At 42.5% G+C, this 57,671-nt stretch carries 51 protein-coding genes, 1 tRNA gene, 3 pseudogenes and 2 riboswitches (1 of these 57 cut by a window edge); of the genes and pseudogenes, 32 read left to right on the plus strand and 23 right to left on the minus strand.

Annotated elements, in window-relative coordinates; genetic code table 11:
* The 5 genes from V7K35_RS24555 to V7K35_RS24575 form a co-directional block, all read right to left on the minus strand.
* Nucleotides 1–1,757: the 5' portion of a hypothetical protein gene (locus V7K35_RS24555; RefSeq protein WP_335082472.1), read on the minus strand. Its footprint begins 634 nt before the window's first position; only the first 1,757 of its 2,391 coding nucleotides appear in the window; it begins with the start codon at nt 1,755–1,757; the stop codon falls past the left edge of the window.
* 10 nt (nt 1,758–1,767) lie between these two features.
* Entirely contained in the window at nt 1,768–2,667 is a 900-nt protein-coding gene (locus V7K35_RS24560; RefSeq protein ID WP_335082474.1) for a PD-(D/E)XK nuclease family protein, read from the minus strand.
* Between the two features lie 66 nt (nt 2,668–2,733).
* Nucleotides 2,734–3,024 (minus strand): hypothetical protein, encoded by a 291-nt coding sequence (locus tag V7K35_RS24565; protein ID WP_335082476.1) that lies wholly within the window; start codon nt 3,022–3,024, stop codon nt 2,734–2,736.
* A 327-nt stretch (nt 3,025–3,351) separates the two neighbouring features.
* Nucleotides 3,352–4,341 (minus strand): TniQ family protein, encoded by a 990-nt coding sequence (locus V7K35_RS24570; RefSeq protein ID WP_335082478.1) that lies wholly within the window; start codon nt 4,339–4,341, stop codon nt 3,352–3,354.
* A gap of 50 nt (nt 4,342–4,391) precedes the next feature.
* Complete coding sequence (locus V7K35_RS24575) at nt 4,392–4,652, minus strand: helix-turn-helix domain-containing protein (protein ID WP_322690313.1); 261 nt, start codon at nt 4,650–4,652, stop codon at nt 4,392–4,394.
* A 173-nt stretch (nt 4,653–4,825) separates the two neighbouring features.
* Between V7K35_RS24575 and V7K35_RS24580 the strand changes: the two genes are divergently transcribed.
* From V7K35_RS24580 to V7K35_RS24590, 3 genes are read left to right on the plus strand one after another with little or no spacing between them, the layout of a single operon-like run.
* Nucleotides 4,826–7,102 carry a heteromeric transposase endonuclease subunit TnsA gene (locus V7K35_RS24580; RefSeq protein ID WP_335082482.1) on the plus strand — a complete coding sequence of 759 codons (2,277 nt, stop codon included), beginning with the start codon at nt 4,826–4,828 and terminating at the stop codon, nt 7,100–7,102.
* A gap of 2 nt (nt 7,103–7,104) precedes the next feature.
* Nucleotides 7,105–8,256: an AAA family ATPase gene (locus tag V7K35_RS24585; protein WP_335082484.1), complete on the plus strand. Its 1,152-nt coding sequence runs from the start codon at nt 7,105–7,107 to the stop codon at nt 8,254–8,256.
* Nucleotides 8,246–9,643, plus strand: a complete 1,398-nt coding sequence (locus V7K35_RS24590) for a helix-turn-helix domain-containing protein (RefSeq protein WP_335082486.1) — start codon at nt 8,246–8,248, stop codon at nt 9,641–9,643. The genes V7K35_RS24585 and V7K35_RS24590 overlap by 11 nt, the downstream gene beginning before the upstream one ends.
* 162 nt (nt 9,644–9,805) lie before the next feature.
* Here V7K35_RS24590 and V7K35_RS24595 read toward each other — a convergent pair.
* Nucleotides 9,806–9,879 (minus strand) — tRNA-Val (locus V7K35_RS24595).
* A 155-nt stretch (nt 9,880–10,034) separates the two neighbouring features.
* A riboswitch (cobalamin riboswitch) is annotated at nt 10,035–10,208 on the plus strand.
* A gap of 21 nt (nt 10,209–10,229) precedes the next feature.
* Between V7K35_RS24595 and V7K35_RS24600 the strand changes: the two genes are divergently transcribed.
* From V7K35_RS24600 to V7K35_RS24615, 4 genes and pseudogenes are all read left to right on the plus strand, one after another.
* Nucleotides 10,230–10,649 carry a DUF1636 family protein gene (locus tag V7K35_RS24600; RefSeq protein ID WP_335082488.1) on the plus strand — a complete coding sequence of 140 codons (420 nt, stop codon included), beginning with the start codon at nt 10,230–10,232 and terminating at the stop codon, nt 10,647–10,649.
* Nucleotides 10,646–11,392, plus strand: coding sequence for a cobalt-precorrin-6A reductase (locus V7K35_RS24605; RefSeq protein ID WP_335082490.1), 747 nt, complete (start codon nt 10,646–10,648; stop codon nt 11,390–11,392). The genes V7K35_RS24600 and V7K35_RS24605 overlap by 4 nt, the downstream gene beginning before the upstream one ends.
* Nucleotides 11,393–11,705: 313 nt before the next feature.
* Nucleotides 11,706–11,990 (plus strand): annotated as a pseudogene (locus V7K35_RS24610) (ATP-binding cassette domain-containing protein); the annotation flags it as partial.
* 90 nt (nt 11,991–12,080) lie between these two features.
* Complete coding sequence (locus V7K35_RS24615; protein ID WP_335082492.1) at nt 12,081–12,410, plus strand: hypothetical protein; 330 nt, start codon at nt 12,081–12,083, stop codon at nt 12,408–12,410.
* Between the two features lie 673 nt (nt 12,411–13,083).
* Here V7K35_RS24615 and V7K35_RS24620 read toward each other — a convergent pair.
* The 5 genes from V7K35_RS24620 to V7K35_RS24645 form a co-directional block, all read right to left on the minus strand.
* Entirely contained in the window at nt 13,084–13,362 is a 279-nt protein-coding gene (locus tag V7K35_RS24620) for a hypothetical protein (protein ID WP_335082494.1), read from the minus strand.
* A gap of 162 nt (nt 13,363–13,524) precedes the next feature.
* Nucleotides 13,525–16,908 (minus strand): efflux RND transporter permease subunit, encoded by a 3,384-nt coding sequence (locus tag V7K35_RS24625; protein WP_335082496.1) that lies wholly within the window; start codon nt 16,906–16,908, stop codon nt 13,525–13,527.
* A 17-nt stretch (nt 16,909–16,925) separates the two neighbouring features.
* On the minus strand, nt 16,926–18,191 hold the full coding sequence (locus V7K35_RS24630; protein WP_335082498.1) for an efflux RND transporter periplasmic adaptor subunit: 1,266 nt from the start codon (nt 18,189–18,191) through the stop codon (nt 16,926–16,928).
* 1,093 nt (nt 18,192–19,284) lie between these two features.
* Complete coding sequence (locus V7K35_RS29815) at nt 19,285–19,470, minus strand: helix-turn-helix domain-containing protein (protein ID WP_442939759.1); 186 nt, start codon at nt 19,468–19,470, stop codon at nt 19,285–19,287.
* Between the two features lie 44 nt (nt 19,471–19,514).
* Entirely contained in the window at nt 19,515–20,657 is a 1,143-nt protein-coding gene (locus V7K35_RS24645; RefSeq protein WP_335082500.1) for a BMP family ABC transporter substrate-binding protein, read from the minus strand.
* Nucleotides 20,658–20,920: 263 nt separating this feature from the next.
* Here V7K35_RS24645 and V7K35_RS24650 point away from each other — a divergent pair, with 263 nt between their 5' ends.
* A complete protein-coding gene (locus tag V7K35_RS24650) occupies nt 20,921–22,423 on the plus strand; it encodes an acyl--CoA ligase (protein WP_335082502.1) in 1,503 nt (500 codons plus the stop codon).
* A 242-nt stretch (nt 22,424–22,665) separates the two neighbouring features.
* Here the strand turns inward: V7K35_RS24650 and V7K35_RS24655 are convergent, their stop codons facing one another.
* On the minus strand, nt 22,666–22,869 hold the full coding sequence (locus V7K35_RS24655) for a hypothetical protein (RefSeq protein ID WP_334794661.1): 204 nt from the start codon (nt 22,867–22,869) through the stop codon (nt 22,666–22,668).
* A gap of 814 nt (nt 22,870–23,683) precedes the next feature.
* Between V7K35_RS24655 and V7K35_RS24660 the strand changes: the two genes are divergently transcribed.
* A complete protein-coding gene (locus tag V7K35_RS24660) occupies nt 23,684–24,085 on the plus strand; it encodes a hypothetical protein (protein WP_335082504.1) in 402 nt (133 codons plus the stop codon).
* On the opposite strand, the gene V7K35_RS24665 is transcribed toward V7K35_RS24660, so the two are convergent.
* Together V7K35_RS24665 and V7K35_RS24670 are read right to left on the minus strand one after the other, a co-directional pair.
* Entirely contained in the window at nt 24,055–24,330 is a 276-nt protein-coding gene (locus V7K35_RS24665; protein ID WP_335082506.1) for a hypothetical protein, read from the minus strand. The two genes, V7K35_RS24660 and V7K35_RS24665, sit on opposite strands and share 31 nt — an antisense overlap.
* A 53-nt stretch (nt 24,331–24,383) precedes the next feature.
* Nucleotides 24,384–24,565 (minus strand): annotated as a pseudogene (locus tag V7K35_RS24670) (hypothetical protein); the annotation flags it as partial.
* A gap of 139 nt (nt 24,566–24,704) precedes the next feature.
* Between V7K35_RS24670 and cobJ the strand changes: the two are divergent.
* The 3 genes from cobJ to V7K35_RS24685 all read left to right on the plus strand — a co-directional run bounded on the left by cobJ (nt 24,705) and on the right by V7K35_RS24685 (nt 27,821).
* Nucleotides 24,705–26,432: a precorrin-3B C(17)-methyltransferase gene (gene cobJ / locus V7K35_RS24675; RefSeq protein ID WP_335082508.1), complete on the plus strand. Its 1,728-nt coding sequence runs from the start codon at nt 24,705–24,707 to the stop codon at nt 26,430–26,432.
* A 222-nt stretch (nt 26,433–26,654) separates the two neighbouring features.
* Nucleotides 26,655–27,146: a DUF4174 domain-containing protein gene (locus V7K35_RS24680; RefSeq protein WP_335082510.1), complete on the plus strand. Its 492-nt coding sequence runs from the start codon at nt 26,655–26,657 to the stop codon at nt 27,144–27,146.
* Nucleotides 27,147–27,266: 120 nt separating this feature from the next.
* Complete coding sequence (locus V7K35_RS24685) at nt 27,267–27,821, plus strand: peptidoglycan-binding domain-containing protein (protein ID WP_335082512.1); 555 nt, start codon at nt 27,267–27,269, stop codon at nt 27,819–27,821.
* Between the two features lie 214 nt (nt 27,822–28,035).
* Here the strand turns inward: V7K35_RS24685 and V7K35_RS24690 are convergent, their stop codons facing one another.
* From V7K35_RS24690 to V7K35_RS24700, 3 genes and pseudogenes are all read right to left on the minus strand, one after another.
* Complete coding sequence (locus V7K35_RS24690; RefSeq protein WP_292717504.1) at nt 28,036–28,269, minus strand: EF-hand domain-containing protein; 234 nt, start codon at nt 28,267–28,269, stop codon at nt 28,036–28,038.
* 711 nt (nt 28,270–28,980) lie between these two features.
* Nucleotides 28,981–29,376, minus strand: a pseudogene (locus V7K35_RS24695) (glutamine synthetase); the annotation flags it as partial.
* A 34-nt stretch (nt 29,377–29,410) separates the two neighbouring features.
* Nucleotides 29,411–29,818 carry an acyl-CoA thioesterase gene (locus V7K35_RS24700; RefSeq protein ID WP_335082514.1) on the minus strand — a complete coding sequence of 136 codons (408 nt, stop codon included), beginning with the start codon at nt 29,816–29,818 and terminating at the stop codon, nt 29,411–29,413.
* A 77-nt stretch (nt 29,819–29,895) separates the two neighbouring features.
* On the opposite strand from V7K35_RS24700, the gene V7K35_RS24705 reads away from it, so the two are divergent.
* Entirely contained in the window at nt 29,896–30,507 is a 612-nt protein-coding gene (locus tag V7K35_RS24705; protein WP_335082516.1) for a TetR/AcrR family transcriptional regulator, read from the plus strand.
* A gap of 311 nt (nt 30,508–30,818) precedes the next feature.
* Here V7K35_RS24705 and V7K35_RS24710 read toward each other — a convergent pair whose 3' ends face one another.
* Complete coding sequence (locus V7K35_RS24710; protein WP_335082518.1) at nt 30,819–31,214, minus strand: ArsR/SmtB family transcription factor; 396 nt, start codon at nt 31,212–31,214, stop codon at nt 30,819–30,821.
* A gap of 80 nt (nt 31,215–31,294) precedes the next feature.
* On the opposite strand from V7K35_RS24710, the gene trxA reads away from it, so the two are divergent.
* From trxA to V7K35_RS24775, 13 genes are all read left to right on the plus strand, one after another.
* Nucleotides 31,295–31,618 carry a thioredoxin gene (gene trxA / locus V7K35_RS24715; protein WP_292829099.1) on the plus strand — a complete coding sequence of 108 codons (324 nt, stop codon included), beginning with the start codon at nt 31,295–31,297 and terminating at the stop codon, nt 31,616–31,618.
* 128 nt (nt 31,619–31,746) lie between these two features.
* On the plus strand, nt 31,747–32,541 hold the full coding sequence (locus V7K35_RS24720; RefSeq protein WP_335082521.1) for an SDR family NAD(P)-dependent oxidoreductase: 795 nt from the start codon (nt 31,747–31,749) through the stop codon (nt 32,539–32,541).
* Between the two features lie 296 nt (nt 32,542–32,837).
* Nucleotides 32,838–33,950: an alkene reductase gene (locus tag V7K35_RS24725; protein WP_335082523.1), complete on the plus strand. Its 1,113-nt coding sequence runs from the start codon at nt 32,838–32,840 to the stop codon at nt 33,948–33,950.
* A 288-nt stretch (nt 33,951–34,238) separates the two neighbouring features.
* Nucleotides 34,239–34,904 (plus strand): nitroreductase family protein, encoded by a 666-nt coding sequence (locus V7K35_RS24730; RefSeq protein WP_335082525.1) that lies wholly within the window; start codon nt 34,239–34,241, stop codon nt 34,902–34,904.
* A gap of 76 nt (nt 34,905–34,980) precedes the next feature.
* Entirely contained in the window at nt 34,981–35,370 is a 390-nt protein-coding gene (locus V7K35_RS24735) for a hypothetical protein (RefSeq protein WP_335082527.1), read from the plus strand.
* Nucleotides 35,371–35,646: 276 nt separating this feature from the next.
* A complete protein-coding gene (locus tag V7K35_RS24740; protein WP_335082529.1) occupies nt 35,647–36,942 on the plus strand; it encodes an MFS transporter in 1,296 nt (431 codons plus the stop codon).
* 17 nt (nt 36,943–36,959) lie between these two features.
* Entirely contained in the window at nt 36,960–37,649 is a 690-nt protein-coding gene (locus tag V7K35_RS24745; RefSeq protein ID WP_335082531.1) for an SDR family NAD(P)-dependent oxidoreductase, read from the plus strand.
* A gap of 34 nt (nt 37,650–37,683) precedes the next feature.
* A complete protein-coding gene (locus tag V7K35_RS24750) occupies nt 37,684–38,466 on the plus strand; it encodes a class I SAM-dependent methyltransferase (RefSeq protein WP_335082533.1) in 783 nt (260 codons plus the stop codon).
* 66 nt (nt 38,467–38,532) lie between these two features.
* Nucleotides 38,533–39,231, plus strand: a complete 699-nt coding sequence (locus tag V7K35_RS24755; RefSeq protein WP_335082535.1) for a glutathione binding-like protein — start codon at nt 38,533–38,535, stop codon at nt 39,229–39,231.
* 142 nt (nt 39,232–39,373) lie between these two features.
* The gene (locus tag V7K35_RS24760; protein WP_335082537.1) at nt 39,374–39,544 is read left to right on the plus strand and encodes a hypothetical protein; all 171 of its coding nucleotides are present in this window, start codon (nt 39,374–39,376) and stop codon (nt 39,542–39,544) included.
* Between the two features lie 163 nt (nt 39,545–39,707).
* Nucleotides 39,708–40,904, plus strand: a complete 1,197-nt coding sequence (locus V7K35_RS24765) for an MFS transporter (RefSeq protein ID WP_335082539.1) — start codon at nt 39,708–39,710, stop codon at nt 40,902–40,904.
* Between the two features lie 47 nt (nt 40,905–40,951).
* Entirely contained in the window at nt 40,952–41,803 is an 852-nt protein-coding gene (locus tag V7K35_RS24770) for a lysophospholipid acyltransferase family protein (RefSeq protein WP_335082541.1), read from the plus strand.
* Between the two features lie 590 nt (nt 41,804–42,393).
* On the plus strand, nt 42,394–43,824 hold the full coding sequence (locus tag V7K35_RS24775; RefSeq protein WP_335082543.1) for a hypothetical protein: 1,431 nt from the start codon (nt 42,394–42,396) through the stop codon (nt 43,822–43,824).
* An 82-nt stretch (nt 43,825–43,906) separates the two neighbouring features.
* On the opposite strand, the gene V7K35_RS24780 is transcribed toward V7K35_RS24775, so the two are convergent.
* The gene (locus V7K35_RS24780; protein WP_335082545.1) at nt 43,907–44,167 is read right to left on the minus strand and encodes a MoaD/ThiS family protein; all 261 of its coding nucleotides are present in this window, start codon (nt 44,165–44,167) and stop codon (nt 43,907–43,909) included.
* Nucleotides 44,168–44,830: 663 nt separating this feature from the next.
* Here V7K35_RS24780 and V7K35_RS24785 point away from each other — a divergent pair.
* The 5 genes from V7K35_RS24785 to V7K35_RS24805 all read left to right on the plus strand — a co-directional run bounded on the left by V7K35_RS24785 (nt 44,831) and on the right by V7K35_RS24805 (nt 51,128).
* A complete protein-coding gene (locus V7K35_RS24785; RefSeq protein ID WP_335082547.1) occupies nt 44,831–45,016 on the plus strand; it encodes a hypothetical protein in 186 nt (61 codons plus the stop codon).
* A gap of 346 nt (nt 45,017–45,362) precedes the next feature.
* The gene (locus V7K35_RS24790; protein WP_335082549.1) at nt 45,363–47,240 is read left to right on the plus strand and encodes an NAD(P)H-quinone oxidoreductase subunit F; all 1,878 of its coding nucleotides are present in this window, start codon (nt 45,363–45,365) and stop codon (nt 47,238–47,240) included.
* A gap of 51 nt (nt 47,241–47,291) precedes the next feature.
* Entirely contained in the window at nt 47,292–48,002 is a 711-nt protein-coding gene (locus V7K35_RS24795) for a carbonic anhydrase (RefSeq protein ID WP_335082551.1), read from the plus strand.
* A gap of 219 nt (nt 48,003–48,221) precedes the next feature.
* Nucleotides 48,222–49,718 carry an NADH-quinone oxidoreductase subunit M gene (locus V7K35_RS24800; protein ID WP_335082553.1) on the plus strand — a complete coding sequence of 499 codons (1,497 nt, stop codon included), beginning with the start codon at nt 48,222–48,224 and terminating at the stop codon, nt 49,716–49,718.
* A 102-nt stretch (nt 49,719–49,820) separates the two neighbouring features.
* Complete coding sequence (locus V7K35_RS24805; RefSeq protein ID WP_335082555.1) at nt 49,821–51,128, plus strand: CO2 hydration protein; 1,308 nt, start codon at nt 49,821–49,823, stop codon at nt 51,126–51,128.
* 441 nt (nt 51,129–51,569) lie between these two features.
* Here the strand turns inward: V7K35_RS24805 and V7K35_RS24810 are convergent, their stop codons facing one another.
* Nucleotides 51,570–52,175 carry a hypothetical protein gene (locus tag V7K35_RS24810; protein ID WP_335082557.1) on the minus strand — a complete coding sequence of 202 codons (606 nt, stop codon included), beginning with the start codon at nt 52,173–52,175 and terminating at the stop codon, nt 51,570–51,572.
* A 737-nt stretch (nt 52,176–52,912) separates the two neighbouring features.
* On the opposite strand from V7K35_RS24810, the gene V7K35_RS24815 reads away from it, so the two are divergent.
* A complete protein-coding gene (locus V7K35_RS24815) occupies nt 52,913–54,901 on the plus strand; it encodes a S8 family serine peptidase (RefSeq protein ID WP_335082559.1) in 1,989 nt (662 codons plus the stop codon).
* A gap of 262 nt (nt 54,902–55,163) precedes the next feature.
* Here V7K35_RS24815 and thiC read toward each other — a convergent pair whose 3' ends face one another.
* From thiC to V7K35_RS24830, 3 genes are all read right to left on the minus strand, one after another.
* Nucleotides 55,164–56,537, minus strand: coding sequence for a phosphomethylpyrimidine synthase (gene thiC / locus V7K35_RS24820; RefSeq protein ID WP_335082561.1), 1,374 nt, complete (start codon nt 56,535–56,537; stop codon nt 55,164–55,166).
* An 8-nt stretch (nt 56,538–56,545) separates the two neighbouring features.
* A riboswitch (TPP riboswitch) is annotated at nt 56,546–56,638 on the minus strand.
* Nucleotides 56,639–56,702: 64 nt separating this feature from the next.
* The gene (locus tag V7K35_RS24825; protein WP_442939760.1) at nt 56,703–56,960 is read right to left on the minus strand and encodes a DUF6887 family protein; all 258 of its coding nucleotides are present in this window, start codon (nt 56,958–56,960) and stop codon (nt 56,703–56,705) included.
* 39 nt (nt 56,961–56,999) lie between these two features.
* Complete coding sequence (locus V7K35_RS24830) at nt 57,000–57,590, minus strand: calcium-binding protein (RefSeq protein ID WP_335082565.1); 591 nt, start codon at nt 57,588–57,590, stop codon at nt 57,000–57,002.
* Nucleotides 57,591–57,671: the final 81 nt, after the last annotated feature.

Raw genomic sequence — 57,671 nt, forward strand, 5'->3', positions numbered from 1 at the left:
CCCTGAGCAGATGGATATGGACGAAAATAGCAATCTTTTCCCCCATTGTATATATAAGTAAATCCTGCAAAATTATTAAGCACATCAATTCCTATATATACTTCATAATGTAGAGAATCTTTGAGAGCAAAAGGCCATTGACGATTAACCAATAGCATTCCTAAAGCTGTAAACCGTATATAAGAAAAATATCTTTGTTTTTGTTTTAGATTTTCATTGATTTGATATTCATTATTTTTGGATATGAAGAACTTCTTTACATTAGCTGCATCCACACATTGAAACTGCAAAGTTTCATACAATTCTCTTTTAATGAAATTATGGAAATCAGAGTGTGCCTTTTCCGGTAGTATTAATAAAGCACAACCTCTATCAATTTCATTTTTCTCTACTTCTCCTTTAATAACCTCTACTTGCTGGCGCAAGTTTTTGGCTTTTTGGTCATCATAGATTATTTTTTTAAATTTGTAAGAATGGGGAAATTTTTTCCCCATTTGATACTCAAAATCCTCTTGAAATTTCTGAGCAATAGGGCGATGCAAAGATTGAGGTATAAATATATACTGAATTTGAAGTGAATCTCTAGTTAATAATCCAGCTTCTTTATCTAGTAATAATTTCAACCTAGTTTTTCCATAATCTTGAATATTTATTCCTGTTTTTTCATCATTTCTGTTAATGTGTAAGATTTTATTGTTACCAAAAATTAAATCAGGTATTTCAAACTTATCTATATTTTTTTCTAAAGGTTCTGCGGGTATGAATAATTTAAAATTATTGCCAAAATCAATATTCTGAAAGTATTTATCTATCAGTCCTTTGCTTTTTTCTAATCTGTCTATTGGCTTTAAAATGGAATACGGATGCAATTTTGCTACTTTTTGATCATTAGTTTTATAGGTTCTGTAACATAAATCAGATGCTCCATATCTTTCTATATTTTTATAAGGATACTGGTAAACAATAGCTATTGAATTGGGATCTAGTTGTGTGGCAGCTTCTAAACCAGAAGCAGTGGCAAATTTTTTCGTGTAATCATACACATTATAAGTTTTATTATCTCTTTCAGAATAAAATATTTGTTCACTAATAGAAGAATCTGTAGAAGCTAAAAATTGTATTCGATACCATTGAAGTCCAAATTTATAGAGAAAATGGTGCATTTTGTAATGATTTACATCTTCACCATTAATTACACGTGCCCAAAGAGATATTCTATCTACATAACGGATTGTTGTATCTATGGATATATAAATATTTTTGTCTGCTAAATAGTGAAGACGATAAACAAAGCCTCGTAATACATCAACTTGGCTATCATCTCCTACATTGATAGGTTCTCGAAAATAAAATGAGCCATAGCTATCATTCCAAATTTCTGGTACTTTTATTAAAGCAGAGCGGATATTATAGCTTAACAGTCTAAGTGCTAACTTTATTTGATGAGGAGTAATGTTACTAAAATTCAGTTCATAGATATTGGAATCTGGTACAAGAATTGCTACGTGTGGAATTAAACGCCATTCTTTTTTTATATCCTTTGTAAGCTCAGTAGTGGCAAGGTACGCTTTGCTTTCTTGCCAATATAGACAAACAGGTTTGCATAATGAAGATGCAACCATTCCGGCTAATCTATGAAGATTTTCAAGGTAGTTTTTATTTTTCTCTGGAAGTTTAGTGACTTCCAGCAATCTGTACTTACAGGATAGTTCAGATAAATTTTTAATTGCGAATAAATTTAGAATGTGATTCGTCATGAAGTTAGCCTCACACACATTTGCTGAAAATTACAATATTCACAAGATAAGGACTATTTGCATAATCATAATCCTCTAAGCTATCGAGATGATATTTGCTATCACCAGATAGAGATTTTATTTGTGAAATGCTTTGATAAATCAAATTATCTATGGTATTTATGCTGTCTTCATTTACATAATGTTTCGTCAGTTTCCCTTGAAAAATATTAGCTTCTACTAGTAATAAATCTTCTGGATTATATTTTTTCCATTTCCATTTATTTAAAGCTGCTAAAGCATATAGATTTAACTGCTTGGAATAATCACTAGTTTTGCTACGACTAATTTTCCAGTCAATAATACACAACTTATTTTTCCCATAATTCATTACTAAATCTAATTTAGCTGAAACCAGACAATTATGAATCTTAAATTGTATTAAACACTCTGTGAAATAATCATCTCCTCGCTGCAAAAATTGAATGAATCTTTCTTGAGAATATAAATATTCATAACACTGCTTTATTTCTTGATATAAATCATCAATAAATGTTTGAGGAATTATGATATCATACTCGTGACATCGCAAAGCCAAAAATGAGTCGCCTGCTGCTTTTTTACTGATATTAGCGTCTCTATACTTTTTCTGTTTTGAAAATTCAAACTGCTTTTTCGCCAAAGAAATTGTTTGCTCAGTGAGTTCTTTAACAGGGATGATTTGGTGCTGTTGTAAAGATGGTGCTAGATACTCTTCAAGAGCTTTGTGAATTAGAGATCCTCGCCATTCATCAAGGCTACTTAACTGTTTAAGTATAAATGCTTCCCGACGAAGAGTATCTTTGGCATTGTGAGATGCCATCGTTTGGCTGAAGAAGTACTGTTTTTGACACCTACGAAAACAATTATGGGTAGATATAGACCACTTCATTATCAGATGGTTAAGTCTTTATTTTTACATTCTCAATTATTTAGGCTGAATCGACAAGACAAAGACTCAAATCCTCTTTTGGCACTCAGCCATCTCAGCAAAGGGTGTTCTACACTTGCCACAAAGTCCATACTCCCATAAAGCAGGTATTTTAAACCTAGTCCCACACTTAGGACATTTGGAAAGTAAACGCAAATCGTGGCGATTGCATCCTCCCGTTTCCTTAAACTGCCACTCAATTCGGCGACAAGGTGTTTCCGCGTAACAAGCCCCACATAACCGAATAGGTTCATGCTGCATTCCTACTCCAGCAGGTGGAAGCATTTGAGCTAACCTGTCTGCATCTACTTCTACCACAGATGCGATCGCCTCCAGCTATTTTTGGCTAGGACGAGGATTAAAATGAAATCGCTCCCATCTTGCTACCACTGCACCAATTCCTGCTAAACTACCCAACCCACTCGCCGATAAATGGTTAGCAAGTCTGAACCTGCCAAGAAAGTGGCTCAGGCTTTCCCCTTCATAGGGTTCAATCAAGAATAGCCAAGGCTCCTTTTATCGCTTCAATAATAGCGAGAAGTTGTCTTTGCACAAACAAAGCATAATCAGCAGGAAACCCATCTAGGAAAGCAATCGTCTTTTACCTTCCAAACTCCTTTAACCATAAATCTTTATATTAAACTTCTACAACTTTGATTCCAGACTAAAATTACCGAACAATATCTTGCCCAATTCCTTAAAATCTGACCCAAAAAACTGGGATACACTAATCTTTGCTTTCTCGCACACAGGAATAATCAACTTCACCAAATGATAAGGTTGACTTTGATTTGTTTTTGAGGCAATCCTCAACGATTCCATGATTCCCCCTAAATCTCCCAATAACTTCACATCCTTGCCAATTGCTTGTTCAAACACTAACAAAATCAATTGTAATTTTCGGGTTAAATCGATCGGGATGGGTTTATAACTTAATTCGGGAGTAAGTGCAATTAATTCGCTAATTCCTTGAATATTAACTCGATATTTCTCTATTTCCTCTTCACCTTTAATTTCCTGCCCTAACCACCCGTAACAACGAGAGCAAAATCCCGCAGGTGAAAGCCTAGCCATTACAGGTAAACGCGAACCGCAATGAAGACATTTTTCTATTAATCGCTGTTTGTGAATCAAACAAAATTCTACATCTTTAAATGACCATGATAATGGTTCATAGATAGTTTTGTTCTCCTGCTTCCACTCTTCCCAACAACAAGGACACCAAGCGCGATAGTTCCGAAATAATCCCTTGTCATAAATCATTCCTTTCCAGCTTAAAAGGGTCAAAAAGCGTAAATCCTGACGCATTGTCAACTCTTCTAAGACAGTGACTAACTTTCCTGTCATTTCTCGCATTCCGTTGATAGTCGGTTTAGCATCGCTATTTCCCAATAGGTGACTCAGATTTTTTGCCAATAGCTCAGATTTATCCTCATCTTTGAGGATAAGTGGCGCAATTTCTCTCATAACGAGCTTTTGAGAGGTTAAACAGTGTGCTTGCGCTAAACGATGGAGATAGCTACTAAGACTTTCTATGTAAGGTGTTCCCACCGCCACAGGTTCAAGAGAAAATAACCGACTCCGTTGCGGCATTTCTAGAGGTTTTAGGCTCCAATGTTCTGAGTAAATAGTCATCCCTCTTGGATTAACCTAAACGCTGGTACTCTAGTTTTAAAAGCTAAATTTCAGGAATTAGTTTCCGATTCACTCTTAACCTCGATGCCGTAATTAACAAAGAGATCGGAGACAGATATCTCCAAAGCTGCCGCTAACTTAACAATATTTTTTAACGAAGGGTTACGCTCTCCGGTTTCGATTCCTGAGATGTAGTTGCGATGAAGTCCTGACTTTTCAGCCAGTTCTTCTTGGGATAAATCTAGCTCTCGCCTTCGCCGCCTAATCGCTTTGCCAAAGCGGTACTCAATACTGGAGTGTTTCTGCGTCACAAAACAATATTGAACCAGTATCGCCGTTAAATCCATCTACTATCAGTGGACTTTTGCACAATATAAGTGTTATAAAATTAAGTAGTATAGCATCAGGCAAGCAAGTTCCTAACTTTATGGTCTTATTTTGATAAATTCATAAAATAAAGTGCAAAGTGTTTAGTAAGGAGTATATGAAAGAGCAATTTGAACAATGGGTTGCTCGCCTTCAAATATCCGAGGCAGGGCAAAAAATTATTGAGAAAGTTCGCTCATCTGAGCCATCCCGTCGCGTTGGTGGCGGTAGTAAGAATGTTTCGGGACGCTACCCTAGCCGCAAGATGGGAGTCACGATTCAATTTGAGTCTCATCGGGTTGAACTGCCAATTATCTATCAGTTAGAACACGATGAAGATGTTCTAGAATTCTACGATCAACCACCGCAAATTAAACTTGACTATCAAGCAAGTAACGGACGTAGATTAGGCGTTTTACACACCCCAGATTTATTTGTCATCCGAACCAATTTGGCTGGTTGGGAGGAGTGTAAAACTGAGCAGGATTTGAAAAAACTAGCAGAGAAAAACCCCAATCGTTACTTTTACTCTGAAGAAGATAATCAATGGCATTGCCCGCCAGGAGAAGCCTATGCTAATCAGTTTGGGCTTTATTACCGCATTCGTTCAGATCGCGAAATCAATTGGGTTCTGCAACGTAATCTGCAATTTTTAGAAGATTATTACCGAGCCGAATCCCTAATAGTGGAAGAAGCGATCGCTCAATCATTACTTGCAATTGTGTCATCTCAACCAGGAATAACTTTAGCAGAATTACTCAATCAGTCAACAGGAGCTGAATCTGACGATATTTACACCTTAATTGCTCAAGAGCAAATCTATATTGATTTACATGCTACACCACTTGCTGAACCAGAAAGATGTCTAATCTTCCGTGACGAACAAACCGCTAGTGCTTATAGATTAATAGTTGAACAGCCAAGTGTAAGTCTTCCGGCTATCTCTCCTGTAGTCAATATTGTTACTGGAACAACTGTTAGTTGGGACGGCAAAGGTTTAAATATTATCCATGTTGGAGAAACAGAGGTTATACTTGGCGCAGAAAATAATCAGTTAATTGAACTCAAAAAAGCTATATTTGAGAATCTGGTTCGCCAAGGAAAAATCACAAGTCTCCAAACACCAGAAAAAACAGCTATTAGCACAGAATCTTGGCAGCAATTTTATCAAGCTAGTCCTGAAGACCAAGCAGAAGCCCTTGAACGCTACAAAACTATCGAACCTTACTTAAACGGACATCCCCCAGAAAACGAAACAATACCAGCCCGTACCATTCGTCACTGGAAAGCTAAATATCTAGCTGCACTTCAAAAATACGGTTACGGCTATATTGGGCTTTTGTCCCATCGCAGTGTCAAAGGTAATCGTCAGCGCAAGCTGCCCGAAGACACCTTAGCAATTATGGAGAGGTTTATTTTAGAAGACTATGAAACTCTTAAACAAAAAAGAATGTGGGAGGTTCACGCGGCTTTAGTTCGAGCTTGCGAACAATCTGGTGTAATTGCTCCGAGTTACAAAGCATTTACTCAAGAAGTAAAACGCCGTACTGGTTACGAGCAGACTAAAAAACGCCAAGGTCGCCGTGCCGCTTATCAGCATGAATCCTTCTATTGGGAGCTTACTAAAACTACCCCAAGACACGGCGATCGCCCCTTTGAAATTGGACATATAGATCATACTCAGTTGGATGTAGAACTAGTTTGCTCTCATACAGGTCGTTGGGCTTACGAAGTTTATGATACAGACGAACATCCGGCACTTTTCCAGAGTCCGAGGGATGCGTTTGCTGCGGGTATGGCGATTGGAGGCAGTCGGGTTCACCGCATGATTCCTTACGATGAAAACTTTCAGATTCTTACCCTACTTACAACCTCAGAGGGAAAAGCAAAAGTTCAAGTCGGACGCGGCATAAAAATTAACTCCATCTACTACTGGTCTAATAGTTTCCGCGATCCCCAAATTGAAAATATCTCTGTGCAGATAAGATATGACCCGTTTAATATTGGTATCGCTTACGCTTTTGTTCGAGGACAGTGGGTAGAGTGTATCTCTCAATATTATGCAGAATTCCAAGGTCGTTCAGAAAAAGAACTGAAGTTAGCTAGTATCGAGTTACGCAAACGCTCCTCAAATCATGCACAACAATCTAAAGTTTCGGCTAAAAATTTAGCAGATTTTTTAGCATCGATAGAAGCTCAAGAAGCTCTATTAGAACAGCGTTCCTATGATGCAGAAGTTAAGGAAATCTTTAGAGTAATCGAGGGTGGAAAAGCGACAACAAGCCGCGACGAACAATCAAAGGTTATTCAAGTTGCTTTTGAAAATACTGATACTCAAGTAGCTGAAGATGAAGCGATCGTCCCAGAAACACTTGTCGTGTATGGGGAGTTTTAATTATGACAAAACTTAATGGATTTCCTCTTGAACTCCTCACACGACCTGCTACAGAAAGGCTTGCTTATTTTGAGAATTACACTGTAGCGCATCCTCGACTTAAAGAAGTCTATGAAATTCTCATGCGAACGATTGCCGAACCCGCAGGAGCTTCATTTATCTTTGTTTACGGTGCTAGTGGTGTTGGTAAAACAACTTTGCGACTCCGCATTGAGCAGAAATTAACAGAACTAGTATTACCTAAACTGGAAAGCGATCGCAGTCGTGTTCCTGTTGTTGGTGTTGAAGCTGTAGCCCCAGAATCGAGAAACTTCAACTGGAAAGATTACTACACACGCGCCTTAACCGCCTTAGAGGAACCCTTAATCGATCACAAGTTTGATTATGGTGTGCGTGGTATCTCTCGCGATAATTTTGGCAAAATTAATGTTGAGTCGAAAGTAGTTGCACCTGCTCTACGCAGAGCTTTAGAAAATGCCCTCATCCATCGTCATCCAGACGTATTTTTTGTAGATGAAGCACAACATTTTGGCAAGATGGCAAGCGGATACAAGCTACAAGATCAATTAGACTGCCTTAAATCTGTGGCAAATATGACAGGTATCTTGCATTGTCTATTAGGAACTTACGAATTACTGACATTCCGTAATTTAAGCGGTCAACTCTCACGTCGTAGTGTCGATATTCATTTCCGTCGTTATTGTGCTGACAACCCAGAAGACGTACAGGCTTTTAAAAGTGTATTGTTGACTTTTCAACAGCAGATGCCACTTGCAGAGTATCCAGATTTAGTTACTCATTGGGAATATTTTTATGAACGTACATTAGGATGTGTTGGCATACTCAAAAATTGGCTAACACGCGCTCTTAAAGATGCTCTAGATAGAGAGGCAACAACGATCACTCTCAAAGACTTACAAAAACGTGCTTGGTCAATTGCTCAGTGTCAGAGAATGTTTAAGGAAATTCAAGAGGGCGAACGACAATTATCTGAAACGGAAACAGACGTACAAAACTTACGCTCTGCTCTAGGACTTGGAGCAAAGACAATTGCACAGCCAGAAGAAGCTCCAAAAAACACTCGTCCACCAGGAAAAGTTGGCAAACGCAATCCCAAAAGAGATCCTATTGGAGTGCAACAAGATGTTAGCTAATGGATTAGTAACATACGAATGTTGGGATTTAAAAAAGCTTTCTATTCCATCTCGTAGTCGGTTGTATCAATTAGAGCCTGTTGGCATTAGAACATCAATGGTGGAAAGCCTTACAGGATACATAGAAAGATTAGCAGAGGCTCATTGTGTAACTCCAGATGTATTAATTTCACGAACAATTACACCACTGCTAAAACAAATATTTTTGAAATCCCGAACTAGTAGAGAGTTACGTTCTCTTTTCGACCGTGCTACAGCTATAAATGGTACAGGAAATATAGTAATAGATTTAGTACAAGCACTTCAGAAGCTAACGCTTATAGAAGATTTGCACTTGCTGACCCTGCTATTTTGGTCTGAAATTATTCCCACGCGCAATTTGTTTCGTACCCAAAGCGCTTGGTGTACTGTATGTTATGAAGAATGGCGTTTAGCTAAACAAGTAATTTATAAACCACTAATTTGGACTATAAATTCAGTAAAAGTATGTCCTTTACACAAAATATATCTATGTTTGCAATGTCCTCACTGTCAGCAGGAGTTGCCACTACTAAGTTGGCGATCGCGACCTGGTTACTGTTCCAAGTGTGGTGGTTGGCTAGGTATGAATCTTCTTGTCAAGTCCTCCTCAGAACTTACGGATTGCTCAACTTTATCTAAAGAAGAATTACATTCGCAAACTTGGATAGTAGAGGTTATTGGAGAATTAATTTCTTCCACCCTATCTTTTAACTCTCCACCAGCAAAAGAAGAAATTGCCAAATCTTTGAGTCTAGTCATAAATATAGTAACTGATGGCAATATAGCTGAGTTTGCCCGTTTAATGGGAATCCCAAAAAATACTTTATGGATGTGGCAAACGGGTAAAGCTTTACCAGTGCTTGATATGCTTCTCAAAATTTGTTATCGCTTAGAAATATCTCTGCTAGATTTACTAAAACCAGAACAACTTGCTGCTAAATCTTTTACGAAAATCTCACACAAAACTATTCGGCGATCGCCTACACTAAGAGCATCTCCAAAACTTTTCGACTCTAATCAAGTACAAGATGCTTTGCTAGTAATCCTTGGAAGCGACAAAGAGCCACCACTGACAATGGAAGAAGTAGCTACAGGTTTAGGATATAATAGACGGACAATTTTCAGCCACTTTCCAGATTTATGCCGTGCCATTTCTGCCAAATACCGTAGTTATGGTAAAGTATGTCATACAGAAAAGATACAGCAGTCTTGCAGAGAAGTTAAGCAGATTGTACTTAAGTTGCATAATCAAGGAGAATACCCCTCAGAAGCTCGTGTGTCTGAAATAATGACTCATCGTGGATATCTCCGTTACAAACAGGTTCGTGCTGCTTTAAATGAAACACGACGTGAAATTGGAGTGTAAAGCTATTAAACTTAAAAGGGCATAGTAAGTTGGCTTCTTTCTCTACACCTGGAAAATTGGAACCATAACCTTGCCACCCTTTATTGGAAGCATAAGCTTGCCGTTGCGGCAAAGTTATGGGTAAGGTGACAGACAAATAATTAGTCACTGTACAACAATAAATGGACGTAACTGGATTCGAACCAGTGACCTCTACGATGTCAACGTAGCGCTCTAACCAACTGAGCTATACGTCCTTAACCACACAATTATCAATAATAGCATATACTCCTCCGAGAGGGCAAGATAAAGACCCAAATCAGACTAACTGTATAATTTGACATCTTGCACCTGTGGCAAAAACCGGGTTTCTAACATTGGTAATATCCTTTTCTTAGATGACCCTAGTGTATGATCAATAAGGTTATTCGGTTCTGGTGGGGAGCAGCTGCCAGAGGTAACGGGGAAAGTTCGGTGCAAATCCGGCGCTGTCCCGCAACTGTGAACCAATTTGAGATTAAGGAACTAAGTAATCTAAAATCCCAAATTGGTGAGTCAGGATGCCCGCCGAAATAGATTATCAGTTCCATATATCTGCGAGGTACAGATGACTACTACTGTAAATATTTCCCCAACTAGTCCCTTGGATGTTGCTGACCATACTTTATTTGTTTGCAAAACTTGTGCTAGCGCTTGGCAAGATGGAAAACGCTTAGGTGAAAGTGGCGGTCAAAAACTTCTACACCAACTTCAGCAGCTTGCACAAGATTGGGACTTACGAGATCAATTCCCAATTCAAGAAGTTGAATGTATGAGTGCTTGTAATCGTTCCTGTGTAGTTGCTTTTGCTGCCAAAGGCAAATTAACATATTTATTTGGTGATTTAGCCGTCGATAATAGTGCATCTGCGGTACTAGAATGTGCTAGTCAATACTATGTTAAAGCAGATGGTTTACTGCCTTGGTCAGAGCGTCCAGAAGCTCTGAAGAAGGGCATTTTGGCAAAGATTCCACCTTTATCTCAATGATCCGCGTTTTAATTCTGGGTGGGACGGGAGATGCCGCAGAACTAGCTACCAGAGTGGCGACTATCCAAGGGTTAGAAGCAATCACGTCTCTAGCCGGTCGCACCCGTGAACCATCAGTTCCATTGGGTGATTTACGGGTTGGAGGCTTCGGTGGTGTGGCTGGATTGGCTAGCTATTTGCGAGTAATGCAAATCGACTTATTAATTGATGCAACTCATCCTTTTGCTACTCAGATATCCTTGAATGCGGCAGATGCAGCAACCGAAGTCGGAGTACCCCGTCTGATGTTAATTCGCCCACCTTGGGAAAAAGGAAGTGACGATCGCTGGATTGAAGTTGACTGCGTTGAAGCCGCCGCCGCTGTAGTAAACCAAGCACAGCGCGTATTTTTGACAGTCGGGAGGCAAGAACTCGCCGCCTTTGCTCACTGCGAGAAAATTTGGTTTCTGATGCGGATGATTGACCCTCCTACCGATGATGCTTTAGTGCCGCCGGGAATGATATTGTGCGATCGCGGGCCCTTTACCCTTAATAATGAAAGGCAAATTCTGATTGATCACAAGATTGATACCATTGTGAGTAAAAATAGCGGTGGCGATGCAACAAAGCCCAAGATTATTGCAGCACGAGAACTGGGCGTGAAGGTTGTTATGGTAAATCGTCCAGCCATACCGCCAGGTGAGCACGTTACTGATGTTGATTGTGCTTTGGCATGGCTATTTGACCGAATAATTCATAATTAAAGACACTGTACAGCAGCCCACACGCGCATCAAAAATTTAGTGGTCAGCAATGATGATTATTACTTAAAAGTATTGTACACCAATGCTCTCAAGGGTATGCAAATCATGCAAGCGGTAGAGAGTTATACCTGAATACTGCTTCATTGCAAAAATGATAGCTGCACTCATCCGCGTTGGCAATGGCAAGAACGCTATGCTCGTTACATCAGCGCTGATATAGCAAGGGACTGGGGACTAGGGACTGGGGACTGGGTGAGCCTTTTTGTGTCTAAGTTTTATCATCTGTTAATGTCCTAACCACCTTGGCTGTTGCTATAGCACTCGTGTGGGCGAACGAGGTTCGGGACTGTCTGGGGGACAACGCCAACGAGTAGCGATCGCTCATACTGTTCTGCAAAATCCGCAATTGCTTATCCTTGATGAAGCTACCAGCGCCTTAGACTACAATGCTGAAGCCCAAGTCTGCGGTAACTTAGCGAGAGCTTTCCAAGATAAAACAGTGTTTTTCATTACTCATCGCCTCAGCACAATTCGCAATGCCGATGTCATTTTGATAATGGATTAAGGTGCTGTGGTAGAACAGGGGACTCATGAATAATTGATGGCGCTCAAAGGTTATTACTACTGTTTGTATCAACAACAAGAAGCGAAAATGTAAGCAGGAGGCAGGAGTTAAGAGGAAATATTATTGCTTCCACCTTTGAACTCGGAACTTCCACCTTTGAACTCGGAACTTCAGCCTTTGAACTCGGAACTTCAACCTTTGAACTCGGAACTTCAACCTTTGAACTCGGAACTTCAACCTTTGAACTCGGAACTTCAGCCTTTGAACTTAAAACTTCAGCCTTTGAACTTAAAACTTCAGCCTTTGAACTTGGAACTTCAGCCTTTTTACTCAAAACTCCGACCTTTGAACTCAAAACCTCAACCTCAGAACTCGGAATGTCGAGATTATAACTTGGAAACTCAGGCTCATAACATAGAACACAGCACTTTTACTTATGAATATTCAATATAAATTTGATCAACCAGTACTTTTACAACAGACTTTTACTTGGTCACGAGCGATCGCCTGGACTATTGTTGGAGTTAGCACCTTCACAGTAATTTGAGCCTCGGTGTTTCAAATTGAAGAATCAATTCATGCTACAGGCAGATAATTTATTTTTTGTCAGTCCCCTAGTTACACGTCGGCGGAAATAAACCTACCATTTCATTACAGCTAAAAAGCCCAAAATTAAAACATGAGTGACTTTTGACTTCCGCCTTGCGGTACTAATGGTCTGTTAACCTCAGTTCGATACGCTTGTTTTTCCTGTGCTGTCCATCTTGGCATAAATGAACATCTCCTACTTACACTCGTTGCTGGCGTTTCTCGACTCCAACCTGAGAACAAGAAATAAAACTGCAAATAGAATATAGTCTAGTCTCAATTCGGATGAAATCCATAGGATGCTTGGCAGACTGTTAATCGTAAAGATGATGCCACGGATAAGTTGCCTGTTATTGTGTTCAGCTTGGAAATGTCAAAATTTTAAGTTGCTGTGCGATCGCTTTTGACTCTCGCCCCCTTGTGTCTCAACTTTTTGGACGGAAATTTAGGCAGCACAACTCTTCAACTTCTTTCACCACAATAATGTGTTGTTGTAGTAGGGAAGTCTTTTGAAAGAACTATGTCTTGCACTAACAGATCAGTAATTTTTTTTATCTGTACTTGAGTGAATAGCTTTGTGAAAATCCCGCAGCAAGTCTTCTTCCGCATCCCGTTCTTGCTTGAGTTCTCGAATCATTTCTTGACTTGCACCAATCACCAAACCAGCAACTGCACCGACAATGGCATATTTTTGATCCAAGCCTTTATACATTTGACTTGTGTAGGGACAAGGAAATAAATCAGCAGCAATAAAACCAATTCCTGCACCCACAAATGCTGTCACAAAGCCAGAGAAAGCGATTAGTTTAACATTCATTTACTTTCCTCCAAAGCTTATAACTTTGCTAAATTATTAGAAGATACTCTACATTGTCTCAGCAGCTCCCAAAGTTGTAACTTAATCTTTACCTGTTGTAATAGAACGCAGAGTGGGGGAATGAGGATGAAGATAATAACTCACAACTCCCTATTCTATTTTTCAATTACTCGAATCATTTGGTCTGTTACCATCAACATTTTGCTTCACAACTATAGATGAATGTTGATCAGCGTTCGTCGTTTGCGTCTTTGTTGGCGCAGCGTCGACCATAGGAGAAGGAGAAGACGTTGCCGTTGGCGTACCACTTCGTGGAAGCAAGCTACGCGAAGCGTCTCCGTCAGGAGAAACCTCTTGAAGAGAAGGTATCGCTGTTGATTGTGCATCCTTATCTGCATTTGAGGCAGGCGGTTGGGAGCGATTAGAAGGTTTGTGCTTCAAGAAGCGATCTTCCAAAGTCTTAATGATTACGTACAGCACTGGAACAAAAAGCAAACTTAAGATCGTTGCCACGAGTAAGCCCCCAAACAACGCCGTTCCCAACGACCAGCGCGAGGCAGAACCCGCTCCGGTGGCGATTACCAGAGGGAAAAATCCCAGTAATGCCGCACTCGAAGTCATGACAATTGGTCGAAATCGTTCTTCGGCTGCGGTCAAGGCTGCCTCTCGAATTGTCATGCCCCCTTCATAGGCTTGGTTAGCAAACTCGACGATCAAAATGGCGTTTTTCGAGGCGAGTCCGATCAGCATTACCAACGCCACGTTCGCGTAGACATCGTTTACCAAACCGCGCAACGCCAGCGCACTCAACGCACCCAACAACGCTAACGGTACAGTCAACAAAATAATTATGGGATCGATATAACTTTCATACTGAGCAGCAAGTGTGAGAAACACCATAATGATCCCGAAGCCAAAAATTAGAATGCCCAAGTTACCTGCGCTTAATTCTTCGCGGGCAGTTCCAATCCAATCACTGCCAACTCCTGATGTTGCTACTTGGGTCACGGCTTGTTGCATTGCTTGGATTGCTTGTCCACTGCTGTAGCCCGATGCTTCTCTACCTTGGAGATCGATGGCGCGGAAGCCATTGTAGTGATTAATTATAGATGGCCCTGTAATTGGCGTGAGTGTTGCAACATCACTCAACCGCACCATTTGGTTGTTTGCCGATCGCACATAAAGCTGACGAATATCATCGGGCGATCGCCGATAGTTGCCGTCTGCTTGAACATAAACGCGATAGCTCTGCTGTCCAAGGATAAAATCGTTGACATACTGCGAACCAATGGCAGTTCCAAGTGTGGTGACAGCATCCTGAAAATTGACGTTGAGCGCTTCGAGGCGATCGCGATCGAAGTCGATTTCAAATTGTGGGGTACTGGCGGTAAACTGTGTAAACACATTGCCTTTGAGAGCTGGTTGTTGATTTGCTTGCGCCAGAACCGCTTGGGCATTGGCGAAAAAATCATCGATCGTCAGTCGCCCGTTGGTGCGGTCTTCCAGCTGCAACTCAAATCCACCCAGCGTACTAAAGCCTTGAATCGGTGGAGGACTGACTGCGGTGATCACGGCTTCGGGAATCGTTTGAAATGCGCCATTAATTCGGGTTAAAATTGCAGAAGCACTTTGATCGGATTTGCTGCGATCTTCCCAGGGCTTGAGTTGGGCAAAGAACACGCCTCGATTTGACCCACTACCTGCAAAACCAAATCCCGAAGTTGCAAAAACGTTATTAATAAGCGGTTCTTTTTGGAGAATTTGTTCAACTTTTTCAAGTACTTGATCGGTATAGCCGAGGGCAACCCCCTCCGGGCCTTGAATAATGCCTAATAGAATGCCCTGATCTTCACTCGGAACAAATCCGGTGGGAACATGGGTGAACATAAAATAAGTCGCAGTTAAACCGACCACAAACAATCCAATGACAACGTAACGAACACGAATCAGAAAATTGACGATCGCTAGATATCGTTGAATGATCCATGCCAAAATTTGATTAAATTTGTTAAAAAACCAGCCAAGTGCGCCGCGTTTGGGTCGTGCCGGACGCAGTAAAATTGCAGACATACTCGGACTGAATGAAAGCGCATTAAACGCTGAAATCGCGATCGAAAAGGCAATTACTAAGGCGAACTGCTGATACATTCTCCCAGTCGAACCCGGAAAAAACGCTACTGGAATAAATACCGCCATCAACACCAGCGACGTTGCCAGCACCGCTCCAGTAAGTTCGTCCATTGCCTCGATTGACGCTTGAAACGGTCGCACTCCCTGTTCAATTTTACGGGCGACTGCCTCGACGACGATAATTGCATCATCTACGACTAATCCTGTCGCCAAAATTAAACCAAATAAAGTCAAATTGTTTAACGAAAATCCAAACACGTAAGCAAATGCTAATGCGCCAATCAGCGAAACCGGAATCGCAAAAATCGGAATAATTGTGGCTCGCCAGTCTTGGAGAAACAGAAAAATCACCAGGACGACCAGCGCGATCGCTTCCACAAGCGTTTTCACCACTTCTTCGAGTGATGCTTGTACAAACCCAACGGTATCGTAAACAATCTTGGCTTGTAATCCGGGCGGAAACTCTTTCATCAGGTCATTCATTTGCGCCTGAATGTTTTTCGCCACATCCAGCGCATTACTACCTGGTAATTGATAAATTGCAATGCCGATCGCCGGCTTGCCATTATTTTTTGCATTACTAGCGTAAGTCTCCGAGCCGAGTTCGGCATGACCGACATCTTTGAGTTTAATTAAGTTGCCATCACTCCCGGCTTTAATCACAAGATTCTCAAATCCTGATGCATCTTTGAATTGACCATTGATTCGCAGCGGAATTTCATAACTTTGACCTGGAGGCACAGGCTGTTGACCCAACGTTCCGGCTCCGGCGAGAATGTTTTGCGATCGCAGTGCTGTTGACACATCTGTTACGGTTAATTGCCGACTCGCCAAGGCATTTGGATCGAGCCACAAGCGCATCGCATACTCTTTTTCACCAAAAATCGTGATATCGCCAACTCCCGGTGTTCTCAGCAACTGATCTCGCAAATTGAGGTCAATATAGTTACTAATAAACAGCGCGTCATACTCATTATTTTGGGGATAAAGCGCGTACACTAATAAAATGCTAGTTGAAGACGTTTGCGCCGTCACACCGAATTGTTGCACGGTCGTTGGCAAGCGAGGTGTCGCACGGGCAATGCGATTCTGCACGTTCACTTGGTCAATATTTTTATCCGTCTGTGACCCGAAATACACTGAAATTTGGCTACTACCTGCCGAACTGTTCGAGGTCATGTACTGCATTCCCTCAACGCCGTTAATCTGTCGCTCTAACGTCGTTGTCACCGCAGTTTCGACAGTTTCCACATCTGCCCCAGTATAGGAAGCTGAGACTTGAACGCGAATCGGGGCAATATCTGGCAAGTAATTAAGCGGCAGTAGCGGAATACACACTCCCCCCAAAATCAGAATCACTAAGGTACAAACGGTAGCTAATACCGGGCGTTTGATGAAGGTGTTGGCGATCGACATTATCAGATGTCCTGGATTTAGGATTGCGGTTGAATTGGTGCGCCTTCTCTAAGTTTGAGAATGCCAGCAGTCACGATCATTTCGCCGGATTTAAGTCCTGAGAGGACTTGATAGTTTGTACCTTGAATGTCACCAAGGCGTACTAAACGCTGATGCACAATTTGCTCCTGTTTGCCATTTACGGTTTTGTTTTCAGTGACAAACACAAAACTTTGTCCGGCAACGCGAGAAATTGCGGCGGTGGGAATTAAGATACCTGGTTGTCGATTCCAAATCACCCGAGCTCGAACGTATTGCCCATCACGCAGTCGTCCTTGTGAATTCCGAAAGCGTGCCTTGCTCAAAATTGACTGCTCTTGGGAACTGACTGAGGGAGAAATGGAGTTGATCGCGCCCGTCGTGCCAATCAATTTCTGCGTGGTGGGATCGATCAACTCAACGGGCAATCCGATTCGCAGTTGATTCAATCGATTTGAGGGTACAGAAAGATTGAGATCCAGCGAATCGTTTTGCGTGATTGTGGTAATGGTTTGTCCAGTGTTGACATAATCTCCCACTTTCACTGGAAAATAACCGACTACGCCAGTGATCGGTGCTACCACTCGTTTGAAATTGAGATTGACTTGCGCGGCGGCGGTACTCGCTTGGGCAGAGCGCACATTTGCCTGTGCTTGCCGAATGGCTGCACCTGATGCAGCAACTTGTTTGTTTGTAGCTTGCAAATCCGCGATCGCCGCTTGTAAATTATTTCTGGCAACGTCTAACTCTTGTCTGGCTATGGCTCCTTCGTTGACTAACTCTTGGTTACGATTGAATTGTGTCCGTTGCAGCTGAACATTTGCGGCGGCCTTAGTTCGTTGGGCTTCGGCTTGTTGAAGTTGTGCTTGAGTCGTTCCTAATGCTGCTTGCGCCGAACTTGCAGCTGCGATCGAACTCGCAACATTTGCCTGCGTCTGATCCAAGCTCAACGATGCGATTTCTGTACCTTGCTGCACCTGCTTACCGCTAGACACAAGAATCGATTCGATTCTACCCTGAGTTTGGGGCTGGAGCGTAACTTTTTGCTGCGCCTCTAACGTTCCTACAAACACAGAACTTTCTTCGAGCGTGCCTGCATCAATTTTCTGAAGTTTCACCGGTAATGCTGGGGGGCTGAGTGCCTTTGCTGCCGGATCGCTGTTTTGACAAGCACTTGTCAATGCTACGAGCATTAGGATGCTAACTAATACTGGATTTGCGAGTAATACGCTTAAGTATTTCAGTAGAAAATAACGTTTTAACATGAAACAAAATGTTGAGCGGCTAAATTTATACACTGCATAATTTTCCGTCTCAATCCCTTGGCTTGAGAAGGCTTAACAACTCCAGCTATACCCCAGTCAATTTTCTAGATGTTTAGATATTTTGTTTATCATTAGATGCATCTTTCGTCAGAATCGCGGCTTGACGGCAAACAAACTCATCTTTGAAAAATCCCTGGATTAATACTACGTGAGTTCGATGACTGAAAAAAAATACCAAAGTATAGAGATAATTAAGTTTTTCGGGTAGATATCAACGATTTTTGAGACTGATAAATCTTGGTGAACAATCCACAATTGAATTGAGTAGAAACTTAAAAATACTACCCTAGCCAGTTACACTGTTGAGATTGTTAGGCGTGAGGTACTTGTACTCGACCTTATAATTTGGAATAGTTACAAAGGTACAAAACTAAGACATCTGTGAAAAGCTTATAATTCTATGGAATTATAAGCTGACCCGTGTTTTGTGTGTTTAGCTGAAAAGTGGTTAACTTCGTAAAGCCAACACAACCAAAGGAGTAACCCCAACGAGAGAATACCAAGACTTGATAGTAAAAGCTTCTAAATTGATTGAGCAAGACCCTGATGCTAACTGGCTATTTCGCTACATTATTAATGTATATTTCCCCTACCCTGTATAGGTTTGAGGCTTGTTTATTTTTTAAAATGTTTAAGTCCCGTTAGAGGTTGTTTGAAAAGTCTAAATTGTTACTTACCTGGGCGACTAGAAGTCGCGGCTACATAGACAAAACCCACCTCCGTGGGTTAAAAATCTTAATTTTTCGTTAGTCCACGGAGGTAGACTAAGCTTCGTGTAGTAGCGAATTATATTCGCCTAAAACTTTTCAAACACCCTCTTAGACTAAATGGAGAATGACCAAGAAAAAAAGGGACTAAAGATATTAAAGACTTTCTTAAATTTGACCCATTTAGGTTAGCAAAGATTCTAATTCAAGCCAAAAGACCATTAACAGATGCAGCAGTAAATACAACTCGATTTGTATCACTAAAGGTTTTGAAACCAACAGGTTTACCGATAAAAACGGGTTCAGCACGTAAAACACAAGTTTAATCAGAGCAAATAGAATTTAGAAAAATCCCACTGGCTGGACGTTGCAACTGTTGGCGCTTCTACTCCAACTCTAAATATAAATGTATTGTTTGCTGTAGATTCACTTACTCCAAACTGGAAGCTAAGAAGTTCAAATGTGGTCAGATGTCTGAGATAAACTAAGGTTAAAATTATTTGTTCTTTTATTACTCTCTACGCCAGGGAAGTTCTAGTGAATTTTGAATTGCTTACTATAATTTCCCCTTAGGAATTGACCCTTCAATTCCCTCAACATACCAATCCATCGCCAGTTGTCCCTGATCATCCAACACCTTACCAGTTGGGACTCGCACCACACCTTTTTGGTCTTTCACCGGGCCATCAAAAGGATGTGCAGTACCCTGAATAAACTCATCGCGCTTTGCATTCACCAATTCTTGCACATCCGCCGGAATCGCCTGATTCATTGGGGAAATATCCACCATCCCTTCACCAATGCCATCCCAAACTTCTTGCGACTTCCAAGTATTACTCATTACAGCCAAGGCTTTATCTGTATAGAATTTGCCCCATTTGTTAATAGCTGATGTCAGGTGGGCTTTTTGACCAAACTTACTCATATCAGTGTTGTAGCCAAAAGCATAAATGCCTTTTTCCTCAGCCAATTGGATAACGGCACTAGAGTCAGTATGCTGCGTTAGTACATCCGCACCTAAATTGACCAAAGCTTGAGCCACTTCTCTTTCTTTAGCTGGATTGTACCAACTTTGTACCCAAAGTATCTTAACTTTTGCTTGGGGATTTGTTAACCGCACTCCTTGAGTGAATGCACTGATTCCCCGAATTACTTCTGGAATTGGGTATGCGCCAACAAAACCAACTACATTCGATTTTGTCATTTTGCCAGCAATCATGCCGGTTAAGTAACGCGGTTCTTCAAAGCGTCCCAGATAAGTGCCGACATTAGTAGCACGTTTGTATCCCGCACAGTGTTCAAAGACAATATTACCAAAGTCCTTGGCAACTTTAATTGTTGGGTTCATGTACCCGAAGGAAGTTGTAAAAATCAACTTGTTACCATCTAATGCTAATTGGCGAATCACCCTTTGGGCGTCAGCATCTTCGTTGACATTTTCGACAAAGGTAGTTTTTACCTTATCTTGAAGATTGGCTTCCATGTCTCTGCGGCCTAAATCATGGGCATAAGTCCAGCCAAAATCACCCACAGGGCCCATATAAACAAATCCCACTTTCAGAGGTTCATTTACCGCCACAGGCGACGCTGAGGGAGACACCTCACCCGGCGATTTGGAATTTTTACCTTGAACACAACTCGTTAAGGCAAAACTAGATCCTGCTAAAGTGACATACTTTAGAAAATTCCGACGATCCATATTTTATCGATGGGGTTTAGTTGCTGAAAAAGATTTTTCTGATTTCTAGTAACGACAGATACTCTATTTAGTTAATTTTAGCTCTTGTTTTTTGCCAACAACTTACTGACAAAAGAAAGCAAATAATGGTTGAATTGGGCATTGGGCATGGGGAATGTGGACAAGGAAGATTAAGGGGGACAAGGAAAGAGTTTCTTTCCCAATGCCCAGTCCCTTTTACTAATAACTCCCAACAAGGGGATGCAGTTTACTGGAGGTTTTTAATGAACTTATTTGAGCTTTTAGCAGGGGAAGACAAACATTTAGCCTTAGTTACACCTGGGGGGCGATCGCTAACCTATAAGCAATTGCGCGAGAATGTTGTTGGACTGGTATCACAACTCAACAGCTTTGGATTGAAAGGGAGAGAACGCATTGCCATTGCCATGACTAACGGTTCACCAATGGCTATTACCTTTTTGGCTGCCGCCCTGTGTGGCACTGCTGCACCCTTGAATCCCAAATATAAGCAAGAAGAATTTACCTTCTACTACGAAGATACCCAGGCAAAAGCACTGATTATGTTGTCTGATGGGCCAGAAGCAGCCATTGCCGCCGTCACACCCGATATGATCCTGATTAATGCCAAGGTAAACACTGACGGCACATTGAGCTTTGAATTAGTCAAAACAGGCTCAGAACCCGCAGAATCCTCGAATCCCGCAGCCCCCAACGCTGATGATCTGGCGATGATTCTCCATACTAGCGGCACTACCAGTCGTCCCAAGCGTGTGCCGATTCGTCATCGCAACTTAATCGCCTCAGCCGGCAACATCATTACTGCTTACTCACTCACAGCAGATGACACTACACTTTGCCTAATGCCCCTATTCCACATTCACGGATTGGTAGGCTGTTTGCTGGCAACCCTAGCATCGGGCGGTACACTAATTTGTCCCAATGGTTTTAATGCCCTAGAGTTTTGGAAACTGGTAGATACCTACAAACCTAGCTGGTACTCCGCAGCGCCAACCATGCACCAGACAATTTTGGTCCGCGCTACCCGCAACACAGAAATTGTCAAAGCTAATCGCTTTCGTTTCATTCGCTCTAGTAGCGCTTCTTTGCCCCCAATTATCATTGAACAACTAGAGGCAACTCTTAATGCTCCCGTGGTGGAATCTTACAGCATGACTGAAGCATCTCACTTAATGACCACCAACCCTCTACCGCCAAAAGTTCGCAAACCAGGTACTGTAGGTTATGGCTTCGGTGTGGAAGTCGGCATTATGGACTCTGAAGGCAATCTGCTATCTCAAGGAAGCTTGGGTGAGGTGGTGGTAAAAGCACCTAATGTCATAGATGGTTACGAAAACAACCCAGAAGCTAACGCCACAGCTTTTGTAAACGGTTGGTTCCGCACAGGGGATCAGGGCACACTGGATGCAGACGGCTACCTCCGCTTGACTGGACGCATTAAAGAATTGATTAACCGGGGTGGGGAAAAAATTTCTCCCTTAGAAGTGGATGATATCTTGCTACGCCATCCCGCTGTTGCCGAAGCCTTGGCCTTTGCCGTCCCCCACAAATCTTTAGGAGAAGATATCCACGCCGCTGTTGTCCTTAAGGCAGAAGCTGGCGAAAAAGAACTTTTAGCCCACTGTTCAACCATGCTGGCAGATTTCAAAGTTCCCAAGCAAGTTCACATTTTGGATCAACTACCTCGTGGTGCTACCGGGAAACTGCAACGGTTGGCTATGGCAAAATTGCTTAACATCGGGCAGTAGTGAGATGAGCAATCATTTGTTACATCTACGACTAGCTTCGGTCAATGGACGCTTATTGTATGCATACCAGAAGATATTGTCTTCTTGATGGGCTACAAGGCAACCCTATTTCAATTGGATCTGAGCAAGACGAGGAAGAACCACAAGATTGAATCCCTATATTATTCGCGATGGAAACTCACAAATAATATAAGGATTCTTTTATTTGTGCAAAATTGGGATGCTCACTTTCCTTTTATCTTCTAGGCACCTATTTTTATTCCCCTTAACTGAATAGCTCCTGCTTTAATGAAAATTTTAAGACCGTCTATGTTTAAACCTAGATTTGTGAATGATAAGTTAAGTTTATCGGCTGTAATACTAATTGCTCCTCCCGATATAGATTCCTCTTCATGATCAAGTAATTCCACAAACATATTTTCAGTCTTTAAATTTGAGATCAGCATTGAGTTACTCCTGGTAATTTTTAAAAGTTTTCCGATAGTACTTGATTTTTATTATCAAATACTAAAAATAAATTATTAAGCATGTTCAGGATACAAATTTAAGTATGTAACATAATTTAACTTAGTTAAAAATTATTTGTGCATCTAGGGCGTGTCATCAGTTGATGTAAAGAAAGATAAAGTAAAATGACCAAGCTATAGGGATTTGCTCGCCATGACTTGCCTAGCGTTCGCGCAGCGTCTCGTAGAGAAGCGGTGACTGAGCGCTCCTCCTAGATGTATAACTTTGACCCAGGAGTACAGACGTTCCCTTTGGGACGAACTACAAAGAATAATTTATCCCTGTGATGATTATCTGCTAAACATTAGTTCTGCTTCTGAGCAAGAGTCAGAAGAACCACAAGATTGAATCCCCAGATTATTCGCGATGTAAACTCGCGAATAATCTTTCTTCTTTTATTTTTGCCAAATTCGGATGCTCCCTCTAAACTTACTTGCGTAAGTAGGTAATAGGCAACATTCAAGAAGTATCTTAAAATTGTACTGAGTTTTTTAAAAAAGAAAATAGGAGTTCTTTCTGCCTATCATAATAAATAGAAATACTTCTGATAAAAACGATATATAACTGAATAAGAAAGCTGTGGATTCTTCCGCAACAGAAGCAGATTTAACCCTCCATATTCGTTGAACGATTGAAAGTGATCCTGATTATGGACTGTATTAATACTCACTAAATTTAACGAATTATAACAATACTATTTTTAGTAACTTGAGATAAGCGATACACTAAGGAAAATTCCTTGAGGAAGCGTTGATGGCACGGTCAAACGGGGTTAAAAATGAAACATCTACACAGGAATTGCCGACAATTTCAGATAATGATACAGTGACAATTGAAGATTCGCTTGAAGATTCGGCCGAACCAGCGGAAGATGTCCAGGATATTGACGACATCTTGAACTCACTCAAAAGCTTACTGACTAACCTAGAAAAGCTCCAAAAAGTCCGGCAGGAAGTGGGCGACATCAAACCGTTGATCGGGCGGATGCTTGACGGGGAACTAGTTGCTGGTGAAGAACTTGAGCAACTCAAGGCAGGTGTGAGCAGTCTTTCTCGCCTTGTTCGTGCTTATAATGACCATCAAGCAGCGTTGGCTAAAGCACAACCTGCTAGAAATTTGCTAGATCAAGTCCTCAAAGAGCGTAAAGCTAATTGAAACAAGAAGCGATCGCCTTTTTTAAGAAAATGCGATCGCACCCCTAATGACCCAAATGCGTAGATACACAGCGGTAAGCCAGCGCGGTCTTCTCCCTTTGCAAGAAGGGGAGAAGACCGCGCGTAGCTTGCTGAAGAGTAGGGGTACAAGTCGGGAAACCGCATCGCCCTTGGCGTCTCCCCTTGGGAGACGGGCGCACTGTCTCCTTTACGCCTCTTAACCCGTCCACCGCAGTGGCTCCCCATGAGCGACTGGCGCACCCGAAGGGCTTGTCGTGAGATATCGCCTCTGCATCAGTTTAAATCACAGCTTCTTCGCGTTGACAATCAAAAACCACCACAAAGCAACGTCAGGTATCAGCTTTAACACAAGCAAATGACCCTCTGGATCACACTAACTGCGGAATCGCGCGACAATCAACCGTTGCATATCGGGAAGTAAACGTGCTACAGCCCAAGAATTCAGGCGCTGTTTGTATGCGTAGACGCAAAGTGGATTTTACCTATTTATTATCAAGCGATATCTACACGGCTACGCTTACGCACTTGGCACGAAGTCGCTACATGTCTAAATCTGTGGTTTCATTTGAAGGATATCAAATTTTGCAAGATATCTACTTATGATGAGCAACATTGCACCCGCCATTGTAGTACTAGGTCAAAATAGTGTGACAGTAGCACGCAAAATAATCACTGTCCTACCAGGGGCGACGCTATACGGTCTAGCGGGTCGCACATCGGGAGTTGATGTCAGCTTTACTAATTTTGGCGAGACATTGCGCGAGTTATTCGCCCAAGGAACGCCACTGATTGGCATTTGTGCCGCCGGCATTTTAATTAGGACGCTAGCTGGCGTCCTCTCGGATAAACAACAGGAACCACCAGTGCTAGCTGTGGCTGAAGATGGTAGTGCTGTTGTGCCCCTGTTGGGCGGACTTGCTGGGGTAAACGATTTGGCCCGCCGCATTGCCGAAGCGCTTGATGTCAAGCCTGCAATTACGACCACAGGCGACCTCCGTTTGGGCACAACGCTGTTGTCTCCTCCCCCTGGATACCATTTAGCAAACCCAGACGATGCGAAGAAATTTATCTCAGATGTGCTAGCTGGGGCGCAAGTCAAATTAGAAGGCATAGCCCCTTGGTTGAGCGATAGTAAACTGCCCATAGATCCAAAAGGAGATTTGACTATCCAAGTTACCGAACGTTTGGTCACTCCTAGAGCCAACTGCCTTGTCTACCACCCAGCAACGATCGCGATCGCAATTAGTGGCACCATTAATGATGCAGTAGCTTTAGTACAGCAGCTACTCGCTGATGCCAGACTAGAAAGAGCATCAGTCGCCGGGATATTTGCACCCATCACCACCGCAGCCGATCCCGCAATCCATGCCGTAGCTAGCGCCTTGGGAGTACCTGCCCGCTTCTTTACCCCAAATCAGCTAGAAAGTCTACTTTCACAAGGTTATAGCCCCGCCCAAGCTGCTGTGATCGCTGCCACAGGCACATCCCCCATTACTTCCTCATCTCCCGATATAGCGATCGCCATTGCCTCTCAACCAATTGACCCCAACACCATCGGTCAACCACGCGGACGGTTAGCGATTATTGGCACGGGACCTGGTGGATCGCAATGGATGTCTCCTGAAGTGAAGGAGATACTCAAGTCGGCAACTGATTTAGTGGGTTATAAAACTTATTTAGATTTAGTCGGTTCTCTGGCTGATGGCAAGCAACGGCATGAGTCTGACAACCGCGAAGAAGAAGCACGGGCAAAAATGGCCCTTGATTTGGCCGCGTCTGGGCGATATGTAGCTGTAGTTTCATCTGGCGACCCAGGTATCTATGCAATGGCAACAGCAGTTTTTGAAGTATGCGATCGCTATGCTAAACCCGAATGGGACACTATCGACATTCATGTAGCACCAGGCATCTCCGCCATGCAGGCAGCAGCAGCAGCCATTGGTGCACCTCTTGGGCATGACTTCTGTGCTATTTCCCTTTCTGACATCTTGAAGCCTTGGTCTGCGATCGAACAACGAATTGCCGCTGCTGCTGAGGCTGATTTCGTAATTGCTTTCTACAATCCTGTTTCCAAAGAGCGTACCTGGCAACTGGCAGAAGCGAGAAATATTTTGTTGCGACATCGAACACCGGATACACCAGTAGTCTTGGCGCGGAATCTCGGTAGACCAGGACAGACAGTGAAAGCAATCGCACTTGACCAGTTAGCACCAGCAAGCGCCGATATGCGGACAATCATTCTCATTGGTTCCACAAAAACCCGAACCATCAAGCGCCGCGATGGTAATATCTGGGTTTATACGCCGCGTCGCTATACCGAACAGTAGGCATAATAAGCGCTGTAAACACAAGGCAAAACTTCTCTTTTGTTGAGGAGGTAGGATAAGTTTTCAGGCTAGATTTTGATAAACCATCAGCCTGCTATAGTTTGAGTGATTCTCACCCACTTCCTCACATAACCTAATACGAAGATAAACCATCAACAGATAGAGGAAAAGTAGGGAAACCAATGATAGCTTGAAAGGATAGAAAACAAATAACAACCCATTATGAATAATTCAGTATTAATTGCCCTCCTCCTATTAGCATGTATAGTCCTATCGCCAGTTAGTAAAGCTGATATTGCCCAAGGTTCAATTAATCATGCCATCAAAATGTCTTCATTTAACCTCAGTTCCCAAAAATGGAAAAACCGCCTGCTACTAGTCTTTGCACCGTCTGTTGATAACCATACCTATCAACAGCAAATGCAACTATTGCAAGAGCATAACAGCGGTTTTGCAGATCGGGATTTAGTTCTTGTTCAGGTTTTGGCAACAGATGAAAGCTATGCCAACAGACAGCCAATAGATGAGTCTTCTGCTGCCAAGTTGCGCGATCGCTTTGGGGTTGACAAAGAAAATTTCCGCGTGATTTTGGTGGGCAAAGATGGTGGTGTTAAGCGCACTGATACTACACCAGTCCAGGCGACAGCAATTTTTAAGGAAATTGACGCTATGCCCATGCGTCAGCAAGAAATGCAAAAGCGAGGCCGAAAGTAACTAGAATTGCTGTAGTTAAGATTATCCCTTTCAAAGTAGGGGCGCAAGGCCTTGCGCCCCTACTAACGGACAAATAATTTTGGATAATTTATTTTTTGTCAGTCCCTAAAATGAACTACAATGACTGAAATTGGCCTGATGATGATGGACGTGTTAACAATAAGACAAGCATTTGGGACCAATTTGCCACAGCAGCAATTATTTCAGATGCAAAATGACGTAAAGCAGTCAAAGCAGAGTCAGTTAGAGATAACCGCTGAAGCCACACCACCTGAATTCATCCAGACAGATGGAATTTACCAGGCTTCTCCCTGTGCGATCGCAGTGGATAAAGAACACATACTTAAGAAAATCAGTAAAAAGAATCAGTTCCTAGCTTCTTCTAACTTAGGTGAGTCTAAAAAGTATTCTCAATCTGGAGGTAGAGTCCGTGCAAAGGCTACAGGACGGTTCCAGAAGTTTAGTAGCCAACCTCTACCTACTCTTAATTTCGGTAGCTCTGGTGTTGCTGTGAGAGCCTTACAACAGCTTTTAGTGTCTAACGGTTATGCCGTTAGAGTAGATGGGATTTTTGGCGCACTGACAGAGACTGCTATCAAAGCCTTTCAAAACCAGCGGAATTTGGCAACAGATGGAATAGTTGGTCAACGTACTTGGCGGGCGTTGACAATTTAGACGCGATTAATCGCGTCTATACAGGGGTTTGGAGTTAAGAAAATTTATTATTCTCTATATATTAAAAATAATCAGGGAGTGGAACATACTCATATTGGCTTATTTAACAATCCTACTTTTTTGACATTTCTTATCAATGACAATGAGAAAAATAACCCTCACACCTGACAAGGTATGAGGATAAGAGGGTATTTATACCCTTGTTTTTTGACTGCTAGTTTAAATTGTTTGCTTTCTCAACTGCTTCCTTTAACTCTTCAAAGGTAATGCTACCGTCTTTGTCTGAATCATAATTTACTAGCAATTCCTGGGGACTAGTGGTATTTGTTTCTGATGAGATGATTGCACTTAAGCCAGGACTTAAAAAAAGATCATTAATGGAGACTTTGCCGTCTTGATCGCTATCTAAGGTATTAAAAAGAGATTGAAGCTCTTGCTCGGTTGTCATAAGTTTCTATCTGAAATTAATTTTTCAATTTAATATCTCAAAATCTTGACAAAGACGCAAGGATACTTAAGACAGTTCAGATGTACGCTGTGATACAGGGTCTACAGTCTGACAATGAAAATCAATCGGCACGGTCGAGCTAAGATTCTTTACACAGCAAGAGATACAGCTAATTTTCAGTAATGGCTTAGACAATGATCGCGATGCCTGCGGTTTTTGCTAACCGACGCACTTTGTTTGGTGTCTGCCTGTTCAGTGCTGCGAGAATCCGCGAAACCTATACCTTGTTGACTGAAGACATTTACACACCCAAAGGTATTTAGGACTTACGCAAAAATTGCCAACTTCGCTTAATTTATCGAACCGCCAAGACGAGGCAGTGCGTTGGGCGGCTCTGCCGACTTGAAGCAACTGCCGTGCCAAGAGCGCCGAGAATTCGTAGAGTGTGCGTAAGTCCTAGTATTGTTAGACCCAAGCTGATTATTAGGAAGGGAAACACCAAAGGGAAGCCGGCTACTGAGTCATAAGTCCTTAAAGGTTTTTGGCGCTAACTGAACTATAATTGACGCAATCAGCTTATTTCGTTGAAAAGGGACGCTTTATTTCAAACTCATTACTTGAGGGTTACGACTTACTGATGCTGGACGCTGATTGGTAGAGAACTAAGGCATTTTCACGTAAAATTGCTACAGCGATCGCCTCTGCTTGAGCCACAGTATTCAATTCCAAGTGGCTAGGACAGCCCAAACCAGGGTCACTAGGGACTCTCACGGCTGCCTCCCGATTATCTAATCCTTAACAGCGAAAAGCACCAATCCAACTATGAGGAAGAATGCGGCGGTAAGAATTAGTAGTTGGGGTAGTTAGTGCCATCATTGCCGGCAGATGGTGCAGAATGCCACCAATAAATTGTAATACCACTTCAGAAAAACCACAGATTCCCTGTGGGTTAGGTAACAGGTTTTTCTCGCCATCCTAAAGGCTCAGATGGATATCACAACCACTATCAGCCGCATCCGGGAAGATTTTGGGTAAGAATGAAGCGATCAGGTTGTGGTTGTAAGTGATCGCTCTGACGGTTTCTCGAAAAGCAATCTGCCAGTTAGCGCACTAATCAGTGATTTAGCACCTTCATCCACCTTTAATGCAGATATGGCAAGAACAAAGACCGTTCCTCTGGGCATAACCGCCTTGGCCGCATCGTTTGTTTATCCACAAACAATCCTTTTTGCCATCCCTGTGCTGTTAGTATTCTCTGTTCGTTATAAAAACAAAACTGCATAATCGCAGAGGCATTCTTCAGTTCAGAGATCCATATCGACACCTGCACGCGTTCGCCCAAATAGAGCGGTGATTTGTAGGTGATGTTGGTTTGAACCAAAACCGGAACAAACCCTTGCTGATAGATTTTCTGTATTGGCATTCCAACAGCTTCCAGTAGTTTTGTCCGTCCAATTTCCATCCACTGAATATAGACGCTGTTGTTTACATGGCCAATAAAATCAATGTGGAAGGAATACACCTCTAACTCAAAGGAAATTTTTTGCATTTTTAGTCATACTTTGTCACCACTCAGTGACAAAGTATCATAGTCACTTAGTGGTGACAAGTAGATGAGAACGATTCATGGCGCGAGACAAAGAAGAAACCAAGGCACGAATTTTGGCAGCAGTTGGTAAACTCTTGGCAGAATCAGGTTTTAAGCAACTGGGGGTAAATGCGATCGCCCGTGAAGCCGGAGTTGATAAAGTGTTGATTTATCGATATTTTGAGAATCTTCCCTCGCTGCTACAAACTTTTGGCAAGGAAGGCAACTATTGGATTACAGTTGAAGAATTAATTGAGGATGAAACTGCCGTCGATGCAGAATCGCTGGCTGACTGGATGGTATTGTTACTGACACGCTTTATGTATGACTTGCAAGAAAGACCCATCACGCAAGAGATTATGCGTTGGGAGTTACTCCAAGGCAATGAGTTAACGCATGAGTTAGCAACAGTGCGCGATCAAGTGGCGATTGAGAGTTTGGAATTTCTCAAGCAGAAGTATTCCTTCCCCCCAGATAAAGATATTCCTGCCATCAGTACAGTTTTGATTGCTGGAATTGTTTATCTGGTTATGCGAACCAAAGTCAGCAATACATTCTTAGGAATTGATTTCAGTTCATCGGCTGGATGGCAACGTATTGAAAGGGCGATCACATCTCTACTACAGACAATTGTTGAAAATGATGGGTAAGTATAGCCACCTGTAATCAAGGCATTTTCCAACTTTGTATTATGAGGCGCTTATTTGATTAAGCTTTCATAGAGCTTGTTTTGTACCCGCTTGCTCACTTACTTTTATCGGCTGTGTATCACCACAACAATAAGCTTTCCCCTTGGTATCAACGATTATGTGTTGCTTACCTCATGCAAATTTTTTTACCTGCCTCGAAGCTGACATCTCTTGAAACCATCGTTCCTGTTTCAACTGTTTGGCGATCCATAATCGCCTAAGATGGCGATCGTTCTCGATTTGGGCTTACACGTAGCCACAATCGTAGCCTTTCATGAATTTGCTGCCACGTCCCGTCTTTTCGCCACTGTCGAAAGTAATTCATTTTTTGGAATTCTCTTAGTACTAGCGGGTTCAACAGGCAATGGTTGAGCGGCTTTCAACACCGCATCCAGCAACCCCGGAAACAGCATCTCTAAATCTTCACGCCGCAGGATATTAATGTGCTGTGTCCCTTCTTTACGTGTAAAGACTATCCCCGACTCCCGCAAAATCTTGAAGTGATTGGACATAGTAGACTTAGCGATCGCAAAATCAAACTTGGCACAGCATTGTTCCCCCTCAGTCGCCAGCAGTCGCACAATCTCTAGCCGCACTGGATCGCCCAATGCATATAACACTCCTGGTAAAGAAATATTTTTTTTATCTGGATGATAAAGAAATCTCATAGTTGCATTATCTCATCAGGTGGCATATATTTTTATTATTCGATATTATCGAATTATAGAATTAATTAGGAAGGCAATTTATGTCATCCATTACAAATGTCACAGAAGCGACATTCAAGCAAGAAGTCTTGGAAAGTGAAATTCCGGTCTTAGTGGACTTTTGGGCACCGTGGTGCGGTCCTTGCCGGATGGTGGGTCCAGTCGTCGATGAAGTTGCTGTTGAATATGAAGGACAGGTAAAATTTGTGAAGCTGAACACAGATCAAAATCCTACTGTCGCCAGCCACTATGGAATTCGCAGCATTCCGACGCTGATGGTTTTTAAAGGAGGTCGGCAGGTTGATACTGTCGTAGGGGCAGTCCCAAAAACCACCTTGAATAAGACCTTAGCACAGCATCTTTAATTTAAGTTAAGGGGAGTAGGGGGAACAGAGGGGAAGTTGCAGTAAGCTTTCCCCAGAAGCTTCTTGTGCCCAATCACTCCCTACTCCCAATTCTTGAATTGTGTTTCAACTAATGGGGAAAGAGCGAAATGGACTTGAAATTGCATGGTAAATCCGCACTGGTGAGTGGCTCAACCGCAGGTATTGGTTTTGCGATCGCCCTTGGGTTAGCTCAAGAAGGTGCATCAGTGATTGTCAATGGTCGGTCTGAAGAACGAGTAGCCCAGGCGATTGACAAAATTAAGCAAAGTACACCTGATGCGAAAGTTTCTGGTGTTGTTGCTGACGTAGGCACTGCATCAGGGGTAGAGCAACTCTTTCAAAAAGTTCCTCACGTTGATATCCTCATTAACAATGTGGGTATTTATGAGCCAAAAACCTTCTTTGATATTACTGATGAAGACTGGTTAAAGATACTTGAGGTTAACGTCCTCAGCGGAGTCCGTTTGAGTCGGCAATATCTGCAAAAGCAGCTAGAGCAAAACTGGGGGCGGATAATTTTTATCTCCAGCGAATCTGGTATTCAGATCCCAGTTGAAATGATTCACTATGGCACAACTAAAACAGCCCAGCTTGCCATTGCAAGAGGTCTAGCAGAAATCACTGTCGGGACTGGAGTCACGGTAAACTCCGTCCTCCCAGGGCCAACCCGCTCAGAAGGAGTTGAGAACTTTATTTCTCAGCTAGGACAAGAACGCAGTATTAGTCCAGCGGAAGTTGAGGCTGAGTTTTTCCAAAATGTGCGCCCAACTTCCCTAATTAAACGCTTTGCAAGTAATGAAGAAGTAGCAGCGATCGTAGTTTACCTTTCTAGTCCTGTAGCTTCAGCAACTAATGGTGCAGCTTTGCGGGTAGATGGTGGCGTTATTCGGTCGATTGTTTAGTTAATGCGCTTTGTTATAAATAGGACTTACGCACACTCTACGAATTCTCGGCGCTCTTGGCGTCTTGGCGGTTCGATAAATTAAGCTTTTTGGCAATTTTTTGCGTAAGTCCTAATAAAGCTGTGGACTGGGAGGAGCAGGGGAGTGGAGTTTAAAGACTCATTAACGGAGTTCAAAGACTCGTCCGCGAGTATCAAAGACTCATCCCCAATGACGCCAGTTGCTTTAACAGAGGGAACCTCCGCAACACACTGGTTCTACAATGCCCAATCCTCACTAATTTGGAGATACAACCAATGACTACTGATATCAACTTATTCTCTACTTACCAATTAGGGAATCTGGAACTACCTAACCGGATAGTAATGGCTCCCTTAACCCGAAACAGGGCAGGTAAAGGAAACGTACCATACGAACTGAATGCTACCTACTACGTCCAACGTGCTTCCGCCGGACTGATTATTGCTGAAGCAACGCAGGTAACTCCTGAAGGACAGGGCTATCCCGCTACACCAGGAATTCATTCACCAGAACAGGTGGAGGGATGGAAGTTAGTAACCGATGCTGTGCATCAGCACGGAGGGAGAATTTTTCTGCAACTATGGCACGTAGGCAGGATTTCTCACCCTGACTTACAACCGAATGGAGCTTTACCCGTGGCACCTTCTGCCATTGCTGCTAAAGGTGAAGCCTCAACTTATAAGGGGCCAAAACCCTTTGTTACTCCCCGTGCTTTAGAAACTTCGGAAATACCGCAGATAGTAGAACAGTACCGTCAAGGAGCAGCAAATGCTTTAGCGGCTGGGTTTGATGGGGTGGAAATTCACGCAGCTAATGGTTATCTAATAGATCAGTTTCTCCGCGATCGCACCAATCAGCGTACAGATAAATATGGGGGTTCTATTGAGAATCGCGCCCGATTCCTGTTAGAGGTGACAGAGGCGGTAACTAGTGTGTGGGATTCTAATCGAGTCGGAGTCCGTTTATCTCCCAGTGGGACTTATAACGATATGCATGACTCGAATCCCCTGGAGACATTCGGTTATGCGGCTCAAGCGTTAAACCAGTTTAATTTGGCATATCTGCATATTTTTGAGGCAATAGAGGCAGACATTAGACATGGCGGGACAATTGTACCCAGCAGTCATCTACGCGATCGCTTTACAGGTACACTCATCGTCAATGGTGGTTATACCCGTGAAAAAGGTGATGCTGTACTGGCAAACAAGGCAGCAGATTTAGTTGCTTTCGGTACACTATTTATATCAAATCCAGATTTACCGCGACGCTTCGCTTTAAATGCACCACTAAATCAAGCAGATCAAGCAAGCTTTTATGGTGGCGATGAACACGGATATACAGACTATCCATTTTGGTCAGCTGCTAACGAGCAGGCGGTCAATGCCTAATTCTTCTCATCTGAATAATTAAAACCCACTTTCTGCACTCTAAAGTATCAAATCAAACTGAGGAGTTTGAGATTTTTCCAAGATACAACAAAATGATTGCGTAAATTGGTTGTGAACTATGAAGCGACAGGGACAATGGCGCATTTATCCATGAACACATCTCTAATCCGGTTAACATTGCCAATTAGAGAAGAACACATTACATTGTCCTGCTCGTTAACACTCTTAATCACTCTCAGCAGAGTAAAATCCGAAACCTTTTCATAACTCAATTATCAGGAGAATCTCATGGTTTCCATTACTAAAACCCAACCTTTAGATGTACCCAGTGCGATCGCTCAACGCCGTTCCATCAAAACTTTTAAAACAGACCCCATCGCCCCAGAACTGCTTAAGCAACTAGTAGAGTTAACCGTGGCAGCACCTAGCAGCTATAATCTCCAGGACTGGCAAATTATTCTTGTGCAAGATGAAGCGCAAAAGGCAGCACTGTCAGCAGCATCTTTTAATCAACAGCAAATTGTCCAAGCACCTGTAACCTTTGTCTTTGCAGCCGATCCGAACGCAGGCGAACAAAATTTGGCCCCAATTCTAAAGCAGGGAATCGAAACTGGGGCATGGAATGAAGGTACGGTAAACTACTTTAAAACCGCCATCCCGCAATTTCAAGCAACGCTAGGCGACAAGCGACGCGAATATGCCATCAAAGATGCCATCATTGCCGCTACCCATTTGGTATTAGCAGCAGAAAGTCTGGGATTATCCACTTGTTTTATGAACGGTTGGATTGAGGATCAGGTAAAGGAAGTGATTGGGGCTGGGGATAATCCAGATTTAGCGATCGCTGTTGTTGTTCCTGTTGGCTATGCAGCAGAACCACGCTTAAATCCAGGTCGTTTACCATTCTCCTCCAACGTTTCTGTAGACAGAATCGGTAATCCTTATGCTGGGTAGTTCTCTCTAATTTGGAAATGGGGAATAGGGAATAGGAAATGAGTCTTTTATACTCGCCGACGAGTTTTTTATACTCGTGAATGAGTCTTTTATACTCGCTGACGAGTCTTTGATACTCGCTGACGAGTCTTTGATACTCGCTGACGAGTCTTTGATACTCGCTGACGAGTCTTTGATACTCGTTGACGAGTCTTTGATACTCGTGAACGAGTCTTTTATACTCGCTGACGAGTCTTTGATACTCGTGAACGAGTCTTTTATACTCGCTGACGAGTCTTTGATACTCGTGAATGAGTCTTTGAACTCCGTTAATGAGTCTTTTATACTCGCTGACGAGTCTTTTATACTCGCTGACGAGTCTTTTATACTCGTGAATGAGTCTTTGAACTCCACTCCCCTGCTTCCCCTGCTCAAGAACTGCTCCCCCCACTCCCAATACGGTTCGATTAAGGTACACAGTACTTAATGATCCCCCTTAGTCCCTCTTAAAAAGCCTACGGTGTACACACAAGTCGAATTACCCCCCTTAATCCCGCCGATATATTGGGGGGAAACAAGAAAATCCAGTTCCCTCCCCTTTATAAGGGGAGGGTTAGGGTGGGGTAAAACCTTGGTCTAATCAGCTATTTCAGACTTGTCTGTACACCGTAGCTTTAAAAAGGGGAGTTGGGGGGATCTTCTGGACAACATATCACTAACCGAAACGTATTGCCTCCACTCCCGCATCTACCCACCCTCTACTATGTCCTTAGCCTCCTTCCTAGCGCGTCGTTCCTTTCACTATGGCTGGCTCGTCGCGGGTTTAACATTCCTAGCCTTGTTGGTGGCAGCCGGAATTCGCTCTGCTCCGGGAGTCTTTATAGTGCCTCTTGAACAGGAGTTCGGCTGGAGTAGAGCTACTATATCTTTGGCAATCTCCATTAACTTAGTACTCTACGGACTAATTGGGCCTTTTGCTGCGACAGTCATGGAGCGGATCGGCATTCGCCGGATGATGGTGTTTTCACTTGCTATCATTGCTCTCGGTGTCGGTTTAACCACTTTGATGTCAGCGTCTTGGCAGCTAGTCTTGCTGTGGGGTGTAGTTGTCGGTTGTGGTAGCGGAGTTATCGCCTTAGTTTTGGGTGCTATTGTTGTCAATCGCTGGTTTTTTGAAAAGCGGGGTCTGGTTCTTGGCATCCTAACTGCCAGTACAGCTACCGGGCAACTGGTGTTTCTGCCCATGCTGGCCTCAGTAACCGATCGCTTTGGGTGGCGAATTGCCGCTCTAGGTTTGACTGGTGCAGCACTTCTAATTATTCCAGCGATCGCAGTCTTTATGCGCGATCGTCCGGCGGATGTCGGTTTGCGACCCTTTGGCGACAACAGCGAAACGGTGGAAGTCTCACAGCCGAGAGTGAATTCCATCACCTCCACCCTCAATGCCCTGTGGCTGGGAATGCGTAATCGAGACTTCTGGCTGTTATTTGGTAGCTTTTTTATCTGCGGCGCTAGCACAAATGGGCTGATTGGCACTCATCTAATTCCCGCTTGTATTGACCACGGTATCCCTGAAGTCAAGGCTGCGGGTCTTTTAGCAATCATGGGACTATTTGATTTTTTCGGAACTACTATGTCAGGTTGGCTATCTGACCGTTGGAACAATCGCTACTTATTGTGCTGGTACTACGGACTGCGGGGTTTGTCTTTGATTTTCTTACCCTTCAGTTTCGACTTTTCCTTCTATGGACTTTCCATTTTCGCTGTCTTCTATGGACTTGATTGGATTGCCACTGTACCACCTACAGTCCGTCTTGTTGCCAATGTCTTCGGTAAAGAAAATGTCGGCGTCATGTTCGGTTGGATTGTCGCAGGACATCAGCTCGGTGCAGCCACAGCAGCATTCGGAGCCGGGGTATTGAGAACCTGGACGGGTAGTTATTTACAAGCGTTTATTTTATCAGGTGTTCTCTGTTTGATTGCCGCAGTTTGTGTACTGCAAATTGGTCAAAGTCCTAATAAAGGCAATTCACATCTCTCTCTTAATCGTTTATCCTAACAAGGAGAATTAAATTTATGGCAACAACAGCTTTAATTGTCGGTGCAGGTAGTGGACTGAGCGCTTCTTTAGCTCGCCTATTTGCCAAAGAAGGATTCACCGTTGCTTTAGCGGCTCGTCAAATTGAAAAACTCACTCAATTGAGCAGTGAAATTGGCGCAGTTAGTTTCGCTGCTGATGTCTCAAAGCCAGATGAAGTAGAACAGTTATTTATTGATGTTGATAATAAAGTCGGTTCCCCGAATATTGTCGTTTATAATCCCAGTTTTCGGGTGGTAGGGCCTCTTGTTGATTTAGACCCTGGTGAAGTGGCAAAAACCTTAGATGTAACTGCCTATGGTGGCTTTCTGGTGGCCCAAGCTGCTACCAAAAGGTTTTTGCAGCTTGGTGGCGGTGCTATATTTTTTACTGGAGCCTCAGCGAGTGTCAAAGGTTATCCTTTGTCTGCTCCCTTTGCAATGGGTAAATTTGCACTGCGCGGTTTGGCTCAGAGTATTGCTAGAGAATTAGCACCGAAAAATATCCATGTGGCACATTTCGTGATTGATGGTGGAATCCGCTCAACAGCCCGCCAAGATCCAGCAGATAATCCTGATAGTACCCTTGACCCGGATGCGATCGCTCAAACTTATCTCAGTATTCTTCGCCAACCCCGCAGTGCTTGGACATGGGAAATAGAACTACGTCCCTGGGTAGAGAACTTCTAGCCTAGACAATTGTTACAAAAATAGTTTTGCAGGTATGAGAATTGATTTTGGTGCAACTGCTACTGATTATGCAAAACACCGCGCTGGCTTTCCCAGTTCATTATTTAACAAACTGTCTGAATATGGTATAGGTTTACCAGGGCAAAATATTGTTGACCTTGGCACAGGAACAGGAACACTAGCGCGGGGCTTTGCAGATAGAGGTGCTTATGTAATTGGCATAGATCCATCAGCATCACTTTTAGAACAAGCGAGACAGTTAAGCGAATCAACCCAAATCAAAGTAGATTATCGAATCGCAACTGCCGAGAATACCGAGTTACCAGACTCAAGTGCGGATGTGGTAACAGCTGGACAGTGTTGGCATTGGTTTGATCGTTTGCGGGCTGTCCAGGAAATTATTCGCATATTGAGAAGAAATGGCTCGATTGCGATCGCTCATTTTGATTGGATACCCTTAAAAGGTAATGTAGTTGAAGCAACAGAACAACTAATTAAGGCTCATAATCCCGCGTGGAATCTAGACGGCGGTAATGGATTGTATCCCCTGTGGTTACAAGACATTGGCGAAGGAGGATTCCGAGAAATCCGCACATTTTCTTACGATGTATTTGTACCTTATACACACGAAGATTGGCGGGGGCGAATTCGGGCTAGTGCTGGTGTGGGAGCTAGCTTGACACAAGAATTGGTAGAGATATTTGACCAAGAATTGGCAACATTACTTGAAGCAAAATATCCTACACCAATTCTTCAGGTTCACCACAGAGTTTGGGCAGCGATCGCAAAATCACCGCAATATACAACATTTCATTAATTCGTAGCGAATTCTCTGCCCCCTTTCGCGTTTAAATTTCAACCCTCAATATAAGGAAAACTAACCATGATTGATCTTTATTATTGGCCAACTCCAAACGGTCATAAAATCACAATTCTCTTGGAAGAAGTCGGCTTAACATATACCATAAATCCGGTGAATATTGGGGCTGGGGAGCAATTTAAGCCGGAATTTCTGAAGATTTCTCCTAACAATCGGATGCCTGCGATCATTGACCACGAACCAGCCGATGGAAGTGCGCCAATTTCGGTATTTGAGTCTGGTGCAATCTTGCTATATTTGGCAGAAAAAACCGGGAAATTAATCCCCCAAGATTTACGCCAACGCACTCAAGTTTTAGAATGGTTGTTCTGGCAAATGGCAGGGTTGGGGCCAATGGCGGGACAAAATCATCACTTTAGCGCTTATGCTCCCGAAAAGATTGAATATGCCATTAACCGCTACGTGAATGAGACGGGACGCTTATATGCAGTGCTGAATAAGCAACTAGCAGATAAAGAATTTGTGGCTGGCGATTATTCTATCGCTGATATTGCTGCCTATCCCTGGATTGTGCCCCATGAGCGCCAAAGTCAAAACCTAGAGGATTTTCCTCATCTCAAGCGGTGGTTTGAGACAATTAAAGCCCGTCCAGCAACAATTCGCGCCTATGAGAAAGCAGAAGCATTGAAAACTGAAGCGCTTGATCCAGATAAGTCACGAGATATGTTATTTAACCAGTCGGCGAAGACTATTCAGCCTTGAGCCTTTTGAATTATCTTGTGAGTGTGGCGATCGCTAGGTCATCTCTAACCCCAGATCATCTGTCGCAACTATAAGCAAAGATTTCTCACTATCTTCCTTTCCTGAATTAGAAACAGAAAGGCTCTTTCTGCGTGAGACTACGTTGCAGGATGCTGAGGCCATCTTTGCTGTCTTCTGTGATCCAGGCGTGACTCAGTTTCATGATCTTGATACCTTCACTTCTATTAAAGAAGCGATGTCTACGACGGGCTACGCCTACATAGTCATTGAACATAGAGCCAAGCGGTTTGAGCGAGGAGATGGAATTCGCTGAGGAATTGCTCATAAGCAAGATAACGTTTTGATTGGTTCTTGTGGGTTCCACGTAAACCCACAAGAACACTCTGCTGAAGTCGCTCTTACTTCCTCAGCCCTTGCCCTTCTGCAAAAAGTCTATTCTAGAAGTGCGAAAACTCAAACTACAGGAGAACATAGCAGTGGGCAGGTTAGCAACAGAGACAGCAGGCAAAACACCTGTCTCATTAGGATTGTTGGGCGCTGCTGCCTTCATGGTGGTTGCTGATGCACGGGTGATTGACCCCCTGCTGCACATCATTGCTGACGAGTTCAAAGTCGGCGTTGGCAGTGCTGCGGTGATTATCTCGGCATACACCATTCCCTACGGACTATTTCAGTTAGTCTATGGGCCGCTCGGCGATCGCATCGGCAAACTTAAGGTAATTACAGTAGCGCTGGTAGCATTTGCTGCGGGTACTGCTGTTTGTGCCTTTGTGTCAAATATTGTCTTACTTACCTTACTGCGGGTTCTCACAGGGATGGCTGCTGCTGGGGTCATCCCCGTTACCCTAGCTTATATTGGTGACAACTTCCCTTATGAAGAACGCCAAGCTGCGATCGGCAAATATTTAAGTGCGCTAGTGTTAGGTCAAATTCTCGGTGGTAGTTTGGGCGGTATCTTTGGAGAATATATCAGCTGGCGTGATATCTTTCTCTTATTTGGCATCGTCTCCCTTGCGATTGCTGGACTTTTATGGCGGGGAACGCGCCATCTTAGCGATGGTCATCGTTCCGAAAGTGGCGTAAGTGGCATCACATTTCGACCTTATTACCAACTATTGACCCAACCGATCGCTCGGACTGTAATTATAGGAGTGTTTGTAGAAGGCTTTTGCCTGTTTGGGGCATTTGCTTATGTCGGCGCATTTCTGCGCGATCGCTATAGTCTAAGTTATGTAGTGATCGGGTTTATGCTCAGTGGTTTTGGATTGGGTGGACTGATTTACAGTCGCTCAGTTAAATGGTTAGTCAGGCGACTGGGTGAAATTGGTTTAATGGGGATGGGAGGAGGCTTGATGTGTATCAGCTTCTTAGCGATCGCATTGTTCCAGAACTGGATGCTTTTTATCCCTTTGAGTATTTTAATGGGATTGGGCTTTTATATGATGCACAACACCCTCCAGACCCAAGCCACTGAGCTTTCCCCGGAAGCACGAGGTACTGCTGTTTCGCTGTTCGCCTTCAACCTGTTTGTCGGGCAGGGAATCGGTGCAGCGGTATTTGGTAGAATTGTGGATAACTTCGGCTATATTTATTGTTTTCTTGTGTCTGGGGTTGTGATCGCTCTCCTCTCTGTCTGGCTAGTCAAGCAGAAGCAAAACAGCGATGAAAACTAAGGTATACACACAGCCTCTAGAGGAGAGCAAGGGATTAGAATGTATCGATGTCATCAAAAAAGCAACATCTCTTGAACAAAAAACCCGGTTGGTCTTTGGATGAGCGAGATCCAAAGTTCATAGAATTTCTGATGCCTCTGTTGGGCTTTTTATATCACTACTATTTCCGAGTTCAAACTAGTGGCTGGGATAATATTGCACCCCAAGAAAAAGTCCTATTTGTCGGTTCGCATAATGGGGGACTCGCAGCCCCCGATATGACAATGATGATGTACGACTGGTTTAGACGATTTGGTGTGGAACAACCCGTTTATGGTTTGATGCATCCCAACGCTTGGCAGGTTAGCCCGCCACTAGCGCAACTAGTTGCCAAGGCTGGAGCAATCATTGCTCATCCGAAAATGGCTTACGCTGCCTTGCACTCTGGAGCTAGTGTTTTAGTTTATCCTGGTGGAGCGCAAGATATCTTCCGACCGCATTATTTACGTAACAAAATCTGCTTTGCGGGGCGGCAAGGATTTATCAAGTTAGCGTTGCGGGAAAATGTGCCAATTGTGCCTGTGATTTCCTGGGGTGCTCACGATACGCTGATTATACTGACTGACTGGTACAAAATTGTGCAGCAACTCCACGAATGGGGGATGCCTTGGCTGTTTGGGATTGATCCGGAAGTTTTTCCGATCTATCTCGGACTGCCTTGGGGATTAGCAATTGGCCCGTTGCCCAACATTCCATTACCTGTGCCCATGTACACGCGGGTTTGTCCGCCAATTGTATTTGAACGCTACGGCTCTAAAGCAGCCAGCGATCGCCACTATGTCAATGAATGTTATGAATTAGTTGTTAGTCAGATGCAGCAAGAGTTAGATAATTTAGTGAAGTCAACTGTTAAGTCCTAAAGGTATTAAGTAGAATTGGCACGGACAACTTTTAACTAACTTGATTTCAGATGAGTAAGGACAGCATGAGAATTATCCTGCCAATGGTGACCAGCGCAAAAATTATTTACTGCGTTTTTCAATTAATTGAACTACACCACTCCCCATCCTAAAAGTGATCCATAAACAATACCTTTGCCAAAGATAGAGGCTGAAGTCATTGAAAATGCTCAGTTTTACCATGTAACTTTAGAGGATGTCTGAAAAGTTAAAAATATCATCCTGAATGAAACGATAGCCAAGTGTTGCATCTCATAAACTCACGGGAAATTGCTCCACTTCGTTACGCTCAGAGTTAAAAATTATACCTTTCGTACACTTTTCAAACATCCTCTTATAGTACTATTGACTTGAACGTATTTAATTGTATAAAATCCAATAAAAAATAAACGTTCATTCTTGATATAGTAATCCTAAATCATTTATGAGAAAGTAAAAGACTGAAAAGTCTATAAATGCGTAATTTTCATCTCCGTATTTTCTCACGATTCAATTTGGATTGCTATAATCTAAGTGAAAGGTTTATTGATTAATTTAATTTCTATATAATTATGCTAAAAGTAAATAATTATAATTCCACGCAAAAAAACCAAATATTGTTAGTATTTGCCATAATTTTGTCGTTAATATTATGTGGAGAATTAGCAATTAGAGCTTATTCTTTTGATGTTGAAGCTTTAACTAATCACACAGGTAAATATTTATCTGATTTTTCTAGCCGTTTTGATAAAGTAAGAACAGGTATAGAATACCTTGGTTTAAATATTATATATATTGTTTGGTTAATCATAAATAAAAACAAAAAAAGAGATATAACTTTTATAAAAATACTAAGAAATAGTTCATTCTTTTTATTAATTGCCTTCATAAGTTATCCAATAACTACTGATATTAATTTATATGTGCATTATGGTTTGATGGACTTAAATGGAATTAACCCTTTTATTAATCCTGCAAGCACATTTACCTCAAAGATGTCTTCATTTCTTGTCTGGAAACAGACTTCAACTTATGGGCCTATATCTCAAATATTTTTTATTGTTTCCGCTGCTTTCGTTGCAATTGCTCCTAGTTTGGGAATTTATGTATTTAAATTAATATGTCTTTTATTCCATATATTAAATACTTACTTAATTTGGCGGCAATTAAAAAACTATCCTCAGAAAAACAATGTAACAATTGCATATTTAGTTAGCCCAATTTTGCTGTTTGAGCAGGTTACAAATGCACATATTGATGTCTTAATTTCTACAATTTTAATTACTTTAATAATCTGCCTAAAAAACCATAATTATATAGCTGCGACTGTTACAGTTTGGATTGGTTTTTTAATTAAAACATTACCAATTATTTGGTTGCCTCTAATTTTTGTTTATTTGATTAAGCAACAACGGTGGAAAAGCTTATTCAGTGCTATTTGTATCTCTGTAGTTATAATTTTTGCAGTTTATATTATAGCTTTACCTACAGTTGAGGCTTGGGAAAGTCTTTTAAATCCTGGGGTTGGAAACAAAGTAAATGGTTCCTTATATGCTTTGCTTACACAAGTACTACATTTTAAAATTCTAAACTTTTCTCCAAGTTTTCAACAGACTATATTCTCGATATTTAAACCTATAATATTATTTCCATTTCTAGTTTGTTATTTGGTTGTTCTGCTAAAACCATATTTTAAAAAAAATTATTCCGAAACTAATCTTAGTATAAATATTGGATGGATTACCTTAATATTATTTCTGTTTGCTGCTCCTTGGTATTGTTCTTGGTATTCTTCTGTGTTGCTGGCAGTCGTAGCTTTAAACATACATTCAAAAAGATTTGTGATTACTAGTATAGTATTTAGTACTACAAGTACTGTTGCTTACTATCTAATACAAGGTTTTCCACCTTTCAATGTTGTAACGGTTATCCCAACTTTAGCATTAATTCTATTTTGGTTTAGGCGTGATATCCAAGCTCAAAAAAGAATGGTGGCAAACTGAATCAAAAAATTAAGTCCTAAGCAAGTGAGGAGTTATGAGTGATCAGTTATAAGTTTTGAATCTCTAACTCATCACTATTTTGCTAGCCACCGCTTACTGGTGGAATCAGCACAACTTCATCCCCATCTAGTAGTAAGGTATCTGGTTCGACAAATATTAAATTAATCCCAAAGCGGGTGATGTCACGCCATTGGGAGAGTTCGGGATGTTCAGCTATGAGGCGATCGCATACTGCTTTGACTGGCATACTATTGGGAAATTCTAGTATAAGTTCCGAAACCCTAAAGGCTTCTTGATAAGCAGCAAACAATTTGACGGTAACGGTGATTGCAGATTTAGACATACAATATGCTTTGGCAGTACCAGCAAGTAGTTTAATACTTGACAAGCACCCTGAACTATTGAGCTTTATTATACATTACTAAGTAGATGATTTTACAAGTTCATAGCGAAAAATGTGGATATGCGTTCTTCTCTAACGAGACGCTGCGCGTTCGCATAGCGTTCCGAAGGAAAGGCGGTTCGATAAATTAAGCTTTTTGGCAATTTTTGCGTAAGTCCTAATGTTCTGTCACACCTTTTAGTGTTTGCAAATGTTTTCAGTGTAAGCAAAACTCCATATTCATATATTGCTTCAATAAGTAGGTAGGCACGAAAAAACTAAACTATGTAAATATAAATAAGTCCAATGCATTTACCGAGATGACTTAAATACAACCGCTCATTTAGGTATATTCCTAACTTGTGAGCAAGACCGAACTTTGTGTTTTACTTTAAAACAGCAGACACCGGAAGTTAAAGACCAAGCAGCAATAATCAGGCTAAACGCAAGTACTAGTATTAATTAGCATATATAAATTTTATCAGCAAGTAGATGCATCACTAACGGAACGTCTAAACCGTTGCTTTGATCAACCGCGAGTATATTGGTAAGTATGTGGTGTGTGTCTCAAATATTAATGTGGATATAGACACTGCACAATAACTTGCATTTTAGGAAATACTGATGGATCGTTCAAAATTAGTTGCCATTATTACAGGTGTGATTTCGATCACTTTAGCGATCGCCTACCTGATATTAGTCCAACTGCTGGACTACCGGGACATGAAACCCGCCCCCATTAGTCAAGTTGACTCAACGCCTGCGATCGCTATCTCTCACTGGCAGGTTGACAAAATTACACAAATATAGATCACATTTAGTCAATTTGTAGAGACGCAATCAATTGCGTCTCTCGTCATTTATATCAATTGATAAAACTAATGATCACTATTGATTCATCCCTCATTCAATGCATAGATAAAAATTAATAGCTATTATTTGTTCCTTGAATAGTTCATTGTATAAGAAATAATTAAAGTACTCATATTAAATTTATTTAGTAAAATAATTTATTTTTGCTTGATATAAAGGTAAGCTGTTTTTAACAAAATTAAGCAAAGATAAATTTCTCTTATCTGCAATCGCTGGGTTTACAGGGATCAACGCGAGTTGATTCAGAACCCGAAATCTTTAATGAAAATCTAGAGGTAAGTTGATGGCTCAGTTTCTACTTGAGACTGTCTGGCTAGTTCCGTGCTATGCCTTAATCGGTGGCTTGTTAGCCGTGCCTTGGTCGCCAGGGATCATTCGGAAAACAGGGCCAAGACCGGCGGGTTATGTAAACTTGGTGATGACATTTTTGGCATTTGTACATAGTGCGATCGCCTTACAAGCAACTTGGAATCAGCCAGCCCAAGAAGTGTTTATTCCTTGGTTATCTACGGCTGGTTTAGATTTGACAATTGCTTTGGAAATATCCTCGGTGAGTGTCGGCGCTTTAGTTGTGATTACTGGCTTGAATTTGCTGGCGCAAATTTATGCCATCGGCTACATGGAAATGGATTGGGGTTGGGGACGCTTCTATTCTTTGTTGGGATTATTTGAAGCGGGATTGTGTGCCCTTGCTTTGTGTAATAACTTGTTCTTCAGCTATGTAATTTTGGAAGTCCTGACGCTGGGAACCTACCTACTAGTTGGCTTATGGTTTAGTCAGCCGTTGGTAGTTTCGGGTGCAAGAGATGCTTTCTTAACCAAGCGGGTGGGAGACTTATTCTTGCTGATGGGCGTGTTGGCATTATGGCCTTTAGCTGGAACTTGGAATTATACAGAATTAGCTGAATGGGCGGCTACTGCTAACGTCAACCCGACAATTATGGCACTGGTAAGTTTAGCTTTAATTGCTGGGCCGATGGGTAAATGTGCCCAATTTCCCTTGCATCTCTGGTTGGATGAAGCGATGGAAGGCCCTGTTCCCAGTACGATTTTGCGGAACTCGGTAGTAGTAGCTAGTGGTGCATGGGTGCTGATTAAATTGCAACCTGTGTTAACCATCTCGCCCATAGCTTCCTCAGCGATGGTTGCGATTGGTACGGTGACAGCCGTGGGTGCTTCTTTAATAGCGATCGCTCAAATCGATCTTAAACGCTGCCAATCTTATTCTGTCAGCGCATACATGGGCTTAGTATTCATCGCTGTGGGAGTCCAACAAGACGAAGCAGCACTATTATTAGTCCTTACCCATGCCATATCCGCAGCACTATTGGTAATGAGTACCGGCGGAATTATCTGGAATAGCATCACCCAAGACGTAACCCAACTTGGTGGACTGTGGAAACGCCGCCCAATTTCCGGAATCGCCTTTATCGTTGGAAGTTTGGGGTTAATTGGTTTTCCACCCCTGGGTAGCTTTTCGGCGATGCTGGAATTAGCAGATGCGTTACAAAAAACCCAACCTTGGTTAGTGGGAGTATTGATAGCGGTAAATGCTTTGACAGCCGTCAGTTTAACGAGAGAATTCGCTTTAATTTTTGGTGGTAAACCGACACAAATGAGTCAGCGATCGCCTGAAGCCCACTGGCCTATGATTCTGCCAACAATGATTTTACTTGGTGTCAGTCTACATCTTTCTTTAGTGTTGCAAAGCTTATCACTTTTACCAGATTGGACAAACCTCAATAAAGATGTTGCACTACTTTTAATGTGGTCGAGTATTTTTGGTTGCATCATCACAGGTGTGATTTATTTGAGCAATATTCCAAAACCGATTCGTTTGCCTTGGAAAGGTTTGCAAGACTTAATAGCATACGATTTTTACACCCCCAAACTCTATCGAATTACGATAATTTTTGGAGTTGCTAAAATTTCCCAACTTGCCGATATGATTGACCGCTTTGTAGTCGATGGTATTGTTAATTTCGTTGGTTTATTTTCCCTATTAGGTGGCGAAGGTCTTAAATACAGCACCTCTGGACAAACCCAGTCTTATGCATTCACTGTTCTTCTAGGAGTAAGTCTATTAGGAATGTGGGTAACTTGGCCATTTTGGGGAGTACAGTTTTTAAATTTTGTTTTTCAAATCTCGACACTTAGGTAGCAGTAACTATCCGAGAAAAAGTTAACAGTTTAATATTGTGAGGATAATTACATGAGCAGACAACATCCGCAGATAAATCTTTCTAGAAGAAGTTTATTCAGGTTTGGTGCAGGTGCGATCGGTACAGGTGTATTGACAGCTGGACTTAGTTCAAACTTACTTGCAGCCGAAAAAAAACCAGTAGAAGATATTACGCCTGATAAAGCACTGCAAGAGTTATTAGATGGCAATGAAAGATTTGCCAAAAGAAAACGTCGTAATCCTGACCAAAGCTATTCACGTTTAGTCGAAGTTGCTAAAGGTCAAAAGCCTTTCGCTTCTATTCTCGGTTGTGCAGATTCACGAGTACCTTCAGAGATTGTTTTTGACCAAGGACTTGGAGATTTATTTGTTTGCCGAATAGCTGGTAATATTGCCACAACACAGCAAATTGGTAGCTTAGAATTTGGCAGTTTAGTATTAGGCACCAAAGTCATCATGGTAGTAGGGCATGAAAGATGTGGTGCAGTACAAGCGGCGATTAAAGGTGCTCCAGTACCTGGAAATATTGGAAGTTTGCTTGAAGCAATTAAACCAAGTGTAGAAAGTTCAAAAGGTAAATCAGGAGATATGGTAGAAAATGTTTGTAAAGCAAATATTTTGGCGCAAATTAAAAGATTGCAATCATCGTCAGTTTTATCAGAGTTAATTAAAGCAGAAAAGCTGAAAATAGTCGGTGGTTATTACGATTTAGATACTGGAGAAATTAGTATGGTAAGTTAGCTTTTTTGTCCTTTGTCATTAGTCATTAGTCATTAGTCATTGGCTAAGAGTTAAGTCATAAAGGACAAAAGACAAAGCGCGAAGACGTAAGTTTGGTTGAGGAACCAAACCCAATATTATCGAGACTTTGTTGGGTTAGGCTATCGCTAAACCCAACCTACTATTTTCTTAATCCAAGCGTATTGAGTCATAAAGGACAAAGGACAAAGGACAAATATAATGTTAAGTGTTTTGATTTGGCTTCCAATTTTCGTTGCTATTTTCATAGCAGTCTTACCTGTAAGTATCCCTAAACATCGCATTCGTTTAATAGCATTAATTTTTTCAGGGATAGTTTTTTTCTGGAACCTATTTATCCTGTTAAAATTTGATATCAGCAATCCTGGAATGCAATTTCAAGAGTATTTACCCTGGAATGAAACCCTTGGTTTAAGCTATCAATTAGGTGTTGACGGGCTTTCTATCTTGATGTTGGTGTTAAATAGCCTGCTCACCTGGATTGCTATTTACAGCAGTAGTCAAGAAACTGAACGCCCCCGGCTGTTTTACTCAATGATTTTATTAGTGAGTGGAGGAGTCGCAGGTGCTTTTCTAGCGGAGAATCTGCTACTATTTTTCCTATTCTACGAACTAGAATTAATCCCCTTCTACTTACTAATTTCCATTTGGGGAGGAGCAAAACGGGGTTATGCTGGGATTAAATTCCTGATTTATACTGCGGTTTCGGGAGCATTAATTCTAGCGACATTCTTGGGTATGGTGTGGCTGAGTGGTTCTACCAATTTTGCTTTTGATGCAGTCTCTACAGAAAACCTGTCAACAACAAAGCAAATCCTTTTACTAGCAGGAATAGTCTTAGGTTTTGGGATTAAAATTCCCTTAGTTCCCTTCCATACTTGGCTACCTGATGCTTACGTTGAGGCTTCAGCACCAATTGCTATTCTTCTCGGTGGGGTGTTGGCAAAGCTAGGAACTTATGGATTGCTACGATTTGGGTTGGGTATGTTTCCCCATGCTTGGAGCATTATTGCACCAACTTTGGCAATTTGGGGAGCACTCAGCGCTATCTATGGGGCAGTAATTGCGATCGCTCAAAAAGATATCAAGCGCATGGTAGCATACAGTTCCGTTGGCCACATGGGCTATATCTTGCTGGCTGGCGCCGCCAGTACTCCCTTAGCACTCGTGGGTGCAGTCGCCCAAATGTTTAGCCACGGCATTATTTTGGCTATTCTCTTCCATTTGGTAGGAATCGTGGAAGCCAAAGTCGGTACACGTGAGTTAGATAAACTCAATGGTTTAATGAGTCCCATACGCGGTTTACCTCTAATTAGCGCCTTACTAGTTTTAAGTGGAATGGCTAGCGCAGGTATTCCCGGTTTAACTGGATTCATCGCCGAATTTATCGTTTTTCAAGGCAGCTTTTCTGTCTTTCCCCTCCCGACGATTTTGTGTGTAGTCGCTAGTGGATTAACCGCAGTTTATTTTGTTATCCTCCTCAACCGCACTTGTTTTGGCAGACTCGATAACTTCGCCTACTATCCCAAAGTTCTTTGGTCTGAGAAAATCCCAGCTTTAATTTTGGCAGCTTTCATCATCTTTTTGGGAGTACAACCTACTTGGTTAGTACGTTGGAGTGAATCCACAACTACAACAATGGTGGCTGCAATTCCCTCCTTGGAAAAAACTGTTATCTCTGAAGTGGTAAATAATTAAGAGTTTTTAAACGCAGAGGAACGCAAAGTTTAACGCAAAGTAGCGCAGAGTTTTTGAATTCGATTCGCTAGAAGTTTACGCAATTGAGTAAATATCATTACCATGACTGCAATTAAAACAGCAATTAAATTACCTCCTTCCAAGCACGAATTTGCTGACGTAATTCATCGTCTAGAAGCAGGCGGTGCAATGTTACCCGATACCCAAGAAAATTTGATGCAAATCATCGGTTTGTACAAAGCTTATGCTGTACCAATGGATTTTTACTGGCGTGACCTACTTTATATTGCTGAACGCGAATTTTTAAATCCGTTGCCCTTGTTTAAATACTTCTTACCCAAAGAGTATTTAGAACTGCATAATCATTACGCTGGCGATGATGCCGATTTGCGAATTTGGCGCGGTGAAGCTACTGCACATCCAGAACTTTTGGCATTTATTGAGAAAGGTGAAACTTTCAAAATGCCAAAGTTGCTGCACCACTTGTTTCACGATCGCATTAACATGGAATTTGCTGAAGCTTGTATGCGGGCGATGTTGTGGCATAGAGGGATGGGTGGACAATTTGATCCTTACCTAGATTCTGAAGAATACGAAGCCAACGCTGGCAGGGCAATTAAAGCTTACTTCCAAGGCAACCCCGTAATGCTGGGAATGTACAAGCTGTTTCCCGATATGTTTTTGGAACAATGCCGCCAGATGTCATACTACGCTAATCTGGGCTTATTCTGGGAAGTTATGGCCCCGGTATTCTTTGAAATGTCCGATCGCTATGATGAAGGTACCATTAGCAGCGTCCCAGAAGCGATGAGTTTCTTAGTTAATGGTATATTTGCGATCGCAGGTCGTCCCATTTACCATCACGTTTATATTCGTGGCGAATGCTACGAAATTGTCCCCAAATCCAAGGGTTTCATGTGGCTATATGAAGCCGCATTACCTTATGTAGAAGCAGTTTTCTACCGCACCGCACCCTTTCGAGGCACAAAATCTTACAATGCTCAAGCGCGTCAAGTACCGGAAGACCAAAAAGATTTTCACTATGGTATTCTTTACGCTGATGTATTTCCAGTAGGTACTGCTGGCATTCCCCCGACATTGTTAATGCAAGATATGCTGCATTTTTTGCCACCTTATCTTGTTGATTATTACAGCCAACATTGCCGGGGTGAAGAAGATATGTTGATTCAGTTGGGAGTTAGTTTTCAACGGTCAATGTACTGTGTTACTTCTGCGGTAATTCAAGCTTTGCGAACTGCACTTTTATATCCTTTAGATGACCCAGATCCCAAGCATTTGCAAGCCAATCGAGATTTTTTTGAGATGCAGCTAAATCGCTTTACTCGATCCGACTACAATATTCGTGATGCTGCTCGTTTGGGAAGTATTCAAAAGCAAGATTATAGATAATATCAAGTCTGGGTAATCGGAACTGATTTGATGCTGAGTGCGATCGCCTTTCAATGCTGAGGAGTGGGAAAAGATAAAGGTTAAACATCTTTTTCATAGGTTACAGCAGAATTCAAGTATTTGAACCACATCTGTCGTAGGGGCACAGCAATGTTCATTGGTATCAACTTAAGCTCAAATGCATGTCTCACAGGCGTTTTACTCCCCTTAATCCCCCCTTTCTAAGGGGGGAAACAGGAAATTTAGTTCCCTCCCCTTGACAAGGGGAGGGTTAGGGTGGGGTGACGCGGATCGTAATGGCAAGCCAGAGAACTGAACATCACGTCTTGACAAGGGTTTCACCTTAAGTTGACACTAATGAGCATTGCTGTGCCCGTAGAGCGTCGTCTATTTACCTGAAAATAGCTGTAATGAAAAATATCATGCTCATTTGCGACAAAATCAATGCCCTAGTCTCAAACCTTTTTCCATAAGCATCTGAGGTTCGATATTCTCAACTTTAGGTATCGCTTCTAATTGAGGAATCCCGGCGATCGCATCAGCAATATTACCTGATTGGGCACGCAACCAAGCGGCATGAGGTGCATAGTCAAGACTTTGCGCTATTTCGTAACCCACTCGATTAATTACTTCGCGCTGGGACTCCACATCAACGCCTTCAGCAAAGCGGATGAAAACCAGGCCAGTTGGTACTGCCAAAGAACCATTGGGTTGTAATGTGTAAATTGGGCTTAGTGTCCCCTGTTCAGATTGATTGGGTTCGCCTGAAAAAACTGCGTAGGCGTAGCCCGTCGTAGACATCGCACCATCGTTAAGTTGTAAAACTGCTCCTGATGTCACGGTGTTGGGTTGATTGTAATGTATTGCATAGTACCCAGGCTTACGAGTGTATGATACAGCAGTGCGTAGGCGTAGCCCGTCGTAGACATCGCTGCCAACGCGAATTTGTTCAGGATACTCAGAAAAGTAGTCTTTTTGAAATTTCACTTCAGCAATCAAGGGTAAAGAGTACACCTGTAGAAAATACTCAGCCGGAAAGTAAAACATCTTTCTCAAGTTCTAATGATGTTATAACGTTTTTCAGGGATAAGTAGTTGGGCGAAATTAAATATAAAATGTCATTACGTTGGCGTAAGTCTGACTGTAGGCTACGTAACGCAGTCGAGTGTTCGAGTAGCTTCTCTAAGAGTTGTAATCGTAAAGACTAAGATTGCAACTCTTAAACGACGCTACCGCGAACACTTCGTACCCTACGGGAAGGCTGTGCTAACGCGATGACGAACTATCTTATATTGATTTAAATGCATCTAATTTATGGAATACAAATCTTTCATCGGGATGCAAGCTATACGCCCCTATTGATAGTAAAGATTTTTAAAACAACCTGACTTTTAATCCCTCTTGTCTGGAAAGAAAAATTGAAAGCTTGGATGAACTTAGTACAGCATTTCATTAATTCGTAGCAAATTTAATTTGGTAATAACCCTACAATGCCAATGCATCGGCTTACAATGCCAATGCGTCGGCTTACAATGCCAATGCGTCAGCTTACAATGCCAATGCATCAGCTTACAATGCCAATGCGTCGGCTTACAATGCCAATGCGTTAGCTTACAATGCCAATGCGTCAGCTTACAATGCCAATGCGTCAGCTTACAATGCCAATGAATCGGCTTGCATTAAAAACGCTACCCGCCGACACTGCGTGTAACAAGCTTTAAAAGTTGGGCATAATAAGGTTTGCCAATGCCCAATAGACATTCAATATCCCAGGAGATTAAACTATGGTTCAGGTTCGCTATGGTGGACAGAATGGACAACAGTATGAACTTGCTATCAGTAACGAACACGTTGTAGTGCGTACCGAAAGCCGCACTACTCTTGTTGGTGCAAGACCATTTGAAGTAGCACCTGTATCACCCACAGCTCGCAATATCCTCAATCAATTCGAGTTAGTAACGCGGTTTCGGCAAGCGGGTGTAGAAATTCTGCGATCAAAAGTTCCGACTCAGGGTGTCGGTTTGCGCGATCACGCCCGTGAAATTCTCAACAAAGAGTCTCAAGTCCAATTTGCCGGACGTGTCCTTCTCGATCCAGTATCCAAACAACCTGTAGTCTACACCGAAAACCTCTTCGTTAAATTCGATAACGAAGAAGAGTCAAGGGTTTGCCAAGAAATATTAGGACGTTACAATTTAACAATTAAACGCCAACTTGAATATGCACGAAATGCTTACTTTGTCAGCGCTCCTGCAAATACTGGTATAGCCATCTTTGACATCGCCGAGAGACTTCTGAATGAGGAATCAGTAGAACTGTGCCATCCTGAACTAGCACGTGAATCACGCCAACGTCAGGTTTTCCCGCAGCAGTGGCACTTAAAGCAAATAACAATTAATGGTAAAATAATTAACGCCCATGCCAACGTTGAGGCAGCTTGGAAGTTAAGCGATGGCACAGGGACGATAATTGCAATTATCGACGACGGTGTGGATCTCGATCATGAAGAGTTCCGTTCCTCTGGAAAGATTGTTGCCCCGCGTGATGTCACACGTAAAACTAACAATCCCAGACCGGGAAACGACAATAACCACGGGACAGCGTGTGCAGGCGTAGCTTGTGCAAACGGTAACTTTGGTGCATCTGGTGTGGCACCAGGTGCAAAGCTGATGCCGATTCGTTTAGCTTCGGCGCTAGGGTCACAAGATGAAGCAGATGCTTTTATTTGGGCGGCTCAAAATGGTGCTGATGTCATTTCTTGTAGCTGGGGGCCAGCAGATGGGACTTGGTTTGAGCCAAACGATCCTGTACACAATCAAAAAGTACCTCTACCTGACTCCACACGACTTGCTATGGATTTTGCAATCAATAAAGGACGCAACGGCAAGGGATGTGTAATTTTATTTGCGGCTGGCAATGGTAACGAAAGCGTGGATAATGACGGCTACGCCAGCTACCAAAAGGTGATTGCTGTGGCAGCTTGTAACGACTTTGGCACAAGAAGCGCTTACAGCGACTTTGGTCAAGCAGTCTGGTGTAGCTTCCCCAGCAACAATGGTGACAGTTCTCAAACCCCTGGCATTTGGACAACCGATCGCTCTGGTGTCGTTGGCTATAATTCAGTTAATCGCAATCTGGGTGACGCTGGAGGCAACTACACGAACGAATTCGGCGGTACTTCTAGTTCTTGTCCAGGTGCAGCTGGTGTAGTAGCCTTGATTATTGCCAGAAATCCAAATCTGCGCTGGGACGAAGTGCGAGATATTATTAAACGCTCCAGCGATCGCATTGATCCATCCAAAGGTAAATATGATGCTAATGGTCGCAGCCCCTTCTACGGTTACGGTCGAATCAATGCTCTCAAAGCTGTAGAATTGGCCAAGCCGGCTCAAACATCGCCTATTAGCATATTCAAGGCAGTGCAAGATGTCCCAATTAACGACTTACAAACATCAACATTGTCATTGGCGATCGCTAATACCAGCCTGATAAAATCCATCAAAGTTAATGTAGACATCGAGCATACTTATATTGGTGATCTTGTAGTTACTCTCCTTCCCCCAGTCCAAATAGGCATACTTCCCATCATTCTGCACGATCGCGAGGGCGGAGCTACAGATAATATTAAAACAACCTATGACGAGGTAAACACCCTGAAACTTGCTGCCTTCAAAGGTAAAAGTCCCCAAGGAACCTGGACTCTTCAAGTTGCAGATAAAGCTGACGCAGATACAGGAAAGATTCGGAGTTTGACCATTGAAATTGGATTTTAAGCCAATACCCTTTTAAAATCTCGTTTTCAGCCTCTGGCTGGAAATGCTGATCATTGCGGCTCTGCCGCGAGTAAGGAAGGCGGAGCCTCAAAATAGGCATTCCCAGTCTCTGACTGGGAACGAGGTAATACATGAAAACTGCTGTCAACCATAATCTTCATTAGGGGCGGACATCTATGCGCCCCTACTGCGTGTTCTATCCCATATCTCATCCATCTGAAAACTGCTATAAGTATTCAACCGGACTCGATATGACAAGATGTTAGCTTTGAGTCACAGGCTGTTTTGCCAAGAACTTCTCTAATTCTGTCAGCGCATCAGCATCAACCTTAGTTTGCATTGGACAGAACTTAGGCCCACACATCGAACAAAACTCAGCAGTTTTATAGATATCTGCTGGCAGAGTTTCATCGTGATATTCCTTAGCTCTTTCTGGATCGAGTGATAATTCAAACTGACGGTTCCAATCGAAGTTGTAACGCGCCTTGGAAAGTTCATCGTCTCTATCCCTTGCACCAGTCCGATGTCTAGCAATATCAGCCGCATGAGCTGCTATTTTATAGGCAATCAACCCATTCCTAACATCTTCGGCATTTGGTAAACCCAAATGTTCTTTCGGTGTTACATAACACAGCATTGCAGTACCGTACCATCCAGCCATCGCTGCTCCAATGGCTGAAGTGATATGGTCATAACCGGGAGCAATGTCTGTCACCAATGGCCCCAACACATAGAAAGGTGCTTCAGAACACTCTTCCATCTGTTTACGGACGTTGAACTCAATTTGATCCATTGGCACGTGTCCAGGGCCTTCCACCATCACCTGGACATCATCTTCCCAGGCTTTGCGAGTTAGCTGTCCCAGAGTTTTCAATTCAGCTAATTGTGCTTCATCAGAGGCATCATGGGTGCAGCCAGGACGCAGGGAATCTCCTAAACTGAAGGAGACATCATACTTTTTGAAAATCTCAATAATATCTTGGAAGTGGGTATAAAGCGGGTTTTGTTTGTGGTGATGTAGCATCCACCGCGCCAGAATCCCACCGCCGCGAGAGACAATACCAGTGATGCGGTTTCTCACCAAAGGCAAATGCTCAATCAAAATCCCAGCGTGGATAGTTTGATAGTCTACTCCTTGCTGGGCGTGCTTTTCGATGATATGGAGAAAATCATCAGCAGTCAGGTTTTCGATTGTACCGTGGACACTTTCTAAAGCTTGGTAAACCGGTACCGTACCAATGGGAACAGGCGAAGCCTTGATGATGACGGTACGAATTTCATCTAAATTACCGCCGCCTGTGGATAAATCCATCACGGTATCAGCACCGTACTTCACGGACAGATTCAGCTTATCAACTTCTTCCTGAAGATTAGAAGAGTTGGGAGAAGCGCCGATATTAGCATTTACCTTACATCTAGAGGCGATGCCAATAGCCATCGGCTCTAAGTTAGTGTGATTAATATTAGCCGGGATAATCATTCGCCCTCGCGCCACTTCCTCACGAATGAGATCAGCAGGGAGATTTTCCCGTTGGGCGACGTAGTGCATTTCTTCGGTGATAACACCTTGGCGGGCGTAGTGCATTTGAGATACATTACTTTGCCCACGTCGTTTAGCAACCCATTCTGTCCGCATATTGTTAATTCCTCAATAAACAGCTTCCCTCCGCTGGTATTACCCAGACTCAGGTGTTAAGGGTGTGATCTCAGCCTGGTTAGGCACCCCTAGCATGGATGTAGTGTACCACCTTGGTTATGGTTGCGAACAAGGGTGTTAACAATTTATGAGGTGAAGGTGGTGTTAAGCCGTTTTTTCTGAATCTGGCGTAGGCGCAGCCCGTCGTAGACATCGCTGTTTCTGTTGAATAATGTCTAATAGTGCCTTGTGGATTTCCTCTCTTGTCATTGATGCAGGATAAGTCGCAGAGGGAGGTTGTGCCGTCAAACGATCCGCAAGTGCGTAAAAAGCCTCTTGATCATCTTGGTGTGCAATGACGTAGGCGCGTAATTCTGCCTTGCTCATAGCATCAAAGTTTGGTTTACTGATGGATATTCCCAGTTGCCATCACGACTAATCAGAATTTCTATATCTTCTAGTTTACCAACCTGTAACTCGAATATCAGAAGAAAAAGATTGTTCGCAATACCTTCTAATTAGGGCTTGAGCATTTTCTCGTTGGTTTCCTGTAAATAAATTACATACTACTTCTTCAAATTGAGAGTAAAGATGTAATAATCCACAGTCTTTAACCCGTGAATAAAGTAAGGGAACCGCTGCAAGAGCGAGTAAAGTTGCCTTTTTTCGATCGCGCTCTCTTGCTTTAGGATAATCATGATATGAAGATTGAAAATCCACTACTAAACAAGGTTTGTAGTCAGAATTAGTGATTAGATTACCAGTGGTAGCTGTAGCATAAATTTGATCACTCTCAGAACCGCCCTCTAAGAGGTTTTTCCCAGAAGAATTAGAAACATCTAAATAATCATCCCCACTTCCTCCTTTGAGGGTATTAATGCCAGTGGTAGCTGTAGCGTAAAGTCTATCATTGTCAGAGCCGCCGTCTAAAAGGTTTTTTCCAGAAGAATTGCTAATATGGAGGACATCATCGCCCTGGAAACCATAGAGGCTATCATTGCTCCCTAAGCCATTAAGGATGTCATTAGCGTTAGTACCATTGATAATTGCCATAACTTCTATCTACCTAAATCAATTTTTCAGGAACTTGAGATATTAACCTGTGAGTATTGCTGTTTTAAGACATAAAAACTT

It is taken from the genome of Nostoc sp. (genome assembly GCF_036917275.1).
Lineage (GTDB): Bacteria > Cyanobacteriota > Cyanobacteriia > Cyanobacteriales > Nostocaceae > Nostoc.

Bases quoted from the DNA above. Each gene is read 5' to 3' on its own strand.
- V7K35_RS24655 (WP_334794661.1), bottom strand. From the start codon at position 22,869: ATGCTGATCTCAAATTTAAAGACTGAAAATATGTTTGTGGAATTACTT.
- V7K35_RS24785 (WP_335082547.1), top strand. From the start codon at position 44,831: ATGGATCGTTCAAAATTAGTTGCCATTATTACAGGTGTGATTTCGATC.
- V7K35_RS24830 (WP_335082565.1), bottom strand. From the start codon at position 57,590: ATGGCAATTATCAATGGTACTAACGCTAATGACATCCTTAATGGCTTA.
- V7K35_RS24660 (WP_335082504.1), top strand. From the start codon at position 23,684: ATGGCACGGTCAAACGGGGTTAAAAATGAAACATCTACACAGGAATTG.
- V7K35_RS24580 (WP_335082482.1), top strand. From the start codon at position 4,826: ATGAAAGAGCAATTTGAACAATGGGTTGCTCGCCTTCAAATATCCGAG.
- V7K35_RS24750 (WP_335082533.1), top strand. From the start codon at position 37,684: ATGAGAATTGATTTTGGTGCAACTGCTACTGATTATGCAAAACACCGC.
- V7K35_RS24810 (WP_335082557.1), bottom strand. From the start codon at position 52,175: ATGTTTTACTTTCCGGCTGAGTATTTTCTACAGGTGTACTCTTTACCC.
- V7K35_RS24625 (WP_335082496.1), bottom strand. From the start codon at position 16,908: ATGTCGATCGCCAACACCTTCATCAAACGCCCGGTATTAGCTACCGTT.
- V7K35_RS24725 (WP_335082523.1), top strand. From the start codon at position 32,838: ATGACTACTGATATCAACTTATTCTCTACTTACCAATTAGGGAATCTG.
- V7K35_RS24720 (WP_335082521.1), top strand. From the start codon at position 31,747: ATGGACTTGAAATTGCATGGTAAATCCGCACTGGTGAGTGGCTCAACC.
- V7K35_RS24600 (WP_335082488.1), top strand. From the start codon at position 10,230: ATGACTACTACTGTAAATATTTCCCCAACTAGTCCCTTGGATGTTGCT.
- V7K35_RS24700 (WP_335082514.1), bottom strand. From the start codon at position 29,818: ATGCAAAAAATTTCCTTTGAGTTAGAGGTGTATTCCTTCCACATTGAT.
- V7K35_RS24690 (WP_292717504.1), bottom strand. From the start codon at position 28,269: ATGACAACCGAGCAAGAGCTTCAATCTCTTTTTAATACCTTAGATAGC.
- V7K35_RS24645 (WP_335082500.1), bottom strand. From the start codon at position 20,657: ATGGATCGTCGGAATTTTCTAAAGTATGTCACTTTAGCAGGATCTAGT.
- V7K35_RS24770 (WP_335082541.1), top strand. From the start codon at position 40,952: ATGTCATCAAAAAAGCAACATCTCTTGAACAAAAAACCCGGTTGGTCT.
- trxA (WP_292829099.1), top strand. From the start codon at position 31,295: ATGTCATCCATTACAAATGTCACAGAAGCGACATTCAAGCAAGAAGTC.
- V7K35_RS24790 (WP_335082549.1), top strand. From the start codon at position 45,363: ATGGCTCAGTTTCTACTTGAGACTGTCTGGCTAGTTCCGTGCTATGCC.
- V7K35_RS24780 (WP_335082545.1), bottom strand. From the start codon at position 44,167: ATGTCTAAATCTGCAATCACCGTTACCGTCAAATTGTTTGCTGCTTAT.
- V7K35_RS24590 (WP_335082486.1), top strand. From the start codon at position 8,246: ATGTTAGCTAATGGATTAGTAACATACGAATGTTGGGATTTAAAAAAG.
- V7K35_RS24605 (WP_335082490.1), top strand. From the start codon at position 10,646: ATGATCCGCGTTTTAATTCTGGGTGGGACGGGAGATGCCGCAGAACTA.
- V7K35_RS24755 (WP_335082535.1), top strand. From the start codon at position 38,533: ATGATTGATCTTTATTATTGGCCAACTCCAAACGGTCATAAAATCACA.
- V7K35_RS24620 (WP_335082494.1), bottom strand. From the start codon at position 13,362: ATGAATGTTAAACTAATCGCTTTCTCTGGCTTTGTGACAGCATTTGTG.
- V7K35_RS24665 (WP_335082506.1), bottom strand. From the start codon at position 24,330: ATGGGGAGCCACTGCGGTGGACGGGTTAAGAGGCGTAAAGGAGACAGT.
- V7K35_RS24815 (WP_335082559.1), top strand. From the start codon at position 52,913: ATGGTTCAGGTTCGCTATGGTGGACAGAATGGACAACAGTATGAACTT.
- V7K35_RS24685 (WP_335082512.1), top strand. From the start codon at position 27,267: ATGACTGAAATTGGCCTGATGATGATGGACGTGTTAACAATAAGACAA.
- V7K35_RS24585 (WP_335082484.1), top strand. From the start codon at position 7,105: ATGACAAAACTTAATGGATTTCCTCTTGAACTCCTCACACGACCTGCT.
- V7K35_RS24740 (WP_335082529.1), top strand. From the start codon at position 35,647: ATGTCCTTAGCCTCCTTCCTAGCGCGTCGTTCCTTTCACTATGGCTGG.
- V7K35_RS24705 (WP_335082516.1), top strand. From the start codon at position 29,896: ATGGCGCGAGACAAAGAAGAAACCAAGGCACGAATTTTGGCAGCAGTT.
- V7K35_RS24805 (WP_335082555.1), top strand. From the start codon at position 49,821: ATGACTGCAATTAAAACAGCAATTAAATTACCTCCTTCCAAGCACGAA.
- V7K35_RS24800 (WP_335082553.1), top strand. From the start codon at position 48,222: ATGTTAAGTGTTTTGATTTGGCTTCCAATTTTCGTTGCTATTTTCATA.
- V7K35_RS24570 (WP_335082478.1), bottom strand. From the start codon at position 4,341: ATGACTATTTACTCAGAACATTGGAGCCTAAAACCTCTAGAAATGCCG.
- V7K35_RS24560 (WP_335082474.1), bottom strand. From the start codon at position 2,667: ATGAAGTGGTCTATATCTACCCATAATTGTTTTCGTAGGTGTCAAAAA.
- V7K35_RS24650 (WP_335082502.1), top strand. From the start codon at position 20,921: ATGAACTTATTTGAGCTTTTAGCAGGGGAAGACAAACATTTAGCCTTA.
- V7K35_RS24795 (WP_335082551.1), top strand. From the start codon at position 47,292: ATGAGCAGACAACATCCGCAGATAAATCTTTCTAGAAGAAGTTTATTC.
- V7K35_RS24710 (WP_335082518.1), bottom strand. From the start codon at position 31,214: ATGAGATTTCTTTATCATCCAGATAAAAAAAATATTTCTTTACCAGGA.
- V7K35_RS24680 (WP_335082510.1), top strand. From the start codon at position 26,655: ATGAATAATTCAGTATTAATTGCCCTCCTCCTATTAGCATGTATAGTC.
- V7K35_RS24730 (WP_335082525.1), top strand. From the start codon at position 34,239: ATGGTTTCCATTACTAAAACCCAACCTTTAGATGTACCCAGTGCGATC.
- V7K35_RS24775 (WP_335082543.1), top strand. From the start codon at position 42,394: ATGCTAAAAGTAAATAATTATAATTCCACGCAAAAAAACCAAATATTG.
- V7K35_RS24745 (WP_335082531.1), top strand. From the start codon at position 36,960: ATGGCAACAACAGCTTTAATTGTCGGTGCAGGTAGTGGACTGAGCGCT.
- V7K35_RS24630 (WP_335082498.1), bottom strand. From the start codon at position 18,191: ATGTTAAAACGTTATTTTCTACTGAAATACTTAAGCGTATTACTCGCA.
- cobJ (WP_335082508.1), top strand. From the start codon at position 24,705: ATGATGAGCAACATTGCACCCGCCATTGTAGTACTAGGTCAAAATAGT.
- thiC (WP_335082561.1), bottom strand. From the start codon at position 56,537: ATGCGGACAGAATGGGTTGCTAAACGACGTGGGCAAAGTAATGTATCT.